The organism is Pseudomonas sp. NFPP04 (assembly GCF_900113815.1).
In the GTDB taxonomy this organism is placed as follows: domain Bacteria; phylum Pseudomonadota; class Gammaproteobacteria; order Pseudomonadales; family Pseudomonadaceae; genus Aquipseudomonas; species Aquipseudomonas extremorientalis.
Map to the genome: position 1 here is coordinate 57672 of NZ_FOQS01000015.1, position 55802 is coordinate 113473.

Below are 55802 nucleotides of genomic sequence, written 5' to 3' on the forward strand. Positions count from 1 at the left end.
TTGCTTGGCCTATTGCGGCAACCCGAGACGAACTGGGGCTGGCTGGGCAGTTTACCCGGCGAAGACCTGACGGCAGTGACTCGACACTGGCGTGACAGGCTGCTGGTGGGCCCTGAAGGCGCGCAATCGCTGTACCGCTTCCACGACAACCGTACCCTGGCGCGTGCCCTGGCCCATCTGGGCCAGGATCGCTGGCCGGTATTTTTCGGGCCATTGATCAGCGTGTGCTATTGGCACGAAAACCGCTGGCACACGGCTGACAACCGGGCCCCCGGTGAGTATCCGGTGCCGGATCCCGCGCCCTGGCTGGATGCACCCAACCCAAACGCAGCGGCCATCCTGCACGCCAATATCCTGCGTTACCTGTTGACTGAGCACAGTGAAGACCTGGCGACATTGGTGGAATTTCAAGACCCGCGAATCTGGCTGGCACAGGTACTGGAGCAGGCGCGTTCCTGGCAGTGGCAGGGGCCGGAGCAACTGGAGTTTCTGGTGGTGCGAAGACTGGAGGAGGCGACTCGGAGCAGTGTTTTGCAGTGGCAGCCCGGGGTCGGTGAAGCGCCTGGGGAGCACTTTGAGCGAGTAGTGGCACAGTGGCGATTGATGGGGGGAAAGCATGAGTAGGCGAAGGTGGGGGGGGGTAATGGTGCTGGGGGTACTCGGGCTGACGGGGTGTGGGGGCAAGCCTGTGGATCGATTTACGTTGGAGGTGGATTTGCCGGCGGAGTTTGAACTCAAGACTGCCGCGAATTATCTGCCCGCTACCGGTGAGACCTGCGCTTTGCCGCGACGCCGAGGTAAGCGACCGGAGCGCAAAGTCTTTTTTACTGATTTCAAAGATGCTGCAAGCCGGGTGAGCTATGAACTGCCGCTGAGTGAAAAAATCGAGGGCTGCCCTTCGGTGCTGAGAAGCCTGGAGTTTGAGTTTTATGCGAAGTGGGGCAAACGGGATACGGACGTGGGTGGGAGTTTTGCCGCTATTTCCATTCGCGACCCCTCGGACGCTGATATACGAGGCATGCCAGTAACGGGTGTTCAGGAGCTACATAAGCAATGTCGGTGGTTGTTCCGTACTGCGGGGCCGCAGCACGTGATCGTCAAGGTTCTTAAATGCAGTTCATCAGGTGCAGCAGTCCCGTTATCCAGACCTGTGCAACGGGATCAGCTACCAGGGAAAACGCTCAGGATGGTGCTGACGATGACCGATGAGGAAGAACCCTATTTTGATAACAACTGGGTCGTTGTTCCCGGTGGATGGAAGCGTTGTAGAGGCAAAAATTTTGAAGATCTGGATGCGTTTTGCAACGGCAATACCACTGACTTCAAACCAATAAAAATGCCGGACGGTCGCATTTGTGATGTCTACCCATCCTGCAAGTAAGCAAGGAGAAGTTCATGAAGATGAATGCACGGAAGCAGGCTTTTTTCAGTGACAGCAAGCCGGCTTGCTCATGGCGAGGGCATTGGGTGAGTTTTTGTCTGGTCGATGAACTCGGCGTTGGGACGGCGTACGGTGGATTGCCTTACACAGTCCATGACAGTGCAGGGCAACAGTACAAGGGCAGGCTGAATGGAGAGGGCTTCGCCCAGTTAGCCAATATTTACTGCGGTCCTGTAATCCTCGTTTTTGACGATCCGTATTCAGGAACAGAACTGTTGTATCAGAGGCTGATGTCGCGCCAGACTTATAAACTTCCAATCACCGAGCTTCAGATTCGTGCTGAGCAAACCCGATTTTCTGCCTCGGATGGTCGGCGGACTGAAAGCAACCCCGCCCAGTTGAAAGCTGACCGTTTTTATCAGGTTGAAGTCCGTGATCTGGTTCGCCATGTCGCCCACTTGCCTCCGATTGCCCAGCGCACTCATCAACCTCGACGACACGCATTGAAAATGCTCGCCGACCTAGGTTTTGGGCCGCCCCAATCGATGCTGGTGGGGATCGTGTTGTTTCCCAACCACCATACCGCGCTGGAGGTTCGGCCGCTGCGAGCCTTGCGCCCGTTGTTTTCCAGCGAAGACAGCTTTTGTGCCTTGAACCTCTATCAATTGGCATTGATGGCAACCTTGAGCTACTGCAATTTCGGGCAAGAACCCGCTCAAGCACCGACTGAGGAGGTTCGATTTCCTTTCGATCCGAGTGTCGGCCATCTATTCGCTGAAAAACTCTCGGGTTTCCACGAGGCATGGCGGGTTGATTCCGAGCAGCAGCAACGCTTCTATCCCGTCTATGAAGACGTCCCTTACTCCCGGCGATTCGAGATCCTGCCCTTCGATCCTGAGTTGTACCCTCAGAACCATCCTGAGCGGGCAGAAGAACAAGAACATCCTGCGCGGTTGCATTTTTTCGACGACGAAAAATTTGGCACTGATACCCAGGCGTTCATCACTCATCACGAAGAGGTGATTCTGATTGCGGTGCGCGGAACAGCCAGCGCTGCTGACGGGCTACGGGACGCTAATGCTCATCAAGTGGCTTTTTTGGAGGGCGTTGGCAAGGCGCACGAAGGTTTCTATCAAGCCTATCAGGCAATGCGCAACTTCATACTCAGTTACCTCAGACAATTTCACACCAACCAAAGAATAATCATCTGCGGCCATAGCCTGGGCGGTGCAATTGCCTTGCTCTTGGCAGAAAGCCTGCGTCGGGCGCCGGGGACCAACTACAACATCCTCCTCTACACCTACGGCGCCCCCCGCGCCGCCGATTCCGAATTCACCGCAGGTGCCTCAACCCTGGTCCACCACCGCATCGTCAACCACAACGACCCCGTCCCCAGCGTCCCGGCCCCATGGATGAACACCACCGCCAAGCTCTGGGTCCCAGGTGCCGTCACGCTGTTCAGCGCCCCCGCGCCGGGTGGGTTGCTGTTCGCTGCCGGCCTGGTACGTTTCGGTGGCAATCCCTACGAGCACCATGGTGAACAACACCATTTCATGCCGATCACACTCCCGGATGGCACCCATTCTTCGGTGTTGTGGCAACCCGGCTGCGAGTCCATCCAGGAGGCCGGTTGCAACCGGGCGCTGCAACTCCACGGTGACATGCCTGAACGTGACAACCTGCTCAAGCAGCTGTTCCAGGCCAGCCAGCACTTCATGACCGCCAGCTACATTCCGGCCGCCTGGGCAACACTCCGGCGCTGGCAGCAAACCCAGGAAAGCAATGGGCCCTTGGTAACGCCGAGGGAATTCGAATTGCTTGACCGTGCGCTCGAGACCATGCGCGAGCAATTGCGCAACAAGCGTCGGGAATTGACCCGTCTAAGGGCGGCCAACGACCGGGGTTATGAGCATAACGAAGCCTTGAACGCCGAAATCGACCGTTTGCACACCAGTCGCGAGCGCCTTGCGACCCTGCGCTGGCGCCGTCTGGAAGCCCGTGATGTCTATGGTAGTCATGCCCATGGTGCCCACTTGGCAACCAGCCTCAAGCGCTGGTTCAGTCACCGTGAAAATCGCGAGCTGTCGCAGGTCGCCCGTATCCCTCCCGCTCTGGATAACGACAGGGGGAGGGCACATACGCTGGATATCGACTCGATTGTCTGACCGAGGTGTTTACGCAAACTCTACCTGGGCTGGCCGGCGTGTCATCAACACCTTGCCGTTGCGGATCGAGTACAGCGGCAGGCCCTGACTGCGGATCACCTCGTAGTCGCTGTCCGCCGAGAGGATCAACAGGTTGGCCGGGCGTCCCTGCTCCAGACCGTAGCGGTCACCCAGGGCCATGGCTTTGGCGCTGTTGTCGGTGACCAGGTCGAGGGCGCTTTGCAGGTTGCGATAGCCGAGCATGTGGCAGATGTGCAAACCGGCTTCGAGTACCCGCAGGATGTTGCCGTTGCCCAGTGGGTACCAGGGATCGACGATGGAGTCTTGGCCGAAGCACACATTCATGCCGGCCTCGAGCAGTTCGTTGACCCGGGTGACGCCACGGCGTTTTGGGAAGCTGTCGAAGCGACCTTGCAGGTGAATGCTCTCGGTGGGGCAGGAAACGAAGCTGATACCGGAATGTCCCAGCAGGCGAAAGAGCTTGGCGCAGTAGGCGTTGTCGTAGGAACCCATGGCGGTGGTGTGGCTGGCAGTGACGCGGGCGCCCATGTCGCGGCTGCGGGCCTCTTCGGCCAGTACTTCGAGAAAGCGCGAATGTGGGTCGTCGGTTTCGTCGCAGTGCACATCCACCAGGCAGCCGGTGCGTTCGGCCAGGTCCATCAGGAACTTCACCGAGCTCACGCCCTGGTCGCGGGTGTATTCAAAGTGCGGGATGCCGCCGATCACATCGGCGCCCAGGCGGATGGCCTCTTCCATCAGTTCGCGGCCATTGCGGTACGACTCGATGCCTTCCTGGGGGAACGCGACGATCTGCAGGTCTATCAGGTGTGTGCTTTCCTCGCGTACTTCCAGCATGGCCTTGAGCGCGGTGAGGTCCGGGTCAGTGACGTCGACGTGGGTACGTACATGCTGGATACCGTGGGCGGCCAGGGCCTGGATAGTCTTTTTGGCGCGGGTCTTGGTATCTTCCTGGGTGATGGTGGCCTTGCGTTCGCCCCAGCACTCGATGCCTTCGAACAGGGTGCCGCTCATGTTCCAGCGTGGTTCGCCGGCGGTCAGCGTGGCGTCGAGGTGGATATGCGGTTCGACAAAGGGCGGGATCACCAGGTTGCCGGCGGCGTCCAGGTCCCCCGCGCCCAGGTGCGGTACTGTCGATTGCGCGGTGATACTGGCGATCCGGCCATGTTCCAGGTGCAGATCATGCAGGCCTTCACGGTTGCGCAGGCGGGCGTTGATGATGTGCATGGGCAAGTTCCTCTTGGCTAAAAACAATCAGGCAGACAGTCGCCAGATCATCAGCGCAATGCCGATGTCCAGGCGATCATATGAATTATCCAGCGTCAGCCCGCACAAGGCTTCGATGCGCTGGACACGGTGTGTCAGGGTGTTGCGGTGCACGGCGAGCCGCTGGGCGGCGGCCACCAGGTTACCATTCTCGTGAAACCAGGCTTCCAGGGTCGGCATCAGGCTGGGGCCATGCTGCGCGTCGTGGCGCAGCAAGGGGCCGAGGCGTTCATGGAGGAATTGATCGAGCAGGGCGCGATCACGCACGCCACTGAGTAACTTGAGTACGCCCAATTCGTCGTACACGCACAGCCCGGCGCGCTCGCTGAAACGCCGCGCAGCCGCCAGTGCCTGGCGTGCTTCATCCTGCGCCTGGGCCAGGCGTGCCGGTGGATGCGCGGCGGCGCTGAGGCCGATAAACAATTTGAGCGGCGCCAGTCGCAGATTCAGCGGGTTGAGCCAGCTGGCCAGGTGCTGGCGGTTGACCAAGGCGGCGACGGCATCCGAGGCCGGCAGCAGCAGCGTCCATTGGCCGGCCCGCCCAAGTACCGGCAACCCCGCCGACACCTGGCGCAAGCGCCGGTTGATGGCGTCATGTTGCCGCGCCAGTTGTACCTCGACCGCCGCCGCGTCGCCTTGGGCAAACAGCAACTCACTGCCTTCCAGCTGCAGTTGCACCACCTGCCAATGCCCGGCCAACGACAGGCCCAACTGTCCGCCACGGTGCAGCAGCAAATCCAGGGACTGATAATCGCCCGTCAGCAAACGCTCCAGCACATCGTGCCGCGAGCGACCCAACTGCTCGGACTGGATCAGCGCCGAACCAATAGCCTGGGTCACCAGCACCATTTTCAGCGAGTAGGGCTGTTCGATCAGCGGCATGCCGGCGGCTTCGGCGGCCTCCAGCAAACGCTGGGGGATCGCCTGGATGTACGCAGGCCCCGTGAGGATCACCAACCCGGCCACCTGATGCTCGCAGGCTTCCTCCAGCAGTTGCATCAAGTTGCCTTCGTCGCGCGGGTGGTTGATCCCGGTGACGAATACCAGCTCGCCGCCCAATACCCACTCGGCAATCCCGCTGTTCTCCGCCACATAGGGCCAGCGTACGCCGTTCTCCAGGCCAGCGGTGCCGGCGCGCAGGCGCATGGATTCCAGGCCCGGCAGGGCCAGCACATCGGCGATGGTCAGGCTCATGCCTGGGCGTCAACCAAGGGTGCCCGCACGCGCAGCACGGCGGTGAGCGCGATGTAGGTCAGCGACGCGGCCACGATACCCACCAACGGCGCGACCCAGGGCGAGTTGAACGCCAGCACCGTGCCCACCGCGTAGGCCACCAGCCCTGGCCAGTTGAACGCTGGCAGGCGTGCGTCGGCCAGGCGTGGATAGTGGCCGCGATAGCGGTAGAAGAAGTCCGCCATGATCACCCCGCCAATCGGTGGGATCACCGTGCCCAGCAGAATCAGGTACGGCACCAGCATGTCGTACATGCCCAGCAACGCCAGCAGGGTGCCGATCACCGCACCGGCCAGGGTTACGGTCTTGCGGCGTTTGGTGCGCAGCAGATTGCAGCCGGCCACGGCGAAGTTGTAGATGGTGTTGTCCTGGGTGCTCCAGATATTGAGCAGCAACATGGCCATTGCCGCCATGGCAAAGCCTTGCAGCAGCAACACTTCGACCACGTCCGGTTGCTGATAGACGATGGCGCCGTAGGCACCGATCAGCACCATCAAGCCGTTGCCGATAAAAAAACCGATCAGGCTGGCCAGCACCGCCACCTTGGCCGAGCGCGAAAAGCGTGTCCAGTTGGTGGCCTGGGTCGCACCGCTGACAAAGGTGCCGAACACCAGGGTGATTGCCGTGGACAAGTCCAACTCACCGGTGGGCACCACCGCGAGCAGCCCATCCAGCCCGCCGACCTTTACCGTGGCTACCCACATCGACAGAAACAGCAGGATGCCCATGGCCGGCACCGCGATGTAGGACAGAATCTCCAACCCGCGATAACCAATGTAGGCCGTGGCACAGAACACCAGGCCAAATACCACCATCAACGCCAGCACGCTGCCCTGGCTGAGTTCGAAATACTTGCCCAGCACCACTGCGGCGGTGGCCGTGCCCCAGGCGTACCAGCCGATCTGGGTGAAGCCGAGGATCAAATCGCTGAGCTTGCTGCCCACTTCGCCAAAGCAGAAACGCCCCATCAACACCGAGTTCAGCCCGCTCTTGAACGCGATGTAACCCAGGCCTGCGGCGTAGATGCCCAACAGCAGGTTACCCAGGGCCACGACGCCGAGCATGTCGGTGAAACTGAACGCCACTCCAAGCTTGCCGCCGGCAAACATGGTCGCGGTAAAAAACGTAAAGCCCAACAGCACCATGGCGGTCGACGCCAGGCCTTTGCGCGCATGCATCGGGACTTCGCTAAGGGGGTAATCGTTGCCCGGTTCTTGCTGCGTCATGTGCCTTGCTCCCTGAATGAGTGACGCAGGCCTATTGCACCGTGCGTGCCAAGCCCGCAGCAGTGGCGAGCGCACGATGGGCGCTGTGCACCGTGCACAGTATTTATAGCCAAACAGGTGGCAAATGCCTTGAGGAAAGGTCGCACTGCCCAGTCGGGCACGAAAGCGGTGCAGCAGTGATACAAATTGGATCAGTCGAACAGCGTGTGGGTGGTCTCGCCACGATGGAAGGCGAACGCTGCCTGCAGATCACTTTCGATGGTGCGCCCGCGGGACAGCGGCGGCAGCTCGTCCAGGCGGAAAAAACCCACCTCGGTGGTCTCGAAGCCTGCCATCGGTGCCGACTGATCCACGGGTTCGCACAGGAAATACAGCTTGTAGAAATCCCGTACGTCCGGCCGATACAAGCCCTTGGCCTTGTGCGTGACGCTGTACAACGCCCGGGCCGTCACCGTCAGCCCGGCTTCCTCGCGAATTTCCTTGACGATGTTTTCCGCCGCCGACAAGCCGATATCGGCGTAACCGCCTGGTAACGCCCAGCAGCCATCGGTCAACTCGCGCACCAGCAGAATCCGGTCTCCCTCAATCACCGCGCCGCGCACGTCGATCATCGGCGTCGAGTAACGCTGGGCGAAGTCGCTGACCAACCCGGTGATACGCTCCAGGGGCACATTGCCCAGCTGCGCAAGCATGCTGTGGGCAATCTCGGCAATTTCCTCCAGGCGTTCACGCTCGAAATCATCGGTGCAGAAGTGCAGGCCCGTGGAGGCCAATGCCTGCAAGCGTTTGGCCTGGGCCAGCCAGGTGTTTTCCATACATTCCTCATCGGTGTGCGAAGGGCGGGCAGATCGAAGGGTGCAATACCAGGCATAAAAAAACCACCGCGAGGGTGGCTTTTTCCTACCGGAGGCTTATTCGCCGCGATAGATGCAACCGCTGGTGCAGGTCTCGTGGATACGAATCGCACTGAGCTCAGGCAGCAGGGGTTTCAACTCATTCCAGATCCACTTGGCCAGCACTTCGCTGGTGGGATTTTCCAGGCCGGGGATGTCATTGAGGTAGTTGTGGTCGAGGCGTTCGTAGAGCGGCTTGAAAATCGCCTTGATCTCCGAGAAGTCGCGAATCCAGCCGGTATGGGGATCCAGGTCGCCGCTCAGGTGGATCGCCACCTTGAACGAATGCCCATGCAGGCGCCCGCATTTGTGGCCTTCCGGTACGTGGGGCAGGCGGTGGGCGGATTCGAAAGTAAACTCTTTGAAGATTTCCACGGTATTTTCAGCTCGGTCAGGTATCTGGCAGCCGGCGAGTTTAACAGCTTGATCCCTCGCCGCGCATACCGTCCCTCTGTACACGCCGGTTTGCCGGCGAATAAAGATTGCCTGTGGCGAGCGGGCTTGCCCCGCGTTGGGCCGCGAAGCAACCCCAAGACCAGCAGCCGAAGAGTGCCTGACTCACCGCATTCCTCCTTCCAGGGTCGCTTCGCAACCCAACGCGGGACAAGCCCGCTCGCCACAGTCGCAGTGTTCACACGTAATCGGGTGGTCACCCCCCCAAACCCCTGCCGGATTCCGGCCCGCGCCTACAGGACCTGCAGTCGCTCGCCCAATCCGCCGTTATCCGCCAGCTCCAGAAACTCATCGCCCAGCCTTCGGCTTTCACTCATCGCGGTCTGCCAGTACTGGTTGCGGCTCGCGTCGTCGCCCATGAAGCGCTTGAAGTCGCTGCGGTCCGGCAATTTGCCGTGGGGCAGGCGGGCCAGGTAGTCCCTGGAGGGAGCCAGCAGCAACACATCCTGCAGGCCTTGCTGGTTACTGCGTCGCCACGGCAGGCCCTTGTCGAACCAGCCGGGGATGACCCGGTCGGTGAAGTGTGGGTACAGCACGATGTCATCGCCGTGGTAGGGCAGGTCGAGGTGGTAGTCCAGCAGGCCGCCGTCGCGGTAGGTGCCGGCGCCTGCGCCCGGCAGGTCGCGCACGCCTTGCATCACCATGGGGATCGACCCCGACGCCAGCAGTGCCTGGCGCAGGTTGCCCAGTTCCAGGGGCAGGAAGCGCGAGGGGAAGTCCTTCAGCGGATGCACCGGTGGCGCCTGGCGCGGGTCGTGGATGATCAGCCGTTCGAAGTGCCGCGACAGCCGTGCGCGGCCGCGCAGGTTATCGGCAATCACCGATGACAGCCCCAGCCCGAGCCGCCCGCGATGGTCGTCGGCCAGCAGGCCGTGGCTCTTGACCACCATGATGTTCAGGCGGTAATCCGGGTTGTCCAGCACCCGTGCATCGCGGCCGGCGAGCAAGTCGTCGAGCATGCGCTGGCAGCTCTGGGTGACTTCGGCCATGGTCACGCCTTTGGCAAAACGCTGTTCGTTATACAGGCGGCCCAGGTCCAGCAAGCCTTGCACCGGGTCGGGCAGGCAGGCGCTGGCAAACCGCCAGGAGCCAATCGAGGCCCCGATCAGCGCACGTTCCCGTGGTGCGCGGGGCAGCCAGTCGCCGAACAGCGCCAGGTCCAAGCCCTGGATGCCGAGTGCCTTCGGGCCGCCGGCCGCGCCGGGCAGGATGCCCACCTCGGCAGGCGTGAGGCCTTGTTCACGAATGCGCGCAAAGGCGCGTTTGCCGGCCTTGAGGGTCAAGGCGGGAAACTTGATGTGGATGGCTGTCATACCGGTCTCTGTCCGAGCGAGCGGGGCATTATAGAAAATCTCGTGGAATGTGGGGCAAAGGCCTGGGTGAGAATTGCCATGGTGGCAATTCAGTTTCAGTTAAGTTGCAGGGCGTACGGTGGCCGGCGTAGGAATACATCCTGTAACGGAGACTTATCATGAAGCGCCTTACCGCGCTGGCCGCCGCCGGTATCATCGCCCTCACGGCGACCCAGGCCCGAGCCGTGGACCCCGACAAACCACTGAAAGTGCCGGCCACTGTTACTATTGTCGCTTTCGATCAACTGGAAGCCACGGCCCTGGCCCTGCACCCCGGTTCGACATTGCTGGACACCGACCTGGACGAGGCCTACGGCAAGTACGTGTATGAGGTCGAGTTGGAGGATGCCCACGGCATCGAATGGGACGTTGAATTGGACGCGCTCACCGGGCAGGTCCTCAAGAATCATCAGGATACGTAATGAAGGTAAATTTACGCGTCGGCAGTCGAGTGGCGCTGGTGCTCTTGGCATTCTGCTCCAGCCTGGCGGCCCGCGACCTCAACCAGGATGAAGCCTTGGCGCTGCGCCAGCAGGGGGTGATCCTGCCACTTGAGCAATTGTTGCAGCAGGCCATGGCGCGTTACCCCGGCTCGCGCCTGCTGGAGGCCGAGTTGGAGAAGAAACACGGCCAATATGCCTATGAAGTGGAACTGGTGACCACCGAAGGGGTGGTGCGCGAAATCAAGCTGGACGCACGCACCGGTGTGCTGATCAAAGACGAGGAAGACTGATGCGCCTGCTGCTGGTGGAAGACAACGTACCCTTGGCCGATGAACTGATGGCTGGCCTGCAGCGCCAGGGCTATGCGGTCGATTGGCTGGCCGATGGGCGCGATGCCGTGTATCAGGGCCGCAGCGAGCCCTACGACCTGATCATCCTCGACCTCGGCCTGCCGGGCCTGCCTGGGCTTGAGGTACTGGCCCAATGGCGAGCCGCCGCGTTGGCCGTTCCGGTACTGATTCTCACCGCCCGCGACTCCTGGGCCGAGCGCATCGAAGGGCTCAAGGCCGGCGCCGACGATTACCTGGCCAAACCCTTTCACCCCGAAGAGCTGCACCTGCGCATCCAGGCGCTGTTGCGCCGTTCCCACGGCCAGGCGAACCAACCGACGTTGCAGGCGGCCGGCCTGCATCTGGACGAAGGTCGCCAATGCGTGCTGCGTGATGGCGATGAGATCCAGCTGACCGCCGCCGAATTCCGCCTGTTGCGCTATTTCATGCTGCACCCCGAACAGATCCTGTCGAAAAGCCACCTGGCCGAGCACCTGTACGACGGTGAGACCGAACGCGACTCCAATGTGCTGGAAGTTCACGTCAACCATCTGCGTCGCAAATTGGGCCGCAGCGTGATCGAGACCCGGCGCGGCCAGGGTTACCGGTTTGGCGCCAGCCCTGCATGAGGTCGATCCAGCGGCGCCTGAGCCTGGGGCTGATCAGCGTGATGGTGATCGTCGGCGTGGTGCTGGCCCAGACTAGCCTGTGGTTGTTCGAGGCCGGCTTGCAGCGCTACCTGGAAGCCGGTTTGCGCAACGACGCCGAGAACCTGCTGGTGGCGCTGGTGCGTGGGCCGAACGGCGTGCAGCTGGATGAGCAACGCCTGTCGCCAGCCTATCAACGGCCTTTTTCCGGGCATTACTTCCGCATTGATTTCGCCGACGTCCACTGGCGCTCCCGCTCATTGTGGGACCAGGAACTGCCGCGCCTGCCCGAGGCGGGGCTGAAGGGCAACCTGCAACTCGGCCCGGAAGGCCAGCAACTGCTGGTGCTGCGTGCGGACTACAAGCGGTTTGGCCAATCGATTTCCATCAGCGTGGCCCAGGACTACACCCCGGTGCGCGAAAGCTTCCGGCTGATGCGCCAGATCGGCCTGGTGCTGGGCCTGGCAGCGCTGCTGCTGGTGCTGATCCTGCAACGGGTGACCGTGCGCCGCGCCTTGCGCCCGCTGGAAACCGCGCGCAACCAGATTGCCCAGCTGCAACAGGGGCAACGCTCGCAACTCGATACCCAGGTGCCCCTGGAACTGGAGCCGCTGGTGGCGCAGATCAACCACCTGCTGGCGCACACCGAAGACAGCCTCAAGCGTTCGCGCAATGCCCTGGGCAACCTCGGCCACGCCCTCAAGACGCCCTTGGCGGTGCTGTTGAGCGCGGCATCGAGCGAGACGCTCAAGCAACATCCTGAGCTGAGCAAACTGCTGCGTGATCAGTTGGAGCAGGTACAGCAACGCCTCAACCGCGAACTCAATCGCGCCCGCCTGGCCGGGGAAACCTTGCCCGGCGCGTTGTTCGACTGTGATAAAGAACTGCCCGGCCTGCTTGCCACCCTGACCATGATCCACGGCGAACACCTGGACCTGAGCTACCGCGCCGCGCCCGGCCTGCAACTGCCCTGGGACCGCGAAGATCTATTGGAGCTGCTCGGCAACCTGTTGGATAACGCCTGCAAATGGGCGGATGCCGACGTGCGCCTGAGCGTCACCGAGACTGAGCACCATTACCTGCTGGCGGTGGAAGATGACGGCCCCGGCATTCCTGAAAGCCAGCGAGACCAGGTGTTCAGCCGTGGCGCACGCCTGGACGAACAGATCGATGGCCATGGCCTGGGGCTGGGGATCGTGCGGGACATTGTCGAAGTGTGGGGCGGGGTGTTGCAGTTGCAGGCGTCTGAACTGGGCGGCCTGAAAGTGTTGATCGAACTGCCCTGTGGCAGGGGGCTTGCCGCCGATGGCGGTATTCCAGTCAAAAAACAGATTGGCTGATACACCGCAACCGGGGGCAAATCGACTCGTCGCACCAGCCCTCCCACATTGGATCGCCCTGAATTTTCAGACGCGGAACTGATCCATCAACCCTTGCTGCTGATTCGCCAGGCTGTTCAACGCCTGGCTCACCCGCGCCGATTCGTTGGCCTGCTCGGACAGTGACTCGGTCACATCGCGAATGGTCGCCACGTTGCTGTTGATCTCCTCGGCCACCGCGCTTTGCTCTTCGGCGGCGCTGGCGATCTGCAGGTTCATGTCGCTGATCACCGTTACCGCATCGCCGATCTGGCGCAGGGCGGTCACCGCCTGTCCGACCTGTTCGACGCTGCCCTGGGCCTGGCGGTAGCTGTTGCCCATGGCGCCGACCACGTCGGTGGTGCCGCTTTGCAGGTGCTCGATGACCAGGCGGGTTTCTTCCACCGATTCCTGGGTCCGTCGCGCCAGGTTGCGCACTTCATCGGCCACTACCGCAAAGCCACGCCCGGCTTCACCGGCGCGGGCTGCTTCGATGGCGGCGTTGAGCGCCAACAGGTTGGTCTGCTCGGCAATGCCGCGGATCACTTCCAGCACCGAGCCGATTTTTTCACTGTTGGCCGCCAAACCTTCGACCTGGGACATGGCCGTGCTCATGTCCGCCGCCAACTCCCCGATGTTGCGGGTGGTTTGATCGATCACGGTGAGGCCGTCGCGGGTGGCCTGGTCGGCATCGCGTGCGGCCTGGGCCGCTTGCGCCGCACTGCGGGCCACGTCCTGGGCGGTGGCGCTCATTTCGTGCGAGGCGGTGGCCACCTGGTCGACCTGGCGGTACTGCTGCTCCATGCCGGCGCTGGTTTCAGTGGCAATTGCGGCGGACTGGTCGGCGGTGCCACGGGCGTCCTGCACCGAGCGTTTGACCTCGGCGATGATCGGTTGCAGCTTGTCGAGGAAGCGATTGAACCATCCAGCCAATTGGCCCAGCTCGTCCTGTTTGTCGTAGGCCAGGCGCCGGGTCAGGTCGCCTTCGCCGCTGGCGATGTCTTCGAGCATGTGCGCCACGCCGAGGATCGGCCGGGTCACGCTACGTGCCATCAACCACACCAGGATCAAGCCGACCACGGCGGCCAGCAGGCCCAGGCTCAGCTCCAGCAGGGTGCCCTTGGCATTGTCGGCATCCAGTCGGTTTTTCAGCGCTTCGGCGGGGGCCACCAGGACCTTCTCCGGCACATCCAGCAGCACGCCCCACGGCTTGCCGTCCGGGATCGGTGCGAACGGCGCGAGCACCTTGAGCTGGTGATCGGTGCGCAGGCTGCGGATCTGCGAGCTGCCGGCCAGGGCGCTGATCAACTGTGCGCCGTTGGCAGTGTCGACCTGGTCCAGGCGCTGGCTGAGTTTGCTGGCGTCGGGGCTGTAGCCGGCGAGCAAACCGGTCGGGCTGAGGATGCTGACCTGGGTCTGGCCGTCATACAGCTTGTGGCTGGCCTGCTGGCTCACGGCCTGCAGACTGTTGAGGTTGATGTCCACCGACAGCGAGGCGATGACTTTGCCGTTGGCCATCAACGGGAAGACAATGCTGGTCATCAGCACGTTTTGCCCGTTGATCGTGTAGAAGTACGGTTCGATCACACATGGCTTGAGCGTGGTGCGCGGGCAGGTGAACCAGGCATTGGCCTTTTCGCCGCTGGGGCCGACGCGGGTGTCGGACATGTCGCTTTCCGGCAGTGCCATTGACTCCAGCTTGCCGGGTGTCGGCTGCGACCAGTACAGGGCGAAGCGCCCCTTGTCGTTACTGCCCAACTCTGCCTGGCCGGCGAACAGCTCATCCTTGCCGTCCAGCGCATTGGCTTCGAACACCAGGGACAGACCGAGCAGATCCGGGTTGGCCTGCAACGCGGCCTTGACCTGGCGGGTCAGGTCTTCGCGGGTGTCGAAGGCGTCGAGAAAGCGCTTCTCGGCCTGCTCGCGCAGGAACAGTACCTGGCGGGAAAAACCATGGCCGTACTGATAGGCGTCCATGAACTGGCGACGGATGCCCAGCGCCTGCACCTCACCCTGGGCTTCGATGCGCGCCTGGGCGGCTTCATCCAGCATCTGCATGCTCGAGGCCTTGACCTGCTGCGAGCTCTGCGCCATGCGATACAGCGACAGACCCACCAGCAGGGTCACGATTCCCAGCAGGCACAAGCCAGCGAGCAGGGTGATTTTCCATTGAATGGAGAGCTGCCTGAGCGACATCGGTACATCCTTACCTGAAAACACAGAGAGCCCCTGTATCGGCGGTTTCAGGTTTTTCTTTATTCAAACGATCGATTTAAACCTGAAAGCGGCGCCGTTTTTTGACATGCGCGCCCGCCTGCTGCAAAGTGCGCGCCCTCTAATAAGACCTCCTTCAAGCCTGCACGCCGGTTGCCGCCCAATGGCCGCCCGGGCGCGGGCATGCCTGTTTTTTTATGTTTTTTGCTTGAGGTAACCATGATTAACGCAGTCATTGCCGCGGTCGGTACCATGCTGGTGCTCAGCCTGTCCCGCGTGCATGTGGTCATCGCCATCATCCTCGGCGCCCTGGTGGGCGGCCTGACCGGTGGCCTGGGGATCGAGGCCACGCTCAAGGCCTTCAATGGCGGCTTGGGTGGAGGGGCGACGGTGGCGTTGTCCTACGCCTTGCTCGGCGCTTTCGCCGTGGCGATTGCCAAGTCCGGCCTGGCTCACGCGCTGGCCGACAAGGCCCTGCTGCTGGTGGACCGCCAGGAAGCCAGCGGTGGCAGCCACGTCAAATGGTTGCTGATCGGCCTGCTCTGGGTGGTGGCGATTGCCTCGCAGAACATCCTGCCGATCCACATCGCGTTCATTCCATTGCTGGTGCCGCCGCTGCTGTACGTGCTGACCAAGCTGCAACTGGACCGCCGCCTCATCGCCTGCGTGATGACCTTCGGCCTGATCACGCCGTACATGTTCCTGCCGGTAGGCTTCGGCAATATCTTCCTCAACCAGATCCTGCTGGCCAACGTGGCCAAGAGCGGCGTGGACATCAGCCAGGTCAACGTCACTCACGCCATGAGCCTGCCAGCGCTGGGCATGGTCGTCGGCCTGCTGGTGGCGGTGTTCATCAGCTACCGCAAGAAACGCGTGTACGATCTGGAGAAGATCGAGCGGGTCGAGCAGGTGGCGGTGCAGTACAACCCACTGACCCTGCTGGTAGCCGGACTGGCGATTGCCTCGGCGTTCATCATTCAGCTGTGGCTGGACTCGATGATCATCGGCGCCCTGGCCGGGTTCCTGATCTTCTCGGTGTCGGGCATCGTGCGCTGGCGCGACACCGACGACCTGTTCACCGAAGGCATGAAGATGATGGCGATGATCGGCTTCATCATGATCGCCGCCTCGGGCTTTGCCGAAGTGCTCAAGGCCACCGGCGATGTGCGTTCGCTGGTGGAAACCTCGGCAGCCTTCATCGGCCATAGCCGTGGGGTAGGGGCGTTGTTGATGCTGCTGGTGGGGCTGTTGGTGACCATGGGCATCGGCTCGTCGTTTTCCACCGTGCCGATCCTCGCGGCGATCTTTGTGCCGCTGTGCGTGCAACTGGGCTTCAGCCCCATGGCCATCGTGTGCATCGTCGGCACGGCCGGCGCCTTGGGTGATGCCGGATCGCCGGCCTCGGACTCGACCCTGGGGCCCACCTCCGGCCTGAACATCGACGGCCAGCATCACCACATCTGGGACACCGTGGTGCCAACCTTTCTGCACTACAACCTCCCGTTGCTGGCATTCGGCTGGCTGGCTGCCATGACCCTCTGACCGCAGCGGGCTTACTACAGAAACTTCCTACGCGGCCGTTAACCTCTCAAGTCGCCACTAATAAGAGAGAAAACCCATGCGTCTGAGCCTCAAGGCCAAAGTCCTGTCCCTCGCCGTAGTGCCGGTGCTGTTGTTTGCCGTGGTCATCAGCCTGACCACCGTATGGATCCTGCAGGGTCAGGCGCGCAATGAGGTGGAAGAGACCCGCCAGCGCCTGCTCAACGACGCCAAGGCCACCCTGCAAAGCTACGTCGAAGTGGCCATGACCACCATCAAGCCGCTCTACGACGCGGCAGCCCCCGGTGATACCGCGGCGCGCGCCGAGGTGGTCAAGCTGCTGTCCAACACCAGTTACGGCAAGGACGGCTACTTCTTCGGCTATGACTCCGAGACCATCCGCCTGTTCAAGGGCAACAGCCCCGACGGCGTGGGCAAGAGCTTCAAGGACAACCGCGACCCCAACGGGGTGTACGTCAACCGCGACCTGGTCAAGGTGGGCAAGGACGGCACCCATTACCTGCAATACAGCTCGACCCAACCGGGCCAGACCGAACTGGTGCCCAAGATGGGCTACACCGAATACCTGCCCAAGTGGGACATGGTCATCGGTACCTCGGTGAACCTGGACGGCATCGAAGCCCGGGTGGCGGTGGTCGAGGCCAAGGTCGAGAAACGCATGGAAGGCGTGCTGCTGAGCATCCTCGGCGTGGCCGTGGTGGTGCTGCTGGTGATCGCCGCCGTGGGCATGCTGCTGGCCAATACCATCCTGCGTCCGCTGCACCTGATGAAAGCCAACCTCGACGATATCGCGGCCGGTGAAGGCGACCTGACCCGCCGCCTGGCCATCACCAGCCAGGACGAGCTGGGCGATCTTGCGGGCGCGTTCAACCGGTTTGTCGACAAGATCCACGGCCTGGTGCGCCAGATCACCGAGATGACAGGCCAACTCACCGGCCTGGTCAGCCAGGTGTCCGAACAGGCCCAGCGCTCCGAACAGGCCATGGAGCGCCAGCGCCATGAGACCGACCAGGTTGCCACGGCGATCAACCAGATGTCCTCGGCCGCCCAGGAAGTGGCGCGCAGTGCCCAGGGCGCGTCGGTCGCGGCCCAGCAGACCGACGCCGAAGGCCAGGCCGCCAAGCGCGTGGTGGATGGCAGCATCGCGCAGATCCATGCGCTGGTGAACGACATCCGCAGCAGCGGCGTGTCCCTCGACAGCCTGCAGCAGGACGTGGCCTCCATCGTCAGTGTGCTCAGCGTGATCCGCTCCATCGCCGAACAGACCAACCTGCTTGCGCTCAACGCCGCGATTGAAGCCGCGCGGGCCGGGGAGGCCGGGCGTGGGTTTGCGGTGGTGGCCGACGAAGTGCGCGCCCTGGCCAGCCGTACCCAGACCAGCACCCAGGAAATCCAGGGCATGATCGACCGCCTGCAAAAAGGCACCGAAGCCGCAGTGGACGCCATGCGCCGCTCCAGCGACGCTGGCGACGGCACCTCGGCCCAGGCCAACCAAGCCGGCGCGTCCCTGGACACCATGGCGCAGTTGATCGGCACCATCAATTCGATGAACGCCCAGATCGCCAGCGCCGCCGAAGAGCAGACTGCCGTCGCCGAAGAGATCAACCGCAGCGTGCATCAGATTGCCGTGGCGGTGGACAGCGTGGCCGACGAGACCCAGCTGGGCGCCCAGACCTCCCGCAGCCTCGCGGACCTGGGCCAGCGCCTGGGGCAGCTGGTCGGCCAGTTCAGGATCTAGCGCTGAGGGGCTGGGCGGCGATGCGCTAGAGGTCGCGCATCAGCAAGCCGAAGCGCAGGTCCATCGCCGCCGGAAGTGGCAGGTACACCGTGTGCCCATCTCCCGGCGCGACCTCGATGGCGTCGCCGTTGGCGTTGTGCAGGGTGGCCAGGTCGAAGTGGAAGTTGCCGGCGGGGGTCATCAATTCCAGGTGATTGCCCACGGCGAAGCGGTTCTTCACCTTGACCTCGGCCAGTTCGCCCCGGCGCTCGCCGGTCAGTTCGCCAACGAACTGCTGGCGCTCCGACACCGAGCTGCCGTTCTGGTAGTTCTGGTACTCATCGTGCACATGCCGGCGCAGGAACCCTTCGGTGTAGCCACGCTGGGCCAGGGATTCGAGGTTGGTCATCAGGCTGCGGTCGAAGACACGACCGGCCACCGCATCGTCGATGGCCTGGCGATACACCTGGGTGGTGCGCGCGCAATAGAAGTGCGACTTGGTGCGGCCCTCGATCTTCAGCGAGTGCACGCCCATGTGGGTCAGGCGCTCCACGTGCTGCACCGCGCGCAGGTCCTTGGCGTTCATGATGTAGGTGCCGTGTTCGTCTTCGAAGGCCGGCATCTGTTCATCGGGGCGGTTGGCTTCCTGCAACAGAAACACCTGGTCGGTCGGTGCGCCAATGCCCAGGGTCGGCTCGCAGTGCTGGACGATATCGCCGGTGGCGTTTTCCACCGCCGGGGTCGCCTGGTATTTCCAGCGACACGCATTGGTGCAGGTGCCCTGGTTGGCATCACGCTTGTTCATGTAGCCCGAGAGCAGGCAGCGCCCGGAATAGGCCATGCACAGGGCGCCGTGCACAAACACTTCCAGCTCCGTGGCCGGCACCTGTTGGCGGATTTCATCGATTTCTTCCAGGGACAACTCCCGCGACAGGATCACCCGGCAGATCCCTTGCTGCTGCCAGAACTCGACGCTGGCCCAGTTCACCGTATTGGCCTGTACCGACAGGTGGATGGGCATCTGCGGGAAGTGCCGGCGCACCAGCATGATCAGCCCGGGATCAGACATGATCAACGCGTCCGGGCCCATGGCGATCACCGGGGCGAGGTCCTTGAGGAAGGTCTTCAACTTGGCGTTGTGCGGCGCAATGTTCACCACCACGTAGAAACGCTTGCCCAGGGCATGGGCTTCCTGGATGCCGAGGGCCAGGTTGGCGTGGTCGAACTCGTTGTTGCGTACCCGCAGGCTGTAGCGCGGTTGGCCGGCATACACCGCATCGGCGCCATAGGCGAAGGCGTAGCGCATGTTTTTCAGGGTGCCGGCAGGGGCGAGCAGTTCGGGGGCGAGGATGGGAGGCATGGGCACGGGTCGCAAAAGGTCGCGAAGGTAGCCGAGCGGCGAGGGCGGTTCATTGATCCAGATCGTGCTTTGCGCATTTTTGTATCGCTGTGTATCGACGGGGGCTGTGGATACGTATCGATTTATCCGCACGGTTTTCCGACACAGGCGCGATACCTCATCCGGTCTTAATGGGCTTCCCGTATCCATAAGGTGATCACCATGCTCTTCGTCGCATTCCTGGGCGGCATCCTGACCGTCCTCAGCCCTTGCATCCTGCCGGTGGTGCCGTTTCTGTTCGCCGGTGTCGACCGCAGTCGTCGTTCGATCCTGTTGACCCTCGGCGGCATGGTGCTGACCTTCGCGCTGGTTTCCAGCCTGGCGGTGGTCAGCTCGGAGTGGGTGATACAGGCCAATAACACCGGCCGCCATGTGGCGCTGATCGTCATGGGGCTGTTTGCGCTGTCGCTGATCTCGGCGCGGTTCGGTGGCTGGCTGGCGCGGCCGTTCGTGTTGTTGGGCAACCGTATCGATCCTGACAGCCGTGCGCTGTCCGGTCCGCTCAAGTCGCTCATGATCGGTGTCGCCACAGGCCTGCTGTGGGCACCGTGCGCCGGGCCGATCCTGGGTGTGATCCTGACCGGTGCGATGCTGCAAGGCGCCAATGCGCAGACCAGTCTGTTGCTGCTGGCCTACGGGCTGGGTAGTGCGCTGTCCCTGGGCACCCTGATCGTTGCCGGGCGCGGCCTGGTCAATCGACTCAAGGCCTCCATTCCGCTGACCGGTTGGCTGCGCCGTGGGGCAGGGGTAGCGGTACTGGCCGCGGCCGTGGTGATTTCTACCGGTGCTGACAAGACCCTGCTCGCCGGCACCTCGTCCGAAGGCGTCAGCCGCCTGGAAAAAGGGCTGCTGGAAAACGTGCCCAAGGTGGTGGATTACGTGGTGAGCAAGGTCAAGGCCGACCCGCAGGACAATGCACGGGGCGCCATGCCGTCGCTGGGCGGCGCGGTCGAGTGGCTCAATTCACCTGAACTGACCCGCGAATCCTTGAAAGGCAAGGTGGTGCTGGTGGATTTCTGGACCTACGACTGCATCAACTGCCAGCACACCCTGCCGTACGTGAAGGCCTGGGCGAAAAAGTACGCGCAGGACGGCCTGGTAGTGATCGGCGTGCATACCCCGGAATACGGCTACGAGCGCATCATCGGCAACGTCAAGGAGCAGGTGCGCAAGTTGGGTATTACGTACCCGGTGGCGATCGACAACAACTACGCGATCTGGCGCCGCTTCGATAACCAGTACTGGCCCGCCCATTACCTGATCGACGCCAACGGGCAGGTGCGCGACACGCATTTTGGTGAAGGCCGGTACGAGGCCCAGGAGCAGATGATCCAGACGTTGTTGAATGAGGCCAAGGCCACGCAGTGATAGGGTCTACGCTTGTTCGATAACCAACGGCACTCCCAGGAATCGCTGCGGACTAAGCAACAGGGCCTATACCGGCCCTGTGCTTTTCTGACATGGACCGGACATGAATCAAACCAACCTGCAATTCAAGACCCTGCTGTTGTTGCTGGGCCTGGTGACCGTCGCGTTTATCTGGATATTGCTGCCGTTCTACGGCGCCGTGTTCTGGGCGGTGATCCTCGGCATCATCTTTGCCCCGATGCAGCGCCGCCTGCAGCAGCGCTTTGGCTGGAACCGCAATTTCACTTCCCTGGCGACCTTGAGCGCCTGCCTGGTCATCGCGATCCTGCCGGTGATCATCACCAGTGCCTTGCTGGTGCAAGAGGGCGCGACGCTCTACAAGAATGTCGAGAGCGGCAAGCTGGATGTGGCGGGGTACATCGAGCAATTCAAGAACGTGCTGCCGCCGTATTTCCAGCACCTGTTGGACCGTTTCGGCATGGGCAACCTGGAGGGCTTGCGCGAGAAAATCGTCAAGAGCGCGATGCAGGGCAGCCAGTTCTTTGCGACCCAGGCGTTCAGCTTCGGCCAGGGCACGTTTGATTTCCTGGTGAGCTTTTTCATCATGCTGTACTTGCTGTTCTTCCTGCTGCGCGACGGCCCGGAGCTGGTGCGCAAGGTGCGTACGGCGGTGCCGCTGGCCGAGCCGCAGAAGCGGCGGTTGCAGCTCAAGTTCAACCGGGTGGTGCGCGCCACGGTCAAGGGCAATGTGCTGGTGGCGGTAACCCAGGGTGCGCTGGGCGGGCTGATTTTCTGGTTCCTGGACATTCCCAGTGCGTTGCTCTGGGCGGTGCTGATGGCGTTTCTGTCGTTGCTGCCGGCCGTGGGCGCCGGGATTGTGTGGGGCCCGGTGGCCGTTTACTTCCTGCTGAGCGGTGCGATCTGGCAGGGCGTGGTGCTGGGGCTGTTCGGCGTGTTTGTGATCGGCTTGGTGGACAATGTGCTGCGCCCGATCCTGGTGGGCAAGGACACCAAGATGCCGGACTACCTGATCCTGATCTCGACCCTGGGCGGTCTGTCGGTGTTTGGCCTCAATGGTTTTGTGATCGGGCCGCTGGTGGCGGCGCTGTTCATGTCCAGCTGGGCGTTGTTTGTGGAGAGCAAGCCGCGAGTCAAACTGCCATTGCCCTGACCTCAGGCGTGGAGCCTGAAGTTCGATACGTGTTGCAGTTGTTTTTCGGCATCCGACAGGGATGTCAGTGGGCCGCTGATGGCTTCACCATCGCGTACCAGGTACCAGCAGGCGAGAAGACCCGACTTGCGAAGCGGGGCGGGGACGGCGCTGCCGATGACGGACATGATTTGTACAGTGGGCATAAAGACCTCCAATCGCTATGGGGGTCACTTTACGGGGCGGGCTGGCGCAGGAAAAATCACCCGTCTCGATAGTCGACATCGACGCGAGGCGTCAGTCCACGACCTGATCGAGCATGTTCACCACTTCCTGCTCACTGAGCAGCCCCTTGCGCACCAGGTTTTCCGCGAGCAACGCGAGGAACTTGGCGCTGCGGTGGCCTTCCAGGTGCTTGAGTTCCGTGAGGGCGCTGTAGACCTTGCTCGACGTACAGAGGCCGGCGGCGCGGTGCGGGTTTTGCGTGGGCATGGTCAGTCGTCCTTGTTGTTATGGGTGGACAGTCTCGATAGTGGGAGTGTTTCGTGACACAAACATGACAGCGCAAGGCCTGTTCGGGCAAGTAGACATTGGTGTTGATGATGTGCGATTGCGCGCAGGGCATTGTCCTCAGAGCGACCTTGACGCCCTGAATCCGGACTTTCCAGGCAAAAAAAGGCCCCGCAATCACGCGAGGCCTGTTTCCGACGATGCGGTTACCAGCCGCGACCGTAGTAACCGTGGGGAGGGCCGTAGTAGCCGCGTGGTGGCCCGTAATAGCCACGCGGTGGGCCGTAATAGACCGGCGCCGGGCGATAGTAAACCTGTTGCTGCACATACACCGGCGGTGGCGGTGCGTAATAAACCGGCGGCGGAGCGGCATATACCGGCTGCGGTTGCACATACACCGGCTGCTGCACATAGACCTCACGCGGCTGGCTGGCAACCACGGAGCCAACGACTGCAGCGCCGACTAAAGCACCCAATACAGCCGGGCCACCCCAACCACCACCGTGGGCGGAGGCTTGGCCTGCCATCGCGAGTGCGCCAACCAGCAAGGCGATCTTGGGGATTGTACGAATCATGGTCATTCCTCGGTTAGCCCCAGCGCTTGTGGTCTGCAATCAATAGACTCAAGTAATGTCGCGGGGATACTTTTAAGACAACGTATTTCTGAAAAACAGCACAGCCGCTAGGTAAAGGTTGTGTAAGGTCTGTACCGATTTGCTTACTCAAAGGAGTTACCCATGCAGATGCACCCAAACAAGGACACCCAACTGTGCATGTCGCTGTCGGCACGCCCCGGGAATTTCGGCCTGCGTTTTCATAACCATCTGTACGAACAGCTGGGCCTGAACTTCTACTATAAAGCCTTCAGCAGCCGGGATTTGCCCGGCGCGATCGGTGGTATCCGGGCGCTGGGGGTACGCGGTTGCGGGGTTTCCATGCCGTTCAAGGAAGCCGCCATTGCCTTGGTGGACGAGCTCGACGATTCGGTTCAAGCCATCGACTCCCTGAACACCATCGTCAACACCGATGGGCACCTCAAGGCCTACAACACCGACTACATCGCCATCGAACAGTTACTCAAGAAGCACGCGGTGCCAAAGGACTCGACCTTCGCACTGCGTGGCAGCGGCGGCATGGCCAAGGCCGTGGCCAGTGCCTTGCGCGATGGTGGCTACGCCAAGGGCGTGATCGTGGCGCGCAACGAGACTGCGGGCCGGGCGCTGGCGCAGAACCTGGGGTACGAATGGCAGGCCGAGTTGGGAGAACTGCGCCCGCAGATGCTGATCAACGTGACGCCCATCGGCATGGCGGGAGGGCCTGAGGCAGATGCGTTGGCCTTCGATGCCGAAGCGGTGGATGTTGCCGAGACGATCTTCGATGTGGTGGCGATCCCCGCTGAAACGCCGTTGATCGTGCGTGGACGTGCCAAGGGTAAACGCGTGATTACCGGGCTTGAAGTGATTGCGATCCAGGCGCTTGAGCAGTTTGTGCTCTATACCGGGGTGCGACCGACGCCGGAGCAGTTCGCCAAAGCCGTGGCGTTCGCCCGAACCTGAAGAACCCTGAATATCATATGTGGGAGGGGGCTTGCCCCCGATAGCGGTAGCTCAACAATGAAATTATTGACTGGCACACCGTCATCGGGGGCAAGCCCCCTCCCACATTTTTTCCGCGTTACAGCGGTTCCAATTTGGCCAGCCGTTCTTCCAACAGTGCAATCCGCGCTTCGAGTTCTTCGATGCGTTCGACAGACACGCCACTGGCAACCCCACGCTCCACCGGATTGCCCCGCGCCGCGATGATCGCCTCGATTTCCGCCGGATCACCCAGGGCGTGGGTATAACGATCTTCGCGCTGGCCGGCCTGGCGCGGCACCAGCAACGCCAGTCCCCGCGCAATCAGGCGTTCCAGCTGGTGCACGACCTGCTCGGCATCTTCGAAATCGTGCATGCGCCCGCTGCGGGTCAGCAACTCATTGACGGTCTGCGGCCCGCGTAGAAACAGCAGCCCGGTCAGGATCACCTGGGCCGGCACCAGTTCCAGCGCCTTGTCCACGCGGTGTTCCCAGCGGTCGGCGCGGCTGCCCATCACCAGGCGGGTGAAACCCTGGCCTTCGAGTGCGCGCAGGCTCTGGCCGACCTGGCCCGGGCTCAGGTTCATGACCGGCTCGCGGCTGGTCTTCTGGTTGCAGGCCAGCACCAGGGCGTTGAGGGTCAAGGGGTAGGTTTCCGGGTTGGTCGCCTGTTTTTCGATGAGGCAGCCCAGGATGCGGATTTCCGTGCTGTTCAGGCGCGGCTCAGGGGTGTCGGTGTCGTGCTCGGCGGTCATCGCGCGTTCCCTATGCAGTGGAGGCCCTTAGCGTAATCCTGAAAAATTAAAAGACAAGCGCCTGGCATGTCTATAATCGCCGCTGGTTCAAACCGTGCCATAACCATGAGACTGCCATGACTATTTCCCTGTACGCCGCCTCCATCCCGGTCTTCAAGCAAATGCTCACCGCCCTGAGCGGTGTGTTGACCAAGGCCGAAGCCCACGCCACCGCCAAGAACATCGAGCCGAATGCCTTGCTGCAAGCGCGCCTGTTCCCGGACATGTTCCAACTGGTGCGCCAGGTGCAGATCGCCGTCGACTTCGCCAAGGGGGTTTCCGCGCGCCTTGCCGAGATCGAAGTGCCTAAGTACGAAGACAGCGAAGTGACCTTCGCCGACCTGCAAGCGCTGATCGCCAAGGTTTTGGCCTTTGTCGACACCATCACCCCGGAGCAGATCGACGGCAAGGAAGGCATCGAGATCGTCACTCGCCCTGGCACGCCGAAAGAGAAGCGCTTCAGCGGCCAGTCCTACCTGCTGACCTACGGCCTGCCGCAGTTCTTCTTCCACGTCACCACCGCTTACGCGCTGCTGCGCCATAACGGCGTGGAAGTGGGCAAGCGCGATTACATGGGCGCTTTCTAAGCACGCATAAAAAAACCGGGACGATTCCTAAAGGAACCGTCCCGGTTTTTTTGTGCGCGACTGTTAAGCCGGCTGTTCTTCCTTGCCCAGGCAAGCGGCGGCGGTGAACAGCACATCGGTGGACGAATTGAGCGCGGTTTCCGCCGAATCCTGCAACACACCGATGATGAAACCGACGGCCACCACCTGCATCGCAATCTCACTGGGAATGCCGAACAGGCTGCACGCCAGCGGAATCAGCAACAACGAACCGCCGGCCACGCCGGAAGCGCCGCACGCACAGATGGCCGCGACCACGCTGAGCAGTACCGCAGTGGGCAGGTCGACGGCAATGCCCAGGGTGTGCACGGCGGCCAGGGTCAGCACGGTGATGGTGATCGCCGCGCCGGCCATGTTGATGGTGGCACCGAGCGGGATCGACACCGAGTAGGTGTCTTCATGCAGGCCCAGGCGTTTGCTCAATGCGAGGTTCACCGGGATATTTGCTGCCGAACTGCGGGTGAAGAATGCGGTGATGCCGCTTTCGCGCAGGCACATCAGCACCAGCGGGTAGGGGTTGCGGCGCAGTTTCCAGAACACGATGGCCGGGTTGATCACCAGCGCCACGAACAGCATGCAGCCGATCAGCACCACCAGCAGGTGGGCGTAGCCGAGCAGGGCGCCGAAGCCGGAAGTGGCCAGGGTCGAGGCAACCAGGCCGAAAATGCCCAGCGGCGCAAAGCGGATCACCACGCGCACGATCAGGGTCACGCCGTTGGACAGGTCTTCCAGCACCGCCCGCGTGGTCGGCGCCGCGTGGCGAATGGCAATGCCCATGCCGATGGCCCACGCCAGGATGCCGATGAAGTTGGCATTCATCAGCGCGCTGATCGGGTTGTCCACCACGCTCAGCAACAGGCTCTGCAACACTTCGCCGATGCCGCCGGGCGCGGTCACCGCTGCGTCATGGGTCGCCAGCACCAGCGAAGAGGGGAACCACATGCTCGCAACTACCGCCACCACCGCGGCGGCAAAGGTGCCCAGCAGGTACAGGAACAGAATCGGCTTGATATGGGTTTCCTGGCCATGTTTATGGTTGGCGATGGATGCCATCACCAGCACAAACACCAGGATCGGTGCGACGGCCTTGAGTGCCGCGACGAATACCTTGCCGATGAACCCGGTTGCCTTGGCCGCCTCGGGCAACAGCAAGGCCAACAGGATGCCGGCGATCAGGCCGATGACGATTTGCGTGACCAGGCTGACGCGGGCCAGTCGTTGCAGGAGAGAGGGGGCAGCAGTCATAAACACTTGTCTCTGGTTTTTTTTAGGGCGCAGCTACTGACTCGGAAAGGGCTGTAGGACGCGGATCGCGAAGTCTAGCATGCTGTGGGAAAAGTCCATGGCGGTGCGGCATTGCGTCAACCGCTTGCCCAGGCCTTGGCCAAATCCGGACATACTCTGTTAAGATTCTGTCCTCTCATCTTTCCTCTCTGTCAGCGGGCCCTTCGGGCTGTCGTTGATGTCGTCGTTTCTGGAGTTTTCATGTTGTTTCCCATCCTGCTGCTGTCGGCCGCCGGCTTTACCGTGCTGACCACAGAGTTCGTGATCGTCGGCCTGTTGCCGTCCATCGCCCGCGACTTGAACGTCACTGTGTCCCAGGCCGGGCTGCTGGTGACCTTGTTCGCATTTACCGTGGCGGCGTTTGGTCCGTTTCTGACGGCGTACTGCGCACGTTTCCCACGCAAGCGCCTGTTTATCAGCATCCTGATCCTGTTCGGTGTGGCCAATACCGTGGCGGCCCTGGCACCGAATATCTGGGTGATGGCGCTGGCACGGTTGATCCCGGCGCTGGGTTTGCCAGTGTTCTGGGCCCTGGCCAGTGAAACCGCCGTGGACATCGTCGGCCCTGAGTTCGCTGGCCGAGCGATTGAAAAAATCGGCTTCGGTATTGTCTGTGCCACGGTGTTCGGCATTCCGGTGGGCACGCTGATTTCGGATATGTTCGGCTGGCGCAGCGCGTTTGCCATCCTCGCGGTGATCGCGCTGGCCAAGGCTTTGCTGCTGTTTATCTACCTGCCGGTGACCCAACCGAAGAACGATGAAGTGACGTTGCGCTCGCAGTTCAAGATCCTGCGCAACCCGCTGATGCAGGGGCATATCCTGCTGTCGATCCTGGTGTTCAGCGGCATGTTCACCGCCTACACCTACCTGGCGGACATCCTCGAGCGCCTGGCCGGGTTCGACGGTACGCTGGTGGGCTGGTGCCTGATGGGCTTCGGTGCGGTCGGTCTGATTGGCAATTCGCTGGGCGGGCGTGCGGTGGATCGTCACCCGTTGATCGCCTCCATGGTGTTTTGCGGCTTCATGATCGCAGGCATGGTGGCGCTGGTCCCGGCGATTCATTCGACCATCGGCCTGGCGGCGGCGATGGCCGTGTGGGGCGTGACCCAGGCGGCGATGTTCCTGGTCAGCCATGTGCGCCTGATGAAGGCTGCGCCCCATGCGCCGGCGTTTGCCGCGTCGCTGAACATCGCCGGGGCCAACCTGGGCATCGGCCTGGGCGCCATGGTAGGCGGGCACGTGATCGATACCCTCGGCCTGGGCAGCCTGGGCTTTGCGGCGTCCGGGTTTATCCTGGTGTCGATCCTGCTGGCGTTGTGGCTGATGACCGCCAGGCACCCGCTCGACTCCGGCGCCTGAGCCGTCAGGGCAGGGTGGTGAACAGCTCCCGCCGGGCGCCTTCGGTAATCGCCACGATGCCGGGGTGCTTGACCTTGCGCTCCACCGAGATCGCGTAGAAAGACTCGGTCACGGCCACGGTCTGGCCAATCAGCGCCACGCCGTACTGGCGCACCACCTCGTCGGCAATCACGCTGGGGGCGATAAAGATCCCGCTGCCGGATTGGCCGAATGCCTGCATCAAGGCGCTGTCGTCGAACTCGCCGATGATCTTCGGTTGAATCTGTTGTTCGGCAAACCAGCGCTGCAAACGGCTGCGTACCACGGTTTCCGCGCCCGGAATCAACAGCGGCGCGCCGTGCAGGCACTGTGGGAAATCCCCCCGGTGTTCGTCAGCCAACGCCTGGGTGGCGAAAAAACTGATGCCGCATTCGCCCAACTTCTGGCTGTAGCCTTTGATGTCCAGGTGCGTGGGCATGGGGCTGTCGGAAATCACCAGGTCAAGGCGCTGGATCGCCAGGTCGGCGAGCAGGCGTTCGAGTTTGTCCTCACGGCAGGTGATGCGGATCGGCTCGCTCAACTCCATGGTCGGTGCGATCAGCCGGTAGACGATGGACTTGGGCACCACGTCCGCCACGCCGACGCGGAACAGGATCTGCTGTTCGTCGGGCTGCGCGCGCAGCATGGCTTCCAGTTCATTACCGGTCTGGAACATCTGCTCGGCATAGGGCAGGGCCTGGCGCCCGGCTTCGGTCAGTTCCAGTTGGCGGCCGACCCGCTGAAACAGCGCGATACCGAAGGTTTGCTCGAGCAGGCTGATCTGCCCGCTGATGGTCTGGGGCGTGAGGTTCAACTGCTCGCACGCACGCACGATGCTGCCGGTCTTTGCCACCACCCAGAAGTAGTGCAGTTGTCGGTAATTGAGCATGGCAGCCTTCACTTCGTAAAAAACGAAGTATACGCGAGAAAAAAACGAATTTTCCTGAACTGTTTGCCTGCATAGAATGCGTCGCTATCGCGGGGCCACTATTTGGACCCAAGGGTTCTAACGAGGAAGACATCATGAAACTCAATTCCCTGGGCGCGGCATCCTTGCTTGCGCTTTCATTGGTAGTGATCAGCGGTTGCGATCAGGTCGAAAAAAGCGCGCAGCAGGTACTGGGCAAGGCCACCGAATCGGCCAAGCAAGCCATCGATGACACCCACAAGGCTGCCGAACAGGCATTGAGTGAAGCGACCAACGGCCTGATCAACCCGCAGAAAAAGGATGATCAGGAAGAGAACGAAACCGAATCGAACAGTAAAGAAGCCTAATTTCCGCTCAACGTCAGGACTGACCTATGGATTACCTTTTACAACTGGCCGCCAGCCCCACCGCCTGGATTGCCCTGGCAACCCTGATCGTGATGGAGATCGTGCTGGGCATCGATAACCTGATCTTCATCTCGATCCTCACCAACAAGTTGCCGGAGAAGCATCGGGCCAAGGCGCGACGCATCGGTATCAGCATGGCGTTGGTGTTGCGGTTGGGCCTGCTCAGCACCATCGCGTTCATCGTGCAGCTGACGGCGCCGGTGTTCGAAGTGTTCGGCCAGGCGTTCTCGTGGAAGGACATGATCCTGATCGCCGGTGGCCTGTTCCTGGTGTGGAAGGCCACCACCGAAATCCATCACAGCATGGACCCGGAGCCCGAAGAGAAGGAAACCAATGCTGGCAACGTTGTGGCTATCGGTTTTGCCGCGGCCATCGGGCAGATCCTGTTGCTCGACCTGGTGTTCTCCATCGACAGCATCATCACCGCCGTGGGCATGACCGAGCACTTGCCGATCATGATCATTGCCGTGGTGACCTCGGTGATCGTGATGCTGGTGGCGGCCGAACCGCTGGCCAAGTTCATCAACGACAACCCGACCGTGGTGATGCTGGCCCTGGGCTTCCTGATCATGATTGGCATGACCCTGATCGCCGAAGGCTTCGGCGCCCATGTACCGAAAGGCTACGTGTATGCGGCCATGGCGTTCTCGGCGGCCATCGAATGCTTGAACATTGCCCGGCGTAACCGCCACCAGCGTTTGCTCGCTGCCCGCCGGTAACCGCTGAAACCAAACGGCCGGCTGCGCTCAGATGAGCCCAGCCGGCTTTTTGCTGTCTGTTAGAATTCGCGCACTTGATAGCGTGAGGTCCTACATGAACGAGCCGATTCGTCTTACCCAGTACAGCCACGGCGCGGGGTGTGGCTGCAAGATATCGCCCCAGGTGCTGGAAGTGATCCTTGCCGGCAGCGGCGCACAGAACCTCGACCCCAAGCTGTGGGTGGGCAACGCTTCGCGTGACGATGCGGCGGTGTACGCCATCGACGACGAGCGCGGCGTGGTCTCCACCACCGACTTTTTCATGCCGATTGTCGATGATCCCTTCGATTTCGGCCGGATTGCTGCCACCAATGCCATCAGTGATATCTACGCCATGGGTGGCGATCCGCTGATGGCCATCGCCATTCTGGGCTGGCCGGTGAACGTACTGGCGCCGGAGATTGCCCGCGAAGTGATCCGCGGCGGCCGCTCGGTGTGCGACGCAGCCGGGATTCCTCTGGCGGGCGGGCATTCCATCGACGCCCCGGAGCCGATCTTCGGCCTGGCCGTGACCGGCATCGTGCAAAAGCGCCATATGAAGCGCAACGACACAGCCACCGCCGGTTGCCGGTTGTATCTCACCAAGCCCATCGGCATCGGCATCCTCACCACCGCCGAGAAGAAGGGCAAATTGCGCGAGGCGGATATCGGCCTGGCCCGGGACTGGATGTGCACCCTGAACAAGCCCGGCAGCCGTTTCGGCAAGTTGGCGGGGGTGACCGCAATGACCGATGTCACCGGTTTCGGCTTGTTGGGCCACCTGGTGGAAATGGCTGACGGCAGCGGCCTGACGGCGCGCATCGAGTACAACAAGGTCCCACGCCTGGCCGGGATCGAGGACTACCTGGACCAGGGGTGCATGCCCGGCGGCACCTTGCGCAACTTCGACAGCTATTCGAGCAAGCTCGGACGCCTGCAGGAACTGCACAAGCGCGTGCTGTGCGACCCGCAGACCAGCGGCGGCCTGTTGATCGCCGTCACGCCCGAGGGCGACGCCGAATTCCACCGCATGGCGGCTGAACTGGGCCTGGTCCTGGAACCTATCGGCGAGCTGCTCGAGCGACAGACCCACGCGGTTGAGGTGATTTGATGGCAACCGATATCACCGACTACCGCGATATTTTCCTCAATGATCGGCCAATGATGGATACCCGCGCGCCGATCGAGTTCACCAAGGGCGCGTTCCCGGGGGTGATCAACCTGCCGCTGATGACCGACGACGAACGCCAGCGCGTCGGCACCTGCTACAAGCAGCAGGGCCAGCAGGCCGCCATCGTGCTCGGGCATGAGCTGGTGTCCGGCGCTATCAAGGCCGAGCGTATCGAGCAATGGGCGCGGTTCGCCCAGGCCAACCCCGAGGGTTACCTGTACTGTTTCCGTGGCGGGCTGCGTTCGCAGATCGTGCAGCAATGGCTCAAGACCGAAGCCGGCATCGCGTATCCCCGTGTCGGTGGCGGCTACAAGGCCATGCGCACCTTTTTGCTGGAGACCGTCGAGCACGCCGCCACGCAGTGTGACTTCGTGCTGCTGGGCGGTATGACTGGCACCGGCAAGACCGAGGTGCTCGGCCAGTTGCGCAATGCCCTGGACCTGGAAGGTCATGCCAACCATCGCGGCTCCAGCTTCGGCAAACGCGCCACGGCGCAGCCGTCCAACATCGACTTCGAAAACCGCCTGGCCGTGGACCTGCTGAAAAAGCGTGCCGCGGGTATCGAGCAGTTCGTGGTCGAGGATGAGAGCCGCATGATCGGCAGCTGCGCGCTGCCGCTGGCGTTGCACAAGGGCATGCAGACGTTCCCGATGGTGTGGCTGCAGGACAGCGTAGAAGGGCGGGTCGAGCGCATCCTGCGCGACTATGTGGTGGACCTGTGCGCCGAATTTATCGAGGTGTTTGGCGACACCGGCCAGGCGCTGTTTGCCGAGCGCCTGACCCAGAGCCTGGGCAATATCCATAAACGCCTGGGCGGCGAACGCTTCCAGCGGTTGCAGGCGATCTTGCAGGCGGCCCTGGCGGAGCAGGCGCGCAGCGGTGATGTGGACCTGCATCGCGCCTGGATCGAAGGGCTTCTGCGTGAGTATTACGACCCGATGTACGCCTTTCAGCGTGAAAGCAAAGGCGCACGGATCGAGTTCGCAGGGGAGCAGGGCGCCGTGGTGGAGTATTTGCGCGAGCGCGCCCTGATCAGAGGATAGCCGCGCCGATCAACCCACACAGTACCCCCACCAACATCGTCAACCCGGCCACCGTCACCAGCACCCGCGCATCGAAGTCCTTGCGCAGCATCAGCAGTGACGGCAGGCTCACACTCGGCAGGGTCATCAGCAAGGCCACGGCCGGGCCGGTGCCCATGCCCAGGGTCATCATGGTTTGTACGATGGGGATTTCGGCAGCGGTGGGAATCACGAACAACGTGCCGACAATCGCCAGAGGCACCAGCCATGCCAGGCTGTTGGCCATGGCGCCGTCGACATGGGGGAACAGCCACACCCGCGCGGCGCCCAGGATCAGCACGGCCAGGATGTACACCGGGATCGTGCTCCAGAACAACTGCCACAGGGTCCGCAGCCAACGGCCCAGGAACGGCTGGGACTCAACCACACTGACCTCGGCCACCGCGCCCAGAGCCGCTTCCGGCACCTGGTCCGGGCGGGCGATACGTTGAGCGATCAGGGACACGCCCACCACCAGCACAATGCCCGCCACCAGCCGCAATGCGGTGAAGCCCCAACCCAGCACGAAGCCCATGAACACCAGGGTCGCCGGGTTCAGCACGGGGTTGGCGATCCAGAACGCGAGTGCCGCGCCCACCGAGACCTGCTGCCGACGCATGCCCGCCGCGACCGGTGCCGCGCAGCAACTGCACATCATCCCCGGCAGGGCGAACAGCCCGCCCCGCAGGGTCGACCCCAGCCCGGCGCGGCCGAACAGGCGCAGCAGCCAGTCGCGGGGGATCAGCACTTGCAGGAGGGAGCCCAGGATCACCGCCAGCACAGCGGCTTTCCAGATCGCCAGGAAGTACACCTGGGCGTACGCCAGCGCGGCTGCCAGGGGCGAGCTTTGCTGGTCGTTGAGAATCGAGGCGCCAATGCTGTGGTTATCGGCGGCGACGAAGGCCTTGAGGTAGTAAGGCGACCACTTCACGTAGTAGAGGCCGACGCAGGCGATCAGCAGGAACAGCGCTGGTTTCCACCAGAACGACCAGCCCCGGTTGGGCTGGGTGGAGGCGAGGTTGGGCATGGTGATGATCCGCAGGTGAGTCAATAGCGGCGCATCATACGCCCTCAGCTCTCGGCGCTCACCTGGGTAGGTTCAGGGCAGGTTTCTTCGCCGTTGTTCAGGCCCTGTTTATAGTTGCGGCTCAGCAACGAGGCCTTGCCGTTGTGCCAGGTCAGCGTCAGCACATACAGCGTGTCGTAGTCGCTGCCGGACCAGTCGTCGGTGATGGTGTGTTTTTCGCCGGACGCTTCGCTCGCCACCTTGTTGATCAGCTCCGGCAGATAGCCGTGGGACCAGGCGGTGTAGATGATGGAGTTGTGGTACTTGTCTTCCACCAGCTCGTCGGCGAGGGCACTGGTGTCATTCGCGGAAAACTTGATGTTTACCGGCAGGCCGAGCTTGATCGCGCTAGGGCTGATGGTCATCAGCGGGCGAATATAGCTGTAGGAATTGTCCAGTTCGCCTTCCTCCACGTTGCGTGTCGGGTTGGCGGCGAACACGAAATTGGCCTTGCCGAACTTCTCTGGCAAAACCGTGGCCAGGTTCATCGCCCGGTTGAGACCCTGGCAATTGAGCTGGCCCAGGCCACCGGCGGGTTTTTCACCGTGGCGCAGGAACACCAGGGTTTGCACGCCGTCAACCTGGTCGGCGTTGCTGATCCGTGACTCCAGGCTCAGATCGATAGCGCCGCCAACCAACAACAGCGGCAACAGGATGTATGAATAGCGTTTCAGTCGTTGCACAAGGCGCAGAGGCTTGATCGTCATTGTAAGTTCGAGTCTTCATGCGTCACGTTAAGGCAGACACGCCTGGCCACTATGACGCCGGGGGCGCCTGCGGTGTTCCCTGTCGAGATAGCGAGGTGCCTCCATTCACCGCTTGAGCTCATTTAAGAGTGCATGAGGGCGTATTGGTTCGCCCTCACGGCATAATAGCTGGCGGTTGTTGCGTATTGATGACCCATGCAGGACGCTCGCCGGATGACTATCATGGGGGCTTTCAGCACACACACAGGGCTTCCCGATGAACCCACTCGCTGCTTTCCCGATCAACAGCAAATGGCCTGCCCAGCATCCAGAGCGCCTGCAACTGTATTCGCTGCCGACCCCCAACGGGGTAAAAGTGTCGATCATGCTCGAAGAGCTCTGCCTGCCTTATGAAGCGCACAAGGTCAGCTTCGAGACCCAGGACCAACTCTCTCCCGAGTTCCTGTCGCTGAACCCCAACAACAAGATCCCCGCGATCATCGACCCCAATGGCCCCAGCGGCCAGCCGCTGGCGTTGTTCGAGTCCGGCGCGATCCTGATCTACCTGGCGGAAAAAACCAGCCAGTTGCTCTCCGAGGACCCGGCGACACGTTATGAAACCATTCAATGGCTGATGTTCCAGATGGGCGGTATCGGCCCGATGTTCGGCCAGTTGGGCTTCTTCAACAAATTTGCCGGCAAGGCCTACGAAGACAAACGCCCGCGCGACCGTTACGCCGCCGAATCCCGGCGCCTGCTGGACGTGCTGGAAAAACGCCTGCTGGGCCGTACGTGGATCATGGGCGACGAGTACAGCATCGCCGACATCGCCACCTTTCCGTGGATCCGCAACCTGATCGGCTTCTACGAGTCCGGTGACCTTGTAGGCATTGCCGACTTTCCCAATGTACTGCGCGCTCTGGACGGTTTCGTCGCACGGCCGGCGGTGATCCGTGGCCTTAATATTCCGAGTTGAAGCATGCCGACTTTCGATTTCAAACAGCTGGACGTGTTCAGCCGCGTGGCGCTCAAAGGCAACCCGCTGGCGGTGGTGTTTGGCGCCGACAGCCTGAGCGACCAACAGATGGCGGACTTCGCCAATTGGACCAACCTCAGTGAAACCACGTTTTTACTGACCCCGCGTGATCCTCGGGCTGACTACCGGGTGCGAATTTTCACCACCTTGAAGGAGCTGCCTTTTGCCGGGCACCCGACGCTGGGCAGTTGTTATGCCTGGCTGCAGGCAGGTGGTATTCCCAAGGGCGAGGAGATAATCCAGGAGTGCGAAATCGGCCTGGTGCGTATCCGTCGCCAAGGCGATGAACTGGCATTTATCGCGCCGCCGTTATTGCGCGCCGGTGCCGTGGACGCGCCGTTGCTGGAGCGCGTGCGCCTGGGCTTGGGCCTGGAGCCCGGGGCCATCGTGCGCAGCCAGTGGGTGGACAATGGCGCTGGCTGGCTCGCGGTAATGCTGGCAGACCGTGACCAGGTCCTGGCGTTGCAGCCGGACTATTCGCAACTGCTGGGGCTGGCCGTGGGCGTGATCGCCCCCTGTGACGGCGGGCGCGACGATGTGGACACGCAATTTGAGGTGCGTGCCTTTATCGCAGGCGATGGCGCGCAGGAAGACCCGGCCACCGGCAGCTTGAATGCGGGGCTTGCGCAATGGTTGCTCGGCGAGGGCCTGGCCCCCGAGCGCTATGTGGTCAGCCAGGGCACGGCAATTGGCCGGGCAGGGCGGATCTGCGTTGAGCGCCAGGGCACTGAAATATGGATGGGTGGCGCCGTGTCGGTGTGCATCGACGGGCGTGTACAGCTTTAGATCCATAAATTATTACCGCCCCCGCAATACACTATTGGCCCCTCGGCGTTTGTGCTGCCGGGGCCTGGGGGCATAAGCTTTCGCCCCAAAGATTTTCTGCCTTGCAATAGGACCACCATGACCAGCCAGTTCCCCCAAGCCCGCCCACGCCGCCTGCGCCGCTCCCCGGAGCTGCGTGGCCTGTTCCAGGAAAGCGAATTCACCCTCAACGACCTGGTGCTGCCGATCTTCGTCGAAGAAGAAATCGACGACTTCGTGCCAATCACCAGCATGCCGGGCGTGCAGCGCATCCCTGAGAAGAAACTGGCCGGCGAGATCGAGCGCTATGCCCGTGCCGGCATCAAGTCGGTGATGACCTTCGGCGTGTCCCACCACCTGGATGCCAGCGGCAGCGACACCTGGAAGGAACGCGGCCTGGTCTCGCGCATGTCGTCGATCATCAAGGACGCTGTGCCGGAAATGATCGTGATGTCCGACACCTGCTTCTGCGAATACACCGACCATGGCCACTGCGGTGTGATGCACGGCGCCCATGTCGACAACGACGCGACGCTGGTCAACCTCGGCAAGCAGGCCGTGGCCGCCGCGCGTGCCGGTGCCGATGTCATTGCCCCTTCGGCGGCGATGGACGGCCAGGTCCAGGCGATCCGCCGCGCCCTGGATGATGCGGGCTTCACCCATATCCCGATCATGGCTTACTCGACCAAATTCGCCTCGGCCCTCTACGGACCGTTCCGCGAAGCCGGCGGCAGTGCGCTCAAGGGCGACCGCAAGAGCTACCAGATGAACCCGATGAACCGCCGCGAAGCCGTACGCGAATCGCTGCTGGATGAACAGGAAGGCGCGGATGCGCTGATGGTCAAGCCGGCCGGTGCCTACCTCGACATCATCCGCGACATCCGCGAAGCCTCGCGCCTGCCGGTGGCGGCGTACCAGGTCAGCGGCGAGTACGCGATGATCAAGTTCGGCGCCCAGGCCGGGGCGATTGATGAGGACCGTGTGGTGCGTGAAACCTTGGGCTCGATCAAGCGCGCGGGTGCGGACTTGATCTTCACCTACTTCGCGATGGACCTGGCGTTGGCGGGGATCTAGAACCACAACAGGTAAAATGTGGGAGGGGGCTTGCGCCCTCCCACATCAACAATGCCCGGCCCATCGTCGCCCAAGGAAGCCCCATGTATTCAAGCCGCCTGATCCTGTGCCTTGCCACTTTGCTGGTACTGGCCGGTTGCTCTACCACGCGCAACCCGCAACAGCCGCAGCGCAGCGAGGCCGAGGTGAAAGCGCAGATCGTGCGCCTGCTGCCGGCCAAGGTGGCTGACCGCGAGGGCTGGGCCCAGGACATCTACACGGCCTTTGACACCCAGAACATCTACCCCAGCACGGAAAATATCTGCGCCGTGCTGGCGGTGACCGAGCAGGAGTCGACCTATCAGGTCGACCCACCGGTGCCAGACATGGGCAAGATCGCCCAGGATGAAATCCTGCGGCGTGCCGGCAAAGTCCATGTGCCGGCGTTTGTCGTGCGCAGCGCCCTGCAACTGCGTTCGCCCAGCGGCAAGACCTACGCCGACCGCCTCAATGCTGCGCGCACGGAGAAGGACCTGAGTGGCATCTTCGATGACTTCATCAGCATGGTGCCCCTGGGCAACACGTTGTTTGGTGGTTTCAACCCGGTGCATACCGCAGGCCCGATGCAGGTGAGTATCGACTTTGCGCAGAAGCAGGCGCGGGGTTATCCCTACACGGTGGATGGCACAATTCGTCGCGAAGTCTTCACCCGTCGTGGCGGCATGTACTTCGGCATCGCGCACTTGCTGGGTTACCCGGTGAGCTACGATCGGCCGCTGTATCGCTTTGCCGATTTCAATGCCGGGTGGTACGCCAGCCGTAATGCCGCGTTCCAGGCTGCCGTCAGCCGTGCTTCGGGCACCGAGCTGGCCCTGGACGGAGATCTGATTCGCTACGGCTCGCTGCTGCCCGGCACCACCGAGCTGGCGGTGCGTTCATTGGGGGCCAGGCTGGACATGCGCAACCCCAGCATCCGCAGTCAGCTGGAGCAGGGCGAGCAATTGGATTTCGAGAACACCACCCTCTACAAGCGCGTATTTGCCCTGGCCGACAAGGCCGCCGGCAAGCCGATGCCACGGGCCATCCTGCCGGGCATCGTGCTCAAGAGCCCCAAGATCACCCGTAACCTGACCACGGCGTGGTTTGCCCAGCGGGTCGACGAGCGTTATCAGCGCTGCCTGAAGCGCTGATCAGCGTTGAGGTGAGCAAGCCCGCTCGCCACAGGTTCGCACCATCAGAGGAACGAGCTTTGTTCGCCGTTGATCGCCCGTGCGCGGGACTGATCCTTGGGTGAGCAGCCTGCCACGGCCAGGGCTGCCAGCAGGAACAGGAGATAGGATTTTGGCTTGCCGTCCAGATGGCGCATTGCGGTTCCTTGGGAGGTATGGGGGAATTTGACGGCGATTAAAGCGGTGCCGCAGACGCGAGGTTGAAGGGTAAAGAAAAGGCCTGGTTTTCGTGGAACCAGGCCCTTTCCATGTTGCTCTTTGAATCAGTTGCGTTCGAGCGCCAGGGCTACCCCCTGGCCGCCACCGATGCACAGCGTCGCCAGGCCTTTCTTGGCATCACGCTTGATCATTTCATGCAGCAGCGTCACCAGCACGCGGCAGCCCGAGGCGCCAATCGGGTGGCCGATGGCGATGGCGCCGCCGTTGACGTTGACCTTGTCGGCGTCCCATTCCAGCTCTTTGCCCACCGCCAGGGATTGCGCGGCGAAGGCTTCGTTGGCTTCGATCAGGTCCAGGTCGCCCAGGCTCCAACCGGCTTTGTCCAGGCAGCGGCGGGTGGCCGACACCGGGCCGATGCCCATGATCGCCGGGTCGACGCCGGCGTTGGCGTAGCTGGCAATGCGCGCCAGCACTGGCAGGCCGAGGGCCTTGGCCTTGTCGGCGTTCATCAGCAGCACCGCGGCGGCGCCGTCGTTGAGACTGGAGGCGTTGCCGGCGGTGACGCTGCCGTCTTTCTTGAACGCCGGTTTCAGCTTGCCCAGGGATTCGGCGGTGGTGCCGGCGCGGGGTTGTTCATCGACGGCGAAGGCCACCGGGTCGCCTTTGCGCTGGGGGATCAGGATCGGTGTGATCTCATCGACAAAGCGGCCCGCTTCAATAGCAGCGGCGGCTTTTTGCTGGGATGCGGCGGCGAACGCGTCCTGGGCTTCGCGGCTGATGCCGTACTTGTCCACCAGGTTCTCGGCGGTGATGCCCATGTGGTAGTCGTTGAACGCGTCCCACAGGCCATCGGTGATCATGCTGTCGATCATTTTGGCATGGCCCATGCGCAAACCGGTGCGCGCGGCGGGCAGTACGTACGGAGCCAGGCTCATGTTCTCCATGCCGCCGGCGATGATCACGTCGGCGTCACCGCAACGGATGGCCTGGGCGCCCAGGTGCAGGGCCTTGAGGCCCGAGCCGCAAACCTTGTTCAAGGTCAGGCTGGGCACCGCGTGGGGCAGGCCGGCCAGGATCGACGCCTGGCGCGCCGGGTTCTGGCCTGAGCCTGCGGTGAGGACCTGGCCGAGGATCACTTCATCCACTTCGGCCGGGTCCAGGCCGGTCTGCTCCAGCAGGCGACGGATCACGGCGGCGCCCAGTTCCGGTGCCGGAATGTTCGCCAGCGAACCCTGGAAGCTGCCCACGGCGGTACGGGTGGCAGCAACAATCACGACGTCTTGCATGGAATCTGTCCTCACTGGAAGTGCATTTCTGGAACGTGGTCCGGGACGATCAGTTTACCGGCGGTCTTGCGTACAATCTCTTCAACGCTGACGCCAGGTGCGCGTTCCTTGAGGACAAAAGCGCCATTTTCGATTTCCAGGTACGCCAGGTCCGTCAGTACACGCTTGATGCAGTTGGCGCCGGTCAGCGGCAGGCTGCATTGGCTGAGCAACTTGGACTCACCGTCCTTGGACGCGTGGGTCATGATCACGATGATGTTTTCCGCACCGGCCACCAGGTCCATGGCGCCGCCCATGCCTTTGACCAGCTTGCCGGGGATCATCCACGAGGCGATGTTGCCTTGTACGTCGACTTCAAATGCGCCGAGTACAGTGAGGTCGACGTGGCCGCCGCGGATCATCGCGAAGGACTCGGCGGACGAGAAGATCGACGCGCCGATACGCGCGGTCACGGTCTGCTTGCCGGCGTTGATCATGTCGGCGTCGATGGTGTCTTCGGTCGGAAACGGGCCCATGCCGAGCAGGCCGTTTTCCGATTGCAGCATCACTTCCATGCCTTCCGGAATGTAGTTGGCCACCAGGGTCGGAATGCCGATGCCCAGGTTGACGTAGAAACCGTCCTGCATTTCGCGGGCGACGCGTTGAGCCATTTGTTCGCGGGTGAGAGCCATTTTATGTGTCCTTATTGTTCGGGCTGGGGGCGGATTATTTGCGTACGGTGCGCTGTTCGATGCGCTTCTCGAACGTGCCGCAGATGATCCGGTCGACGTAGATGCCAGGGGTGTGGATCTGCGCCGGGTCCAGCTCGCCCGGTTCGACGATTTCTTCGACTTCGACCACGGTGATCTTGCCGGCGGTGGCAGCCAGCGGGTTGAAGTTCTGGGCGGTGTGGCGGTAGATGACGTTGCCGAAGTGGTCGGCTTTCCAGCCTTTGACGATGGCGAAGTCGCCGGTGATGGATTCTTCCATCAGGTACGGACGACCATTGAATTCACGGGTTTCCTTGCCTTCGGCCACCGGAGTGCCGACGCCGGTGGCGGTGAAGAAGGCCGGGATGCCGGCACCGCCTGCGCGCATTTTTTCGGCCAGTGTGCCCTGGGGGGTCAGCACCACTTCGATTTCGCCGCTGAGCAACTGCTTCTCGAACAGGGCGTTTTCACCCACGTAGGAAGCGATCACCTTGCTGATCTGCTTCTGCTCCAGCAGCACGCCCAGGCCGAAGCCGTCGACGCCGCAGTTGTTGGATACCACGGTGAGGTCGCGGGTGCCTTTGCGCTTGATCTCGGCAATGAGGTTTTCCGGAATGCCGCACAGGCCAAAACCGCCGGAGAGTACGGTCATGCCGTCTTCCAGGCCCGCCAGTGCTTCCTCGTAGGACGCCACGCGTTTATCGAAACCTGCCATATGCACCTCTTTTATTGTTTGTGGGCCAGCCAATGAACCGAGTGTTGCTCCGACGGATTGATTTGTTAAGTTGTTTTTTAAGGTTGATTGATTTAAAAAACAGCATAGTCGCCTGGCCATTTGGAGTAGCGTCATGACAGTTAAACAGATGCGCGCGTTTCTCGCCGTGGCCCAGAGCCTGAGTTTCGCCGCCGCCTGCGAACGCCTGCACCTTTCCCAGTCGGCACTGAGCTTGACCATCAAGGGCCTGGAAGAAGGCCTGGGCGGGCGTCTGTTCAGCCGTAATACGCGCAACGTCGCGTTGACACCCGAGGGGGAATCCCTGCTGCCTTTGGCGCGCCGCTTGATTGCCGACTGGGACAACACCGAGGACGAACTGCGCCAGCGCTTTACCCTGCAACGCGGGCGGGTCACGGTGGCGGCGATGCCATCGTTCGCGGGCAACTTGCTACCGCCGATCCTGAAGATATTCCGCGCACGTTACCCTCAGGTGAATGTCACCGTGCACGACTTGATCAACGAGCAGGTGCTGGAAATGGTGCGCGACCGCCAGGTGGAGCTGGGCGTGGCGTTCGAGCCTTCAGACGGTTCGTCGCTGGCGTTCACGCCGTTGTACCTGGATCGCTTCATTGCCGTGGTGCCGGGGGATTCGCCGTTGGTCGAGCTTGATGAAATCGACTGGAAAACCTTGCTGGAGCAGCCGTTCATCACGTTGCAGCGACCTTCGACGGTGCGGGTGATGCTGGAGGAGCATCTGGGGGCGCGGCAGATGAAGTTGCCGGTGGCGCTGGAAAGCCATCAACTGGCGACTGTAGGCAAGATGGTAGCGACGGGGTTGGGTGTCAGCGCCGTCCCCGCATTGTGCGCGCGGCAGATGGAGGAGGCGGGGGCTCATTGCATCACCTTGACCGATCCTGTCATTGAACGACCGATTGGGGTGCTGACCAAACCCGGCCATGAACTCTCGGCGGCAGCGCAGGTGTTGTTTGATATCTTTTGCGACGAAGCGAAGAAGGGACGATTTCCCGCAGTGTTGTAGAGCCGAAATTAAAAAGCCCGCTCGAATCAACAAGCGGGCTTAAATGTTTAATGCGGTGTTATCAGCAGTATCTATCAATCACTTTAACTTGCGATTGGCCCTTGAGATTCTGCCATTCGGTATTAAGTGTGTGGAAAACCTGTTCGATAAAGTTGCGATCGGCGGCTGCTTTCTTGCCGACATAACCCTGGCCACGGCGGTACATCTTCAGGCGCGCCGCCAGTTCACGGTTATTGCGGTCGAACTCGGCTTCTTCGGTGTGGGGCGCCAGGCAGTCAATTTGCACTTCGCCCGATTTGCCAATCCACAGGATATGGTCGTCGAGTGTGTCTTTCTGCGCTGCGAACATCTCAGCCAATTCATCGATAGTTGGTTGGTTGTTCAGATTCATGTGTAAGCCCCTTGACCAGTTGGCGATCTATCAGTTGGTTCGTTAATACTTCGTAAGTTGTCTCCGGTTGCGAAAACCGGGCGTCAGCGACGGTCTGCCGAATACGGGCAGGGTCTTGAACCTGATGCATGTAGTCTTGCTGATGAACTGCTACGCAATGCATTCATAACGAAGACAAGCCGCATTTGAGCGCCTTGTACCGAGCCCTTAGGGCCGGTCAGCTTCATCAATCTGCCTTGTGGGCAGTGCACATCCGGAAAAAACAGCTCGGCGGTCAGACGAGCTTGTTCAAAACGCTTGTTGCCAACGCTCCCGATCCGGGAGACGTCTCGATAATGCAAGGACAAAATGGTTACGTCAACGCTTATGTAGTGATTATTTTTGATCACTACATAAATTGCCGTGGGGACGGGAGAATGCGGGAAAACGTGACTTGGGCGTCATTTTCTGGCGTGTCGGGTCGTTGAGCTTGCCATCATCATTCCTGCACTGTAGGTGTATCGAACGAAGGGTGCTTTGACAGAAGATGAAGCCACTCCATTTGGAACCAGGGTGTGAATTGCGCTGGGGATTCTGAAAGCCGGGCGGAGATTTCAGCGCGAGTCCACCATTTGATCTCACTGATTTCTTCTGCATCCGGGATGACCGCCGCGTCAGACTGAGCAACCAGTACATGACAAAACTCGTGCTCCGCACCGATCGAACCATAGCGAGCATGATATTCAAAACTGTACAGAAACCGGCACGAGGCAGAAATGCCCAGTTCTTCGCGCAGACGACGAGATGCGGCATCCGTAACCGTTTCGCCGGGTGCCGGATGGCTGCAGCAGGCATTCGACCAGAAACCTGGCCAAAGCATTTTACCGGCAGCACGACGTTGAAGTAGATGACGCCCGGCGCTGTCGATCAGATGGACCGAAAAGGCGCGATGAAGCTGACCCGCTCCCAGGTGTGCGGCACGTTTGTCACACACACCGACTTGCACGTCTTGTGCGTCAACTAACACTACAAGATCGATCATTCTGAGTTTCCTCCGGTGCAATGTACGGCGCTCCGCCGTTCTACTCACGTTCAGGGGCTTGTCCCCAGGCGCTGACAAATGTCAATGCAGTGTCGGTGAATGTTGGATCGGCGCGCAGCTGGGTCATTGCTTCCAGGTCATCCTGGGTGAGTAACCCAAGTTTCAGCAGCGCCGGCCCAGCCTGTAGGGTAGTTGAGGCCCAGAATGTATCGGCGGGGCTGTTGTCGCCGATTCGGCCCTCAAAGAGGCGATGCTCTACGTTGGTGAGTCCCCTGTCACGCAATCGGGCAGGGAGCGTATCGGCCCAGAGCATGTCGGAACCAATGGACTTTGTCAGAAGTGTGATTCCGGCTTGGGCGACCTTTCGGAACAATGGGTGCGAGGTTTTCAAGCTCGGCTGCAGGCTCACGTCTTCGATCACCAACCAGCCACCAGGACGAAGCCAGGTGATGGCGCGCGTCAATATGTCTTCCCGTTGGGGGAGGTGGCACAGGAGCGCCCTGGCGTGTACCACATCAAAAGAGGCCACAGGAAAGTCATCGGTGACGGCATTGTGGGTAAGCACCTTTATGCCGGGAATATCGGTGAGGAATCGGGTATCGATATCGGTCGCCGTGACTGCCGCGTCAGGGTATCGCTGGGTCAGCCAGCCAGTGAACGAACCCGCACCGGCGCCGAGTTCAAGGATGTCAGGCTTGCACGGAAGGTTGAGCAGGTCGAAAACCGTTTGGCTTTGTGGGTCAAAGGCGCATTCGAGCGTGCGCAGGCGTACCAATTGGCCGGCGTGCTGGTCGCCGAGATAGCTGTCGGTGTAGCCGGGGGCGGCAGTGGTCATAGAACAACCTCCAGTCGGTCGGGGCAACGGTTCAGGAAACCTTGTTCCGAGGGCTGGAACCCTGGCGCCCAGCGCACGTCTGGAAAGGTCTGTAGCAGCATGCGAGCGCCGAGCGTGATTTCCATCCGCGCCAGCATGGATCCCAGGCAGAAGTGACGCCCTGCGCCAAACGCGAAATGATTTGTTGCCTGATCGGTGCGCGACAAGCTGAAGGTATCCGGGTCGGTGTATTGAGCCGGATCACGGTTGGCCGACCCGATCAGGCAGGCCAGGGTTGCACCAGAAGGAATCGTTCCCGACGGCAGCTGCAGCGCTTCGCGGGCCTCGCGGAGTACGAGTTGCAAAGGAGGATTGCGTCGCAAGGTTTCGGTGAGCGCAGTGTCCATCAAGTCGGGATCAGCCATCACGGCGTCTTTGACGCCGGGTTCGCTCAGCAGGTTGACAATGAGATTCGCCAGTGCGCCGTGACTGGTCTCGCTACCTGCAGTCATCAGAATTGCGCAGTAAGCCCGGACGAAGGTTTCGGGCAATGGTTGGCCGTCAATCTCTGCCGCCAGGAGCTGCGAGATCAAATCATCTGCAGGTTTAGCGCGGCGGGCGTCGATGTGTGGCTGGATGAAATCGTAGAAATCGTCTCGGTTGGACAACCCTCCGGTTAACTGGGCCGGGTCCTGTCGATAGTTGCCCATGTAAGCAAAGCCGATCGCGCACCAGCGCTTCAGCCGCGCTACCTCCTCGCTGGTGTCAGCCGGCAGGCCCAGTGCGTGAGCCATCACCCGCACTGGCAGTGCTGCGGTGAAGTCGGCGATAAGGTCCACCTGGGTACGGCCATGCATGCGTGCCAGCAGGTCAGAGGTGACCGAGATGATGGATGCTTCAAGCGAGGCAAGGGCTTGGCTGCGAAACGATGGGCTGAGCAGTGCACGGTGCTGAGCGTGTTCACAGCCGTCCATCGCCACGAGAGTGTGCCCAAGCAGCGGCCCAATCTGCCAGGTGTAGTTATTGTTGCTGGCTTGCGGATGCGTCAATGCAGCTTTGACATCCACATACCGGCTGACCAGCCATACGTCCGTGGGCTCGTCGTAGGTGATCGGTAGAGTGGTACGTAAACGTTCATACAAGGGATAGGGGTCGATTTCGAACTGCCTGGATTTCAGCGTTGGTGGCGTGAGTGTCAGGTCCACTGTCCGGTTGGCCTGCGTTGTAGTGCCGGTGGTGTGCAGGTGGTAGCGAGAAACGGTCTGGTGCCAGTCACCCGCTGCCCGTACAACCTGTCGCAGCCGGTCCGGCTCGGTTGCGGCGGATGGCAGGTGATTGGCTGGCCGAGCGGCGACAGCCGTGAACGCCGCGACCGCGTTGACCACCATCTGATGTGCAGATTCGATCGCGGCAGGCCATTCCATGCCTGCGGTGTCCGCCAGTATCGATACCAGGTTGAAGTGCTCACCACACACCACATCTTTGGCAATCGAATGGATATCGTTCGTCCAGGCGATGATATCGGCACTGTGTTCGCGCAGTGTGTTCCACCATTCGACGTCCGCTGAATGCTGGTAGGGGTCGAGCGTTTCGGCGGCATCTATCAGATCAAAAAAGAACAGTGCACCGAACGAATCTCGGCGCAATGGCAGATATTCGGCCAGCGCGAGCACCGCGTCGGTTTCGCGCATTCGCACTAGCGTCACCTGGGCGCGCAGATGTCGGATCAGGTGCTGCGTGAGCCGTTGCCGCCAACCGTCGCTACCCCAGTGTCTGGTTCGTGGCCACAGATCGTTGGCCAGGACAGCCAGCATCGGATCATCAAAACAACTCATTTCACTGAGGGGATGCGTGCCATCGTTCTCGGTCACTGCCTGCACTGCGGTGACGAATCGCTCCAATTCACCGTTTTCCGCCCATGGCCCGTCGTCAATCCGATCATCCAGCGTGAGCGCCCACAGATACCAGCACACCAGCGTCTCGGCTCGGTGTGTGGGGGCTTTTCCGCACAACGCCATCCCCAACTCGAGCAGCGGCGTGGTGCTTAACCTATGCGCACCGCGTCGACCGATCAAGCCATGTTGCTGTGCCCAAGCGAGAGCGTGCGCCTTTAACTGATCGTTGTCGGAACGTGGCGGCGGACCGGCAAAAGGAAGCCGAATCTCTGGAATGATCAGTGATGTCGGTGGTAAATGACGGCCGTGGCGGACACGGGGGCCGCCTTCGCGGTGTACCGTTGGCATGGTGCTCTACCTTGAATTAAGTTTTTATAAGGAACATTTGACGGCAACACCTGAGCGGTTCCGTTTTCTGCGAAATGGAAGGCTTGGAGGGTGTTTCTGAGCCACTGGAGCGGTCAGTGCGTGTTTGGAGGTTGGGGGATCGTTCGTTGGCGGGGGGGGGTGTAAGGCGTTCGAGATTGAGCCATGGCCTGGAGTATCAGCCATAGAACGTCCCCGTGTTATATACGCAAAAAACTCCATTGTTCGGCCAGCCCGGCTATTCAGACCGCCTGACTTTACTGGAGGACGAAACGCTCAAGATGTAGGAGTTAACTGTGGTCAGCACAGGAAACGGCTCGCGTAGCGGGCATAAAACGCAACCACGGAGCTTTCGGTATGTATACCGCGTGTGCCGCCTCGTTGCGGCACACGCCTTCGCGGTCTCTACTCGCCGCGGATGTACTGCTCCAGCTGTTTGATCAGGTCAGCCTGGTCGGCGATGGCTTCCTTGACCAGGTCGCCGATGGACAGCAGCCCCAACAGCTTGCCGTCTTCGACCACGGGCAGGTGGCGCAGGTGACTGTCGGTCATGATGTTCATACACTCATCGACCTTTTTATGGGTGTCGACGGTGATCACCGGGGAGCTCATCACTTCATGGACCTTGGTGGTGACCGACGACAGCCCCTTGAGCATGATTTTGCGGGCGTAATCACGCTCGCTGATGATCCCGACCACTACGTCATCCTGGACCACCGGCAAGGCCCCGACGTTTTTCTCCGACATCCGCACCAAGGCTTCAAACACGGTGTGGTCGTGTTTGATGACATGCACTTCCTGGTTTTTCTGGTCCTTGGCTTTGAGCACTTCTGCAACGGTCTTCATGGCGGCCACTCCGGTGTTGTTGTTGGTTAGTCAGGGTCCCACTACAGAATCCTAGACCGGCCACCGCGCTGCAAGGTCCAAAGCGGCGCTAAACCCGTCGAAAAACGTCATTCGCCGGTTTTTTTGGGTGTTTAGCCGGCATTTGTCGGTTTTTTGGCCCGCTTGGGACTGGCCGTCGTCTTGCGTGGCGTGCTCTTGCGTTTCTTTTTCCATGGCGTGGCACCTCGGCCTGCCGGGCTGGCGGGACCGGTGATGGTCATGCGCATGCCATTGCAGCGGGCGACCTGCTTGCTCATCCAGGCCGCCTGTTTGGCGACGAAGTCTTCCAGGCTCATTTCGCCGCTTTGCACCATGTCCAGGGCCTGCTCCCAGATGGCGGTGGTGCCTGGGTCGGCGATGGCCCGGGGCACGGCGTCGATCAGGCTGAATGCCGCGGGTGTAGCTGATAGCGCCTTGCCGTTCTTCACCAGGTAACCACGGTCCAACAGCCCCTGGATGATGCCGGCGCGGGTGGCCTCGGTGCCGATGCCGGTGGTGTCCTTGAGCTTTTGCTTGAGCAGCGGGTCTTCCACCAACTTGGCGACGTTTTTCATCGCCTTGATCAGGTCACCTTCGGTAAAGGGTTTGGGCGGTTGGGTCCACAGGTCCTTGAGGTTGACCTTGGCCACCCCATAATCCTGGCCCTGTACCAATGGCGGCAGGGCTTGCGGAGCCGGCGCTTCACGTCCCTTGGCTGGCGCCAGGGCTTCGGGCAGGGCGCGTTTCCAGCCCGGTTCGATCACTACTTTACCCACTGCACGCAACGTCTGATGCGCACAGTCGAAATCCGCCTGGGTGCGATCGTACTCATGGTTGGGCAGGAACTGCGCCAGGTAGCGTGCGCGGATCAGGGTATACACCGCACGATGCTTGCCGGTGAGTTGTCCCACATCCTTGCCCGCGCCGGTAGGGATGATGCCGTGGTGGGCGCTGACCTTGGCATCGTTCCACGCCCGCGAGCGTCGCTGGGCATCGATATGCGGCATCAGCTCGTTCACTGCGGTATCCGCACGTGCCAACGCAGCCAGGATCCTGGGCGCGTCGGGGTGCTGGCTCATCGGTAGATAGCCGCAGTCACTGCGCGGGTAGGTGATGACTTTATGGGTTTCATACAACGACTGGGCGATATCCAGGGTTTCCTGGGCGCCAAGGCCGAGCTTCCTGGAGCAGATTTCCTGCAGGGTGCCCAGGTCGAAGGGCAGGGGCGCCACTTCACGCATGCGCTCGGTGCGCAGTTTCACCAGCCGGGCGGTGGGGGCGTTGGTCATGGCGTCGGCCGCGTCCCGCGCCAACTGCGGGTTGAGGCAGCGGCCCTGGTCGTCACAGGCGTCCTCGGCCGCGCGCCATTGGGCGGTGAAGGTCATGCCCCCGTGGCGCAGGTCGACATCGATGGCCCAGTAAGCCACTGGCACAAAGTCGGCGATGCTGCGGTCGCGGTCCACCACCAGGCGCAGGGTTGGCGTCTGCACCCGACCTACGGGCAGCACGCCTTGATACCCGGATTGGCGCCCGAGCAAGGTAAACAGGCGGCTCATGTTCATGCCGATCAGCCAGTCGGCGCGGGAGCGGCCCAGGGCCGAGTGATACAGGCTGAACGTCTCGGCGCCCGGCTTGAGCGCCGCCAGGGCCTTGCGGATCGAGGCATCATCCAGCGCGGATAGCCACAAACGCTGGATCGGCCCGCGATAACGGCAATGCTCCACCAGCTCGCGGGCGATCATCTCGCCTTCACGGTCGGCGTCGGTGGCGATCACCAGCTCCTGGGCTTCCCCCAGCAGGCGCTTGACCGCCTTGAACTGGCTGGCGGTCTTGGGCTTGACGCGCATCTTCCATTTTTCCGGGACGATGGGCAGGTCGGCCAGTACCCAGCGCTTGTACTTTTCGTCGTAGGCATCCGGCGGGGCGGTTTCCAGCAGGTGGCCGATGCACCAGGTGACCGTGACCCCATTGCCCAGCCAGCACCCATCGCCACGGCGGCTGGCGCCGAGCACGGCCGCAATGTCCTTGGCCTGGGAGGGTTTTTCACAGAGGTACAGGCGCATGGTCGTCACACAGATCGGGTTGATGCTGTGCAGGATGCTCAGTCAGCGCGCATTGATCAACCATTATCTGTATGGATGTACAGCAATTTATGTGTAGGCGCCTGAAGGCAAATGTGGGAGGGGGCTTGCCCCCTCCCACAGCGGATCTTCTGTGCTCAGGAGATCGGGTCAGTTGTTATCGATATCCACGTGACGGGTCTCTTTAAGGCAGACCATCCCCACGATCAAACTCACCCCGGTCACCACCACCGGGTACCACAGGCCGTAGAAGATATCGCCGGTGTACACCACCAGGGCAAACGATACGGTCGGCAGGAACCCGCCAAACCAGCCGTTACCGATGTGGTAGGGCAGGGACATCGAGGTGTAGCGGATACGCGTCGGGAATAGCTCCACCATCAGCGCTGCCAGCGGGCCGTAGCACATCGCGGCAATCAGGATCAGCGCCACGATCAGCACCACCACCATGGTCTTGTTGACCTGGGCCACGTCCGCCGAAGACGGATAGCCGGCCAGGGTCACCGCGCCACGCAGGGCTTTTTCGTCAAAACCGTCGATACGTACTTCGCCCACGCTCACTTGCACGGGGCTGCCGGCGGGGGCGGCGACGCTGCTGTAGGGCAGGCCTTGCTTGACCAGGAAGGTCTTGACCTTGTCGCACGGGCTGTCAAATTTCGCCTTGCCCACCGGGTCGAACTGGAAGGTGCAGGTGGCCGGGTCGGCCATCACGGTGATCGGCGCCTGGTTGCTGGCCTGGTCCATCGCCGGGTTGGTGTAATGCGCCAGGCTCTTGAAGATCGGGAAATACAGCACGGTGGCCAGCAGCAGGCCGAGCATCAGCACCGGCTTGCGCCCGACCTTGTCCGACAGCCAGCCGAAGAAGATAAAGAACGGTGCACCGATCACCACGCTGATGATCAACAGCATGTTGGCCAGGGCCGGGTCCATCTTCAGGAACTGCGTGAGGAAGAACAGCACGTAGAACTGCGCCGCGTAGAAGGTCACCGCTTGCCCGCCGTTGATGCTGAACAGCGCGATCAGCACCACCTTGAGGTTTTCCCATTTGCCGAAGGACTCACGGATCGGCGCCTTGCTGGCCTTGCCTTCCTCTTTCATTTTCAGGAACGCGGGCGACTCGTGCAGGCTCATGCGGATCCAGGTGGAAATGCCCAGCAGCACGATGGAGAACAGGAACGGAATGCGCCAGCCCCAGACTTCGAACTGGTCACCGGTGAAGTAACGGCAGGCCAGCACCACCAGCAGCGACAGCAGCAGGCCGATGGTCGCCGTGGATTGAATCCAGCTGGTGTGGAAGCCGCGCTTGCCGGCCGGTGCGTGCTCGGCCACGTAGGTTGCGGCACCGCCGTATTCGCCGCCCAGCGCCAGGCCCTGCAGCATGCGCAGTACGATCAGGATGATCGGCGCTGCGATGCCGATGCTGGCGTAGGTTGGCAGCAACCCGACACAGAAGGTCGCCACGCCCATCAGAATGATGGTGACCAAAAAGGTGTACTTGCGCCCGATCATGTCGCCCAACCGTCCAAACACCAGCGCACCGAAGGGCCGCACTACAAAGCCGGCCGCAAAGGCCATCAGGGCAAAGATGAATGCCGTGGTGTCGTTGACCCCGGCGAAGAACTGCTTGCTGATCACCGCCGCCAGGGCGCCGTAGAGGAAAAAGTCATACCACTCGAACACCGTCCCCAGGGACGAGGCGAAGATGACTTTCTTTGAGTCGTTGCTGGTGCTCGCGTCGACCGGCGAGCCCAGGGTTTGAGCATGTTCTGACATCGGGTAGCCCTCACAGTGATTATTTATTGTTGTTCCACTGTCGGCGCCAGGTTCGGCGCCGCTATTCAGATTGCATGAACCAGTTCTTTCTCCGGGGCGAGACTCCTTGTATTCGGCGAAAGGATCAGCTGCGCGGCCTTCTCCGCGATCATCAGCGTGGGTGAGCAGGTATTGCCAGAGGTGATGCGAGGCATGATCGAAGCGTCGGCGATGCGCAAGCCGGGCACGCCGTGCACCCGCAGTTGGGGGTCGACCACTGCGTCTTTATCGTTGCCCATGCGGCAGGTGCCGACCGGGTGGAAGATCGTCGTTCCGATGCGTGCGGCGGCTTCGTGCAATTGCGCTTCGGTCTGCAGCGAATCGCCCGGCAGATACTCCACCGGCTTGAACTGGCTCAGGGCCGGTGCGGCGACGATGCGGCGCGTCAGGCGGATCGCATCGGCGGCCACGCGCAGGTCTTCCGGATGGCTGAGGTAGTTGGGGCGGATCAGCGGTGCGTCCGCCGGGTTGGCCGAGCGGATGTCGATACGGCCCCGGCTCTGCGGACGCAAGTCGCAGACCGAAGCGGTAAACGCCGGGAACTCGTGCAACGGTTCGCCGAAACGCTCCAGGGACAGCGGTTGCACGTGGTATTCCAGGTTGGCCGAGGTCTGTTCCGGACCCGAGCGCGCAAACGCACCCAGTTGACTGGGCGCCATCGACAGCGGGCCGCTGCGGTCGTAGAGGTAGCGCAGGCCCATGCCCATCTTGCCCCACAGGGTGCCGGCGATCTGGTTGAGGGTGCGGGCGTTTTCCAGTTTGTAGATCAGCCGCAGTTGCAGGTGGTCCTGGAGGTTGCCGCCGACGCCGGGCAGTTCATGCAGCACTTCGATGCCCAGTGGCTCCAGCACGTTGGCGGGACCGATCCCTGACCGTTGCAGGATGCCCGGCGAACCCACTGCACCGGCGCACAGCACAATCTCCTTGCGCGCTTTCCAGCTCACTGGCTGGCCGTGTTGACGCCCGACCACTTGGCAGGCACGGCCGTTTTCCAGGAGCACGCGGTCCACTTCCACTTCGGTCAGCACGGTGAGGTTGGGGCGCTGGCGTACCGGCTTGAGAAACGCCTTGGCCGCATTCCAGCGAACGCCAGCCTTCTGGTTGACCTGGAAGTAGCCGCAGCCTTCGTTATCGCCCTGGTTGAAATCGTTGATGTTGGCGATGCCGCTCTGCGCCGCCGCATCGCGGAATGCATCGAGGATCGGCCAGTGCAGACGCTGCTGCTCGACCCGCCATTCACCGCCGTCGCTGTGAAATTCCGAGCCGCCGGCAAAGTGGTTTTCGCTCTGCTTGAACAGCGGCAGCACGTCCTTCCACGCCCAACCTTCATTACCTGCGGCCGCCCAGCCGTCGTAGTCCTGGGCCTGGCCACGCATGTAGATCATGCCGTTGATGGAGGAGCAGCCGCCCAGCACCTTGCCCCGTGGATAACTCAGCGCACGGCCTTGCAGGCCTTCCTGGGCTTCGGTCTTGAAGCACCAGTCGGTGCGTGGGTTGCCGATGCAGAACAGGTAGCCGACGGGGATATGGATCCAGGGGTAATTGTCGCGGCCACCAGCTTCGAGCAGCAGCACGCGGTGGGCGGGGTTTGCGGACAGTCGATTGGCCAGCAGGCAGCCCGCTGGGCCGGCGCCTACGACGATGTAATCGTATTCAGCAGTTGCAATGGGCATCTGAAGGTCTCGCTTGTTTTTCTTATTGGCCCCATCCTAGTTGTTAGTTTTCGTCTTAAAAATGTTAGTTTTTACCCAGCTGCTGTGCGTTTTTAAACAGCGTAGCCCAGGGATAGGCAATGGAGGCGTCATGTTCGACTGGAATGACCTGCGGTACTTTCTCGAGTTGCAGCGCAGCGGTCGCTTGCTCACCGCCGCGCAACGCCTGAAAACCACCCATGCCACTGTGGCCCGGCATATCGAGGCGATCGAGAAAAGTCTCGGCACCGCGCTATTCGTGCAGCATGCCCAGGGCTACGAACTGACCCCCGCCGGCGAGGCCCTGCTAAAACATGCCGAGGCCATGGAAAACGTCGCACTGCTGGCCGAAGACGAGCTGACTCATGCTGCCGCGCCCCTGGGCAAGATCCGCCTGGGTGTGGCCGAAGGCCTGGGCGTGATGTTCCTGGCCAGCCGCATGGGCGGGCTGTTCGAGCGCTACCCCGGGTTGGAAGTGGAGCTGGTGGCGGTGCCGCGCTTTGTCAGCATCCTCAACCGCGAAGCGGAAATCAGCATCCACCTCGAGCGGCCGAGCGTCGATCAACTGGTCACGCGCAAACTTACCGACTACCGCCTGGCCCTCTATGCCAGCCGCGCCTACCTGGCGCGCAACCCGCCGATTGAAAAGCGCGAAGACCTTGCGGCACACGCCTGGATCGATTATGTCGACGACCTGCTGTTCAGCCAGGAACTCAAATTCCTCAGCAGCTTCTGCCGCAACCCCAAGGTGGTGTTCCACAGCACCAGCGTGATCGCCCAGCATCAGGCGGCGCGCTCCGGTTTGGGGATTGCGGTATTACCGTGCTTCATGGCCGCCGGCGACCCGGACCTGGTGCCGTTGCTGCCGGGAGAGAGGATCCAGCGCAGCTACTGGATCAGCTCGCGCCGGGAATTGCACAAGTCAGTGCGGCTGCGGGTGTTGTGGGATTACGTGGTGGAGTTGTGCGCGCGTGAGCAAGGCTTGTTGCTGGGCGACGCCAACTGAAGAAACCGGATCGATACCGTGGAGTCATTGAACCCCGTCAGGCACGCAACTCAAACTCGGCACTGCCCAGCCTTTCCCCATTCACCCACACATGCACCACATGCCGCCCAGGGTAATGCTTGCGGGTTGTCATGTCGCGAATGTGCTGTTCGCGCCGAATGTGCTGCTGTTCCCCGGCACCCAGGCTGAACGCCTTGAGTTTGAATACCTTGTTTGCACTGTGGCCGGCGCTTTTCACATAGTCGATGGCGTAGTCCACCACCAGCTTCTGTGGGGCTGTGGCGGTGGATTCCAGGGTGAAGGACAGATTGATCCGCTCTCCCAGGTTGATCACCGCCGGCGTCACTTGCAGATGGTGGATCTTCACGTCGGCCCTGGCCCCGGCCCCCATGATCGTCAGCGCACGCGTGTTGCCTTGCTTGATCAGGCTGCGCAGCGCGTGGCGGGCGATCCAGGCGGTGTGAGGGTTATCCAGATTCCAACCTTCGATCAGGCTGAGCACCCACTCCGGGTGGTCCTTGGTGATGTCGTTGAGGTGGTTGGCCACCGACTTGCGCACGTACAGGCTGGTGTCTGCCTTGAGGTTGTCGAGGATCGACGCACACAGTTCGGGGTTGGCCTGTACTTCGGCCAGGCGGAACGACCAGGGCAAGCGCGGCCGCGAACCTTCGCTGGCCAGGCGGCGCACGTGTTCGTTGGTATCCAGCGACCATTCGTGCATCACCGCCAACGTGCGCGGGAAGTCGTGCAGTAGAAAATGGCGGATCGCGAATTCGGCGGAGCCAAACGTCGTGAAGTACTTGAGCGCGGCCATTGAACGCTTGAAATCATCCCGCCCGTAGCTCGCCACGAAGTGCGGCAGGAACAGGCTGACAAACGAACTGTTCAGGCGCGGGGCCAGGGCGTAGAGCAGCTTCAGCGTTTGCGGGTAATCCAGCGGGATCACCGCATGCAGGCTCTCGCTGACCCGCGCCATGCGCTGCATCACCGACAATTCGGCCAGCCCGGCCTTGGCGTGCTTGAGGAACCCCTTGGCGTCGAACGCCGGGTACACCGCCGTCATCTCGCTGGCGATGTGTTGCAGGCGTTCGACGTTGAAGATTTCCTTGAGGGCCGGGGCGCTTTGGTCGGTCATCGATGATTCCGTGAGTGATATTAAAGAAACCAGCGATATTCCCGCGCATGGATCTCTTGCTGGAAGGCCAAGTGATCCTGACGCTTGTTTTCGCAGTACACGTCGACAAATTCGGCGCCCAGCTTATCGCGCAATACCGCGTGATGCTGCATGGCACGCACGGCGTCGAGCATTTCCAGGGGGAAGTCGCTGCCGCTGCTGCGGTCTTCATTCAGCGGGGCGATGGGTTCGCGCCTGGCTTCAAGACCGTGTTCCAGGCCGACCAGGATCGCCGCCAGCACCAGGTACGGGTTGGCGTCGGCACTGGCCAGGCGATGTTCGATA

54 protein-coding genes and 2 pseudogenes (2 of these 56 cut by a window edge) are annotated in these 55802 nt (G+C 61.7%); 25 read left to right on the plus strand and 31 right to left on the minus strand.

The genetic code is table 11. The features are described from left to right. The 3 genes in view from BM017_RS25295 to BM017_RS25305 are tightly spaced (at most 14 nt apart) and all read left to right on the plus strand, a layout consistent with a single transcriptional unit that may run on beyond the window. Window positions 1-624 carry the 3' portion of a DUF4123 domain-containing protein gene (locus tag BM017_RS25295; RefSeq protein ID WP_092249622.1) on the plus strand. Its footprint begins 213 nt before the window's first position, so 624 of the gene's 837 nt are visible here — the last part of the coding sequence; the start codon falls outside the window, past its left edge; it ends in the stop codon at window positions 622-624. After that, on the plus strand, window positions 617-1381 hold the full coding sequence (locus BM017_RS25300) for a hypothetical protein (protein ID WP_170856119.1): 765 nt from the start codon (window positions 617-619) through the stop codon (window positions 1379-1381). The genes BM017_RS25295 and BM017_RS25300 overlap by 8 nt, the downstream gene beginning before the upstream one ends. A 14-nt stretch (window positions 1382-1395) precedes the next feature. Then, window positions 1396-3546: a lipase family protein gene (locus BM017_RS25305; protein WP_092249628.1), complete on the plus strand. Its 2151-nt coding sequence runs from the start codon at window positions 1396-1398 to the stop codon at window positions 3544-3546. Between the two features lie 9 nt (window positions 3547-3555). Here the strand turns inward: BM017_RS25305 and codA are convergent, their stop codons facing one another. The 6 genes from codA to BM017_RS29200 all read right to left on the minus strand — a co-directional run bounded on the left by codA (window position 3556) and on the right by BM017_RS29200 (window position 9948). After that, window positions 3556-4791 (minus strand): cytosine deaminase, encoded by a 1236-nt coding sequence (codA, locus tag BM017_RS25310; RefSeq protein ID WP_071489693.1) that lies wholly within the window; start codon window positions 4789-4791, stop codon window positions 3556-3558. A 27-nt stretch (window positions 4792-4818) separates the two neighbouring features. Continuing rightward, entirely contained in the window at window positions 4819-6024 is a 1206-nt protein-coding gene (locus tag BM017_RS25315) for a PucR family transcriptional regulator (protein WP_092249631.1), read from the minus strand. After that, window positions 6021-7289, minus strand: coding sequence for a cytosine permease (gene codB, locus BM017_RS25320; protein WP_071489691.1), 1269 nt, complete (start codon window positions 7287-7289; stop codon window positions 6021-6023). Before codB ends, BM017_RS25315 begins: the two co-directional genes overlap by 4 nt. A gap of 191 nt (window positions 7290-7480) precedes the next feature. After that, entirely contained in the window at window positions 7481-8104 is a 624-nt protein-coding gene (locus tag BM017_RS25325) for an NUDIX hydrolase (protein ID WP_092249634.1), read from the minus strand. Between the two features lie 96 nt (window positions 8105-8200). Beyond that, window positions 8201-8557 carry a 6-carboxytetrahydropterin synthase QueD gene (gene queD, locus BM017_RS25330; protein ID WP_003190259.1) on the minus strand — a complete coding sequence of 119 codons (357 nt, stop codon included), beginning with the start codon at window positions 8555-8557 and terminating at the stop codon, window positions 8201-8203. Between the two features lie 311 nt (window positions 8558-8868). Further along, complete coding sequence (locus BM017_RS29200) at window positions 8869-9948, minus strand: patatin-like phospholipase domain-containing protein (RefSeq protein ID WP_092249637.1); 1080 nt, start codon at window positions 9946-9948, stop codon at window positions 8869-8871. 158 nt (window positions 9949-10106) lie between these two features. Between BM017_RS29200 and BM017_RS25340 the strand changes: the two genes are divergently transcribed. From BM017_RS25340 to BM017_RS25355, 4 genes are read left to right on the plus strand one after another with little or no spacing between them, the layout of a single operon-like run. Beyond that, window positions 10107-10409, plus strand: a complete 303-nt coding sequence (locus tag BM017_RS25340) for a PepSY domain-containing protein (RefSeq protein WP_058425612.1) — start codon at window positions 10107-10109, stop codon at window positions 10407-10409. Next, window positions 10409-10720: a PepSY domain-containing protein gene (locus tag BM017_RS25345; protein WP_071489688.1), complete on the plus strand. Its 312-nt coding sequence runs from the start codon at window positions 10409-10411 to the stop codon at window positions 10718-10720. The genes BM017_RS25340 and BM017_RS25345 overlap by 1 nt, the downstream gene beginning before the upstream one ends. Next, window positions 10720-11388 carry a response regulator transcription factor gene (locus tag BM017_RS25350; protein WP_071489687.1) on the plus strand — a complete coding sequence of 223 codons (669 nt, stop codon included), beginning with the start codon at window positions 10720-10722 and terminating at the stop codon, window positions 11386-11388. Before BM017_RS25345 ends, BM017_RS25350 begins: the two co-directional genes overlap by 1 nt. Continuing rightward, window positions 11385-12746: a sensor histidine kinase gene (locus tag BM017_RS25355; RefSeq protein ID WP_092249640.1), complete on the plus strand. Its 1362-nt coding sequence runs from the start codon at window positions 11385-11387 to the stop codon at window positions 12744-12746. The genes BM017_RS25350 and BM017_RS25355 overlap by 4 nt, the downstream gene beginning before the upstream one ends. A gap of 66 nt (window positions 12747-12812) precedes the next feature. Here the strand turns inward: BM017_RS25355 and BM017_RS29750 are convergent, their stop codons facing one another. Next, window positions 12813-13568: a methyl-accepting chemotaxis protein gene (locus tag BM017_RS29750; RefSeq protein ID WP_371914392.1), complete on the minus strand. Its 756-nt coding sequence runs from the start codon at window positions 13566-13568 to the stop codon at window positions 12813-12815. Between the two features lie 102 nt (window positions 13569-13670). Beyond that, a pseudogene (locus BM017_RS29755) lies at window positions 13671-14960 on the minus strand (HAMP domain-containing protein); the annotation flags it as partial. Window positions 14961-15200: 240 nt separating this feature from the next. Between BM017_RS29755 and BM017_RS25365 the strand changes: the two are divergent. The 3 genes and pseudogenes from BM017_RS25365 to BM017_RS29765 all read left to right on the plus strand — a co-directional run bounded on the left by BM017_RS25365 (window position 15201) and on the right by BM017_RS29765 (window position 18276). Then, window positions 15201-16520 (plus strand): Na+/H+ antiporter family protein, encoded by a 1320-nt coding sequence (locus BM017_RS25365; RefSeq protein ID WP_170856121.1) that lies wholly within the window; start codon window positions 15201-15203, stop codon window positions 16518-16520. A gap of 76 nt (window positions 16521-16596) precedes the next feature. Then, a pseudogene (locus BM017_RS29760) lies at window positions 16597-17418 on the plus strand (cache domain-containing protein); the annotation flags it as partial. A 102-nt stretch (window positions 17419-17520) separates the two neighbouring features. Beyond that, a complete protein-coding gene (locus tag BM017_RS29765) occupies window positions 17521-18276 on the plus strand; it encodes a methyl-accepting chemotaxis protein (RefSeq protein WP_371322051.1) in 756 nt (251 codons plus the stop codon). A gap of 25 nt (window positions 18277-18301) precedes the next feature. On the opposite strand, the gene yegQ is transcribed toward BM017_RS29765, so the two are convergent. Further along, window positions 18302-19615 (minus strand): prephenate-dependent tRNA uridine(34) hydroxylase TrhP, encoded by a 1314-nt coding sequence (yegQ, locus tag BM017_RS25375; protein ID WP_092249650.1) that lies wholly within the window; start codon window positions 19613-19615, stop codon window positions 18302-18304. A gap of 201 nt (window positions 19616-19816) precedes the next feature. Here yegQ and BM017_RS25380 point away from each other — a divergent pair, with 201 nt between their 5' ends. Together BM017_RS25380 and BM017_RS25385 are read left to right on the plus strand one after the other, a co-directional pair. Then, window positions 19817-21022, plus strand: coding sequence for a cytochrome c biogenesis protein DipZ (locus BM017_RS25380; protein WP_092249653.1), 1206 nt, complete (start codon window positions 19817-19819; stop codon window positions 21020-21022). Between the two features lie 103 nt (window positions 21023-21125). Next, complete coding sequence (locus BM017_RS25385; protein WP_071489680.1) at window positions 21126-22193, plus strand: AI-2E family transporter; 1068 nt, start codon at window positions 21126-21128, stop codon at window positions 22191-22193. 2 nt (window positions 22194-22195) lie between these two features. Here BM017_RS25385 and BM017_RS25390 read toward each other — a convergent pair whose 3' ends face one another. From BM017_RS25390 to BM017_RS25400, 3 genes are all read right to left on the minus strand, one after another. Continuing rightward, window positions 22196-22378 (minus strand): hypothetical protein, encoded by a 183-nt coding sequence (locus BM017_RS25390; RefSeq protein WP_071489679.1) that lies wholly within the window; start codon window positions 22376-22378, stop codon window positions 22196-22198. A gap of 91 nt (window positions 22379-22469) precedes the next feature. Further along, window positions 22470-22664 (minus strand): hypothetical protein, encoded by a 195-nt coding sequence (locus tag BM017_RS25395; protein ID WP_071489678.1) that lies wholly within the window; start codon window positions 22662-22664, stop codon window positions 22470-22472. A gap of 224 nt (window positions 22665-22888) precedes the next feature. Next, window positions 22889-23263: a hypothetical protein gene (locus tag BM017_RS25400; protein ID WP_016980060.1), complete on the minus strand. Its 375-nt coding sequence runs from the start codon at window positions 23261-23263 to the stop codon at window positions 22889-22891. Window positions 23264-23419: 156 nt separating this feature from the next. Between BM017_RS25400 and BM017_RS25405 the strand changes: the two genes are divergently transcribed. Further along, a complete protein-coding gene (locus tag BM017_RS25405; RefSeq protein WP_092249658.1) occupies window positions 23420-24238 on the plus strand; it encodes a shikimate 5-dehydrogenase in 819 nt (272 codons plus the stop codon). A gap of 118 nt (window positions 24239-24356) precedes the next feature. On the opposite strand, the gene BM017_RS25410 is transcribed toward BM017_RS25405, so the two are convergent. Beyond that, complete coding sequence (locus tag BM017_RS25410) at window positions 24357-25010, minus strand: YceH family protein (RefSeq protein ID WP_092249661.1); 654 nt, start codon at window positions 25008-25010, stop codon at window positions 24357-24359. 116 nt (window positions 25011-25126) lie between these two features. On the opposite strand from BM017_RS25410, the gene BM017_RS25415 reads away from it, so the two are divergent. Further along, window positions 25127-25636: a DUF1993 domain-containing protein gene (locus tag BM017_RS25415; RefSeq protein ID WP_092249663.1), complete on the plus strand. Its 510-nt coding sequence runs from the start codon at window positions 25127-25129 to the stop codon at window positions 25634-25636. A gap of 63 nt (window positions 25637-25699) precedes the next feature. On the opposite strand, the gene sstT is transcribed toward BM017_RS25415, so the two are convergent. Further along, complete coding sequence (gene sstT, locus BM017_RS25420; protein ID WP_092249665.1) at window positions 25700-26920, minus strand: serine/threonine transporter SstT; 1221 nt, start codon at window positions 26918-26920, stop codon at window positions 25700-25702. 240 nt (window positions 26921-27160) lie between these two features. On the opposite strand from sstT, the gene BM017_RS25425 reads away from it, so the two are divergent. Further along, window positions 27161-28318, plus strand: coding sequence for an MFS transporter (locus BM017_RS25425; protein WP_092249667.1), 1158 nt, complete (start codon window positions 27161-27163; stop codon window positions 28316-28318). A gap of 4 nt (window positions 28319-28322) precedes the next feature. Here the strand turns inward: BM017_RS25425 and nhaR are convergent, their stop codons facing one another. Continuing rightward, window positions 28323-29225: a transcriptional activator NhaR gene (gene nhaR / locus BM017_RS25430; RefSeq protein ID WP_092249669.1), complete on the minus strand. Its 903-nt coding sequence runs from the start codon at window positions 29223-29225 to the stop codon at window positions 28323-28325. A 134-nt stretch (window positions 29226-29359) separates the two neighbouring features. Here nhaR and BM017_RS25435 point away from each other — a divergent pair, with 134 nt between their 5' ends. The 4 genes from BM017_RS25435 (at window position 29360) to mnmH (ending at window position 32622) form a co-directional block, all read left to right on the plus strand. Further along, entirely contained in the window at window positions 29360-29611 is a 252-nt protein-coding gene (locus BM017_RS25435; protein WP_071489671.1) for a hypothetical protein, read from the plus strand. A gap of 26 nt (window positions 29612-29637) precedes the next feature. Next, window positions 29638-30390 carry a TerC family protein gene (locus BM017_RS25440; protein WP_092249671.1) on the plus strand — a complete coding sequence of 251 codons (753 nt, stop codon included), beginning with the start codon at window positions 29638-29640 and terminating at the stop codon, window positions 30388-30390. Window positions 30391-30484: 94 nt separating this feature from the next. Next, window positions 30485-31519, plus strand: a complete 1035-nt coding sequence (selD, locus tag BM017_RS25445; RefSeq protein WP_071489670.1) for a selenide, water dikinase SelD — start codon at window positions 30485-30487, stop codon at window positions 31517-31519. Beyond that, entirely contained in the window at window positions 31519-32622 is a 1104-nt protein-coding gene (gene mnmH / locus BM017_RS25450; RefSeq protein WP_092249673.1) for a tRNA 2-selenouridine(34) synthase MnmH, read from the plus strand. The genes selD and mnmH overlap by 1 nt, the downstream gene beginning before the upstream one ends. Here the strand turns inward: mnmH and BM017_RS25455 are convergent. Next, window positions 32612-33667, minus strand: coding sequence for a permease (locus tag BM017_RS25455; protein ID WP_092249846.1), 1056 nt, complete (start codon window positions 33665-33667; stop codon window positions 32612-32614). The genes mnmH and BM017_RS25455 overlap by 11 nt on opposite strands. Window positions 33668-33711: 44 nt before the next feature. Continuing rightward, complete coding sequence (locus tag BM017_RS25460) at window positions 33712-34413, minus strand: histidine phosphatase family protein (RefSeq protein ID WP_071489668.1); 702 nt, start codon at window positions 34411-34413, stop codon at window positions 33712-33714. A 256-nt stretch (window positions 34414-34669) separates the two neighbouring features. Between BM017_RS25460 and BM017_RS25465 the strand changes: the two genes are divergently transcribed. From BM017_RS25465 to BM017_RS25480, 4 genes are all read left to right on the plus strand, one after another. Beyond that, entirely contained in the window at window positions 34670-35368 is a 699-nt protein-coding gene (locus tag BM017_RS25465) for a glutathione S-transferase N-terminal domain-containing protein (RefSeq protein WP_092249675.1), read from the plus strand. 3 nt (window positions 35369-35371) lie between these two features. Next, complete coding sequence (locus BM017_RS25470) at window positions 35372-36214, plus strand: PhzF family phenazine biosynthesis protein (RefSeq protein ID WP_092249677.1); 843 nt, start codon at window positions 35372-35374, stop codon at window positions 36212-36214. 117 nt (window positions 36215-36331) lie between these two features. After that, window positions 36332-37306 carry a porphobilinogen synthase gene (gene hemB, locus BM017_RS25475; RefSeq protein WP_092249679.1) on the plus strand — a complete coding sequence of 325 codons (975 nt, stop codon included), beginning with the start codon at window positions 36332-36334 and terminating at the stop codon, window positions 37304-37306. 83 nt (window positions 37307-37389) lie between these two features. Beyond that, the gene (locus BM017_RS25480; protein WP_092249681.1) at window positions 37390-38475 is read left to right on the plus strand and encodes a DUF1615 domain-containing protein; all 1086 of its coding nucleotides are present in this window, start codon (window positions 37390-37392) and stop codon (window positions 38473-38475) included. 44 nt (window positions 38476-38519) lie between these two features. Here BM017_RS25480 and BM017_RS29450 read toward each other — a convergent pair whose 3' ends face one another. From BM017_RS29450 to BM017_RS25495, 4 genes are all read right to left on the minus strand, one after another. Beyond that, complete coding sequence (locus BM017_RS29450; RefSeq protein ID WP_256575431.1) at window positions 38520-38651, minus strand: hypothetical protein; 132 nt, start codon at window positions 38649-38651, stop codon at window positions 38520-38522. Between the two features lie 126 nt (window positions 38652-38777). After that, window positions 38778-39959, minus strand: coding sequence for an acetyl-CoA C-acetyltransferase (locus tag BM017_RS25485; protein ID WP_092249684.1), 1182 nt, complete (start codon window positions 39957-39959; stop codon window positions 38778-38780). Window positions 39960-39970: 11 nt separating this feature from the next. Continuing rightward, complete coding sequence (locus BM017_RS25490) at window positions 39971-40630, minus strand: CoA transferase subunit B (RefSeq protein WP_092249687.1); 660 nt, start codon at window positions 40628-40630, stop codon at window positions 39971-39973. Window positions 40631-40664: 34 nt separating this feature from the next. Next, complete coding sequence (locus BM017_RS25495; protein WP_058425579.1) at window positions 40665-41363, minus strand: CoA transferase subunit A; 699 nt, start codon at window positions 41361-41363, stop codon at window positions 40665-40667. Between the two features lie 133 nt (window positions 41364-41496). Here BM017_RS25495 and BM017_RS25500 point away from each other — a divergent pair, with 133 nt between their 5' ends. Beyond that, window positions 41497-42402 (plus strand): LysR family transcriptional regulator, encoded by a 906-nt coding sequence (locus tag BM017_RS25500; RefSeq protein ID WP_071489662.1) that lies wholly within the window; start codon window positions 41497-41499, stop codon window positions 42400-42402. Window positions 42403-42463: 61 nt separating this feature from the next. Here BM017_RS25500 and BM017_RS25505 read toward each other — a convergent pair whose 3' ends face one another. The 8 genes from BM017_RS25505 to BM017_RS25540 all read right to left on the minus strand — a co-directional run bounded on the left by BM017_RS25505 (window position 42464) and on the right by BM017_RS25540 (window position 53319). Then, window positions 42464-42793 (minus strand): hypothetical protein, encoded by a 330-nt coding sequence (locus tag BM017_RS25505; protein WP_025854475.1) that lies wholly within the window; start codon window positions 42791-42793, stop codon window positions 42464-42466. A 478-nt stretch (window positions 42794-43271) separates the two neighbouring features. Beyond that, the gene (gene idi, locus BM017_RS25510; protein ID WP_092249690.1) at window positions 43272-43814 is read right to left on the minus strand and encodes an isopentenyl-diphosphate Delta-isomerase; all 543 of its coding nucleotides are present in this window, start codon (window positions 43812-43814) and stop codon (window positions 43272-43274) included. A 40-nt stretch (window positions 43815-43854) separates the two neighbouring features. Next, complete coding sequence (locus tag BM017_RS25515; protein WP_092249693.1) at window positions 43855-44649, minus strand: class I SAM-dependent methyltransferase; 795 nt, start codon at window positions 44647-44649, stop codon at window positions 43855-43857. After that, entirely contained in the window at window positions 44646-46871 is a 2226-nt protein-coding gene (locus BM017_RS25520; RefSeq protein WP_092249696.1) for a cytochrome P450, read from the minus strand. Before BM017_RS25520 ends, BM017_RS25515 begins: the two co-directional genes overlap by 4 nt. 423 nt (window positions 46872-47294) lie before the next feature. Continuing rightward, window positions 47295-47735 carry a CBS domain-containing protein gene (locus BM017_RS25525; protein ID WP_071489660.1) on the minus strand — a complete coding sequence of 147 codons (441 nt, stop codon included), beginning with the start codon at window positions 47733-47735 and terminating at the stop codon, window positions 47295-47297. Between the two features lie 131 nt (window positions 47736-47866). Beyond that, window positions 47867-49816, minus strand: a complete 1950-nt coding sequence (locus BM017_RS25530) for a DNA topoisomerase III (RefSeq protein ID WP_092249699.1) — start codon at window positions 49814-49816, stop codon at window positions 47867-47869. Window positions 49817-49984: 168 nt separating this feature from the next. Then, window positions 49985-51607 carry an MFS transporter gene (locus BM017_RS25535; RefSeq protein WP_092249702.1) on the minus strand — a complete coding sequence of 541 codons (1623 nt, stop codon included), beginning with the start codon at window positions 51605-51607 and terminating at the stop codon, window positions 49985-49987. Window positions 51608-51672: 65 nt separating this feature from the next. Continuing rightward, on the minus strand, window positions 51673-53319 hold the full coding sequence (locus tag BM017_RS25540) for a GMC family oxidoreductase (protein ID WP_092249705.1): 1647 nt from the start codon (window positions 53317-53319) through the stop codon (window positions 51673-51675). Window positions 53320-53449: 130 nt separating this feature from the next. Between BM017_RS25540 and BM017_RS25545 the strand changes: the two genes are divergently transcribed. Continuing rightward, entirely contained in the window at window positions 53450-54343 is an 894-nt protein-coding gene (locus BM017_RS25545; RefSeq protein ID WP_092249708.1) for a LysR family transcriptional regulator, read from the plus strand. Between the two features lie 37 nt (window positions 54344-54380). Here the strand turns inward: BM017_RS25545 and BM017_RS25550 are convergent, their stop codons facing one another. Further along, on the minus strand, window positions 54381-55478 hold the full coding sequence (locus tag BM017_RS25550) for a DNA alkylation repair protein (protein WP_092249711.1): 1098 nt from the start codon (window positions 55476-55478) through the stop codon (window positions 54381-54383). A gap of 20 nt (window positions 55479-55498) precedes the next feature. Continuing rightward, on the minus strand, window positions 55499-55802 hold the end of the coding sequence (locus tag BM017_RS25555; protein WP_092249714.1) for a glutamine synthetase family protein. The gene runs 1043 nt beyond the window's last position; only the last 304 of its 1347 coding nucleotides appear in the window; its start codon lies beyond the right edge, outside the window; the stop codon is at window positions 55499-55501.

Excerpts from the sequence above, each read along its gene's own strand:
- BM017_RS25340 (WP_058425612.1), top strand. The coding sequence starts at position 10,107 with ATGAAGCGCCTTACCGCGCTGGCCGCCGCCGGTATCATCGCCCTCACG.
- codA (WP_071489693.1), bottom strand. The coding sequence starts at position 4,791 with ATGCACATCATCAACGCCCGCCTGCGCAACCGTGAAGGCCTGCATGAT.
- BM017_RS25405 (WP_092249658.1), top strand. The coding sequence starts at position 23,420 with ATGCAGATGCACCCAAACAAGGACACCCAACTGTGCATGTCGCTGTCG.
- BM017_RS25470 (WP_092249677.1), top strand. The coding sequence starts at position 35,372 with ATGCCGACTTTCGATTTCAAACAGCTGGACGTGTTCAGCCGCGTGGCG.
- BM017_RS29750 (WP_371914392.1), bottom strand. The coding sequence starts at position 13,568 with ATGGAGCAGCAGTACCGCCAGGTCGACCAGGTGGCCACCGCCTCGCAC.
- BM017_RS25545 (WP_092249708.1), top strand. The coding sequence starts at position 53,450 with ATGTTCGACTGGAATGACCTGCGGTACTTTCTCGAGTTGCAGCGCAGC.
- BM017_RS25410 (WP_092249661.1), bottom strand. The coding sequence starts at position 25,010 with ATGACCGCCGAGCACGACACCGACACCCCTGAGCCGCGCCTGAACAGC.
- selD (WP_071489670.1), top strand. The coding sequence starts at position 30,485 with ATGAACGAGCCGATTCGTCTTACCCAGTACAGCCACGGCGCGGGGTGT.
- BM017_RS25535 (WP_092249702.1), bottom strand. The coding sequence starts at position 51,607 with ATGTCAGAACATGCTCAAACCCTGGGCTCGCCGGTCGACGCGAGCACC.
- BM017_RS25505 (WP_025854475.1), bottom strand. The coding sequence starts at position 42,793 with ATGAATCTGAACAACCAACCAACTATCGATGAATTGGCTGAGATGTTC.
- BM017_RS25305 (WP_092249628.1), top strand. The coding sequence starts at position 1,396 with ATGAAGATGAATGCACGGAAGCAGGCTTTTTTCAGTGACAGCAAGCCG.
- BM017_RS25390 (WP_071489679.1), bottom strand. The coding sequence starts at position 22,378 with ATGCCCACTGTACAAATCATGTCCGTCATCGGCAGCGCCGTCCCCGCC.
- BM017_RS25500 (WP_071489662.1), top strand. The coding sequence starts at position 41,497 with ATGACAGTTAAACAGATGCGCGCGTTTCTCGCCGTGGCCCAGAGCCTG.
- BM017_RS25520 (WP_092249696.1), bottom strand. The coding sequence starts at position 46,871 with ATGCCAACGGTACACCGCGAAGGCGGCCCCCGTGTCCGCCACGGCCGT.
- idi (WP_092249690.1), bottom strand. The coding sequence starts at position 43,814 with ATGATCGATCTTGTAGTGTTAGTTGACGCACAAGACGTGCAAGTCGGT.
- BM017_RS25395 (WP_071489678.1), bottom strand. The coding sequence starts at position 22,664 with ATGCCCACGCAAAACCCGCACCGCGCCGCCGGCCTCTGTACGTCGAGC.
- BM017_RS25425 (WP_092249667.1), top strand. The coding sequence starts at position 27,161 with ATGTTGTTTCCCATCCTGCTGCTGTCGGCCGCCGGCTTTACCGTGCTG.
- BM017_RS25525 (WP_071489660.1), bottom strand. The coding sequence starts at position 47,735 with ATGAAGACCGTTGCAGAAGTGCTCAAAGCCAAGGACCAGAAAAACCAG.
- BM017_RS25355 (WP_092249640.1), top strand. The coding sequence starts at position 11,385 with ATGAGGTCGATCCAGCGGCGCCTGAGCCTGGGGCTGATCAGCGTGATG.
- BM017_RS25465 (WP_092249675.1), top strand. The coding sequence starts at position 34,670 with ATGAACCCACTCGCTGCTTTCCCGATCAACAGCAAATGGCCTGCCCAG.
- BM017_RS25400 (WP_016980060.1), bottom strand. The coding sequence starts at position 23,263 with ATGACCATGATTCGTACAATCCCCAAGATCGCCTTGCTGGTTGGCGCA.
- BM017_RS25485 (WP_092249684.1), bottom strand. The coding sequence starts at position 39,959 with ATGCAAGACGTCGTGATTGTTGCTGCCACCCGTACCGCCGTGGGCAGC.
- sstT (WP_092249665.1), bottom strand. The coding sequence starts at position 26,920 with ATGACTGCTGCCCCCTCTCTCCTGCAACGACTGGCCCGCGTCAGCCTG.
- hemB (WP_092249679.1), top strand. The coding sequence starts at position 36,332 with ATGACCAGCCAGTTCCCCCAAGCCCGCCCACGCCGCCTGCGCCGCTCC.
- BM017_RS25460 (WP_071489668.1), bottom strand. The coding sequence starts at position 34,413 with ATGACGATCAAGCCTCTGCGCCTTGTGCAACGACTGAAACGCTATTCA.
- BM017_RS25385 (WP_071489680.1), top strand. The coding sequence starts at position 21,126 with ATGAATCAAACCAACCTGCAATTCAAGACCCTGCTGTTGTTGCTGGGC.
- BM017_RS25315 (WP_092249631.1), bottom strand. The coding sequence starts at position 6,024 with ATGAGCCTGACCATCGCCGATGTGCTGGCCCTGCCGGGCCTGGAATCC.
- BM017_RS25480 (WP_092249681.1), top strand. The coding sequence starts at position 37,390 with ATGTATTCAAGCCGCCTGATCCTGTGCCTTGCCACTTTGCTGGTACTG.
- codB (WP_071489691.1), bottom strand. The coding sequence starts at position 7,289 with ATGACGCAGCAAGAACCGGGCAACGATTACCCCCTTAGCGAAGTCCCG.
- BM017_RS25495 (WP_058425579.1), bottom strand. The coding sequence starts at position 41,363 with ATGGCAGGTTTCGATAAACGCGTGGCGTCCTACGAGGAAGCACTGGCG.
- BM017_RS25300 (WP_170856119.1), top strand. The coding sequence starts at position 617 with ATGAGTAGGCGAAGGTGGGGGGGGGTAATGGTGCTGGGGGTACTCGGG.
- nhaR (WP_092249669.1), bottom strand. The coding sequence starts at position 29,225 with ATGCTCAATTACCGACAACTGCACTACTTCTGGGTGGTGGCAAAGACC.
- BM017_RS25345 (WP_071489688.1), top strand. The coding sequence starts at position 10,409 with ATGAAGGTAAATTTACGCGTCGGCAGTCGAGTGGCGCTGGTGCTCTTG.
- BM017_RS25490 (WP_092249687.1), bottom strand. The coding sequence starts at position 40,630 with ATGGCTCTCACCCGCGAACAAATGGCTCAACGCGTCGCCCGCGAAATG.
- BM017_RS25455 (WP_092249846.1), bottom strand. The coding sequence starts at position 33,667 with ATGCCCAACCTCGCCTCCACCCAGCCCAACCGGGGCTGGTCGTTCTGG.
- BM017_RS25380 (WP_092249653.1), top strand. The coding sequence starts at position 19,817 with ATGCTCTTCGTCGCATTCCTGGGCGGCATCCTGACCGTCCTCAGCCCT.
- BM017_RS29450 (WP_256575431.1), bottom strand. The coding sequence starts at position 38,651 with ATGCGCCATCTGGACGGCAAGCCAAAATCCTATCTCCTGTTCCTGCTG.
- BM017_RS25350 (WP_071489687.1), top strand. The coding sequence starts at position 10,720 with ATGCGCCTGCTGCTGGTGGAAGACAACGTACCCTTGGCCGATGAACTG.
- yegQ (WP_092249650.1), bottom strand. The coding sequence starts at position 19,615 with ATGCCTCCCATCCTCGCCCCCGAACTGCTCGCCCCTGCCGGCACCCTG.
- BM017_RS25530 (WP_092249699.1), bottom strand. The coding sequence starts at position 49,816 with ATGCGCCTGTACCTCTGTGAAAAACCCTCCCAGGCCAAGGACATTGCG.
- BM017_RS29200 (WP_092249637.1), bottom strand. The coding sequence starts at position 9,948 with ATGACAGCCATCCACATCAAGTTTCCCGCCTTGACCCTCAAGGCCGGC.
- mnmH (WP_092249673.1), top strand. The coding sequence starts at position 31,519 with ATGGCAACCGATATCACCGACTACCGCGATATTTTCCTCAATGATCGG.
- BM017_RS25435 (WP_071489671.1), top strand. The coding sequence starts at position 29,360 with ATGAAACTCAATTCCCTGGGCGCGGCATCCTTGCTTGCGCTTTCATTG.
- BM017_RS25440 (WP_092249671.1), top strand. The coding sequence starts at position 29,638 with ATGGATTACCTTTTACAACTGGCCGCCAGCCCCACCGCCTGGATTGCC.
- BM017_RS25415 (WP_092249663.1), top strand. The coding sequence starts at position 25,127 with ATGACTATTTCCCTGTACGCCGCCTCCATCCCGGTCTTCAAGCAAATG.
- BM017_RS25325 (WP_092249634.1), bottom strand. The coding sequence starts at position 8,104 with ATGGAAAACACCTGGCTGGCCCAGGCCAAACGCTTGCAGGCATTGGCC.
- BM017_RS29765 (WP_371322051.1), top strand. The coding sequence starts at position 17,521 with ATGGAGCGCCAGCGCCATGAGACCGACCAGGTTGCCACGGCGATCAAC.
- BM017_RS25540 (WP_092249705.1), bottom strand. The coding sequence starts at position 53,319 with ATGCCCATTGCAACTGCTGAATACGATTACATCGTCGTAGGCGCCGGC.
- BM017_RS25515 (WP_092249693.1), bottom strand. The coding sequence starts at position 44,649 with ATGACCACTGCCGCCCCCGGCTACACCGACAGCTATCTCGGCGACCAG.
- BM017_RS25550 (WP_092249711.1), bottom strand. The coding sequence starts at position 55,478 with ATGACCGACCAAAGCGCCCCGGCCCTCAAGGAAATCTTCAACGTCGAA.